This is a genomic window from Pseudomonas fluorescens, assembly GCF_902498195.1.
Lineage (GTDB): Bacteria > Pseudomonadota > Gammaproteobacteria > Pseudomonadales > Pseudomonadaceae > Aquipseudomonas > Aquipseudomonas fluorescens_BU.
Window position 1 is genome coordinate 340,747 of sequence record NZ_CABVIY010000008.1, and the last position, 54,544, is coordinate 395,290.

The window sequence follows — 54,544 nt, forward strand, 5'->3', positions numbered from 1 at the left end:
AGCAACACTGGCAGCGTCACCTGGAAGCTTACCTGGGTGGTCGCGAGAGTTTGAAAGGGCTGATCCTGATGATGGATATCCGTCATCCAATGACCGATTTCGACCTGCTGATGCTTGATTGGGCCGTGGCGGCCGGCATGCCGATGCACATTCTGCTGACCAAGGCGGACAAGCTGACCTATGGCGCGGCCAAGAACACGCTGCTCAAGGTTCAGTCGGAAATTCGCAAAGGCTGGGGCGACAGCGTGACGATTCAACTGTTTTCGGCACCGAAACGCCTGGGCCTGGAAGACGCCTACACCGTTTTGGCAGGCTGGATGGAGCTGGCGGACAAGGGCGCCGAGGCTGCGGAATAAAAGCGACAGGCAAAAAAAACCCCGGACTTCTTATGGGGAGGGGGAAGTTCCGGGGTTCAAGTTCTAGACCGCTAGGGCGGGGTCCAGATATCTGCCAACACTTAACACAACATAGGAGCATCGAAGGGCTTCACCAGCCATTCAGTAACTCTGAGTAGTGATGTTGCAGATTAGTTCAGATCTTTTTCAAAAGACTTTGGAATAACCCCCAGAACAATCCGGACTAAGGGCTCTGCAGCCCTCTAGCGCGGCACTTTTTGCAGGAGCGAGCGTGCTCGCTCCTGCAAAAAAGGGTTCTTAATCGGCTCAGTGAGCCTCATCCCAATTGTTGCCTACGCCTACTTCGACCAGCAAAGGGACATCCAGTTTCGCGGCGCTGCTCATATGGACGCGAATTTCTTCACGAACCTGGTCGACCAGGTCTTCACGCACCTCCAGCACCAATTCATCGTGCACCTGAAGGATGACTTTGGCGTCGAGGCCGGACGACGTCAGCCAGTTGTCCACCGCGACCATGGCTTTCTTGATGATGTCCGCCGCGGTGCCTTGCATCGGTGCATTGATCGCCGTGCGCTCGGCGGCGGCGCGTTCCTGCGGCTTGTTGGAGTTGATCTCCGGCAGATACAGCCGGCGCCCGAAGAACGTTTCCACATAACCCTGGTCCGCCGCCTGCGCGCGGGTGCGGTCCATGTACTCGCGCACGCCCGGGTAACGGGCGAAGTAGGTATCGATGTAGGCCTTGGCGGTCTTGGTGTCGACACCGATGTCCTTGCCGAGCTTCTGCGCGCCCATGCCGTAGATCAGGCCGAAGTTGATCGCCTTGGCGCCGCGCCGTTGGTCGGAAGTCACGTCCGCCAGCTCAACCTTGAATACTTCGGCGGCGGTGGCGGTATGCACGTCCAGATTGTGGCGGAAGGCGTTCATCAGGCCTTCGTCGCGGGACAGGTGCGCCATGATCCGCAATTCGATCTGCGAATAGTCCGCCGCCAGCAACTTGTAGCCGGCCGGCGCGACGAAGGCCTGGCGAATGCGGCGTCCTTCCGCCGTGCGCACCGGGATGTTCTGCAGGTTCGGATCGCTGGAAGACAGGCGACCGGTGGACGCCACCGCCTGGTGATACGAGGTGTGAATGCGCCCTGTACGCGGGTTGATCTGTTCCGGCAAACGATCGGTGTAGGTGCTTTTCAGCTTGCTCATGGAACGATATTCCATCAGCACCTTGGGCAACCGGTAGTCGTCCTCGGCCAGCTTGGCCAAGACCTCTTCGGCCGTGGACGGCTGGCCCTTGGCAGTCTTCTTCAGCACCGGCAGGCCGAGTTTCTCGTAAAGAATGACCCCAAGCTGCTTCGGTGAACCGAGGTTGAACTCCTCACCGGCAATCTCGAAGGCTTCGCGCTCCAGCGCCACCATTTTGTCGCCCAGTTCGATGCTCTGCACCCCAAGCAGCGCGGCATCGACGAATGCGCCCTGGCGTTCGATACGCGCCAGCACCGGCACCAACGGGATCTCAATGTCGGTCAGCACGCTGGCCAGGGTTGGAATGGCGCTCAGTTTCTCGAAGAGTGCCTGATGCAGGCGCAGGGTGATGTCGGCGTCTTCGGCGGCATAAGGGCCGGCCTGCTCAAGGGCAATCTGATCGAAGGTCAGCTGCTTCACGCCTTTGCCGGCGATGTCCTGGAAGCTCACCGTGGTGTGGTCCAGGTACTTCAGCGCCAGGCTGTCCATGTCATGGCGGGTGGCCGTGGAATTGAGCACGTAGGATTCGAGCATGGTGTCGAAGGCAACGCCGCGCACGGTGATGCCGTTGGCCTGGTCGCCACCGATGGCGCAGTTGGCCAGGATGTTCATGTCGAACTTGGCGTGCTGGCCGACCTTGAGCTTGTTCGGGTCTTCCAGGATCGGCTTGAGGGCGCGTAAAACGGTGTCGCGATCCAGCTGCTCGGGCACGCCGATGTAGGAGTGGGTCAGCGGGATGTAGGCCGCTTCATTGGCCTGGACCGCAAACGACAGACCTACGAGCTGCGCCTGTTGGGCGTCGATGCCGGTGGTTTCGGTGTCAAAGGCGAACAGTGTGGCGTTGTTCAGTTTTTCCAGCCAGGCGTCGAAGCGTGCCTGATCAAGGATGGTTTCGTAGCGGGTTTCAGACGTTGCCACCGGCGCTTCGGCCTCGGCTTCAGCTTCGGCGGCGCTGAAAAGATCGCCGGCCGGCGCTGGTTCGGCGGCAGCGCTCAGCTCGATGCGTTTGGCATCTCGCTGCAGATCGTTCAGCCAGCTCTTGAATTCGAGCAGGTTGTAGAGTTCGGTCAGCTTGACCGGATCTTCCGGACCCATTTGCAGGTCATCAAGACCGATGTCCAGCGGCACATCGACCTTGATTGTCGCCAGCTGATAGGAGAGGAACGCCATCTCCTTGTGTTCTTCGAGCTTGGCCGGCAGGGTCTTGGCGCCGCGGATCGGCAAGGTCGGCACGATGTCGAGCTGCGCGTAGAGTTCGGTCAGGCCGCCGTTCACACCCACCAGCAGGCCGGAGGCGGTTTTCGGACCGATGCCCGGAACGCCTGGAATGTTGTCGGAAGAGTCTCCCATGAGCGCCAGATAATCGATGATCTGCTCCGGAGCGACGCCGAATTTCTCCTTCACGCCCTCCACGTCCATGCTGCTACCGGTCATGGTGTTGACCAAGGTAATGTGGCCGTCGACCAGTTGCGCCATGTCCTTGTCGCCGGTGGAGATGACCACCGGACGATCAGCCGCGGCACTGCTGCGGGCCAGGGTGCCGATCACGTCGTCGGCTTCGACGCCTTCGACGCACAGCAGCGGGAAGCCCAGGGCGATCACGCTCTGGTGCAGCGGTTCGATCTGCACACGCATGTCGTCGGGCATGCTCGGACGGTTGGCTTTGTATTCGGCGTACATCTCATCGCGAAATGTCCCACCCTTGGCGTCGAACACCACGGCGAAGGGGCTGTCCGGGTACTGCTTGCGCAGACTCTTGAGCATGTTCAACACGCCCTTGACTGCACCGGTCGGCAGGCCTTTGGAAGTGGTCAGCGGTGGCAGCGCGTGAAAGGCGCGGTACAGGTAAGAAGAACCGTCCACCAGGACGAGGGGGGCTTGGCTCATGAGCAGGATCAACCTTTTCGGCGGGTCCGGCGCTAGAATAGCGGGACCGTTGACGACAAAGGGACAAGGTTATCATGCGCACACTAAATCGCCTGTTGCTGGCTGGGTTGTTTGCAATCACACCGTTGGCCGCGATGGCGGCGGACGATGCGCCGACGCCGGAACCGGATGTAACCATTCGCACGGAAGGCGACAATACGATCAAGGAATACCGGCAGAATGGCTTTCTGTACGCTATCCAGGTCACGCCGAAGGGCGGGAAGCCGTACTTTCTGGTGCGCGCCGATGGATCGGACGGTAACTTCATCCGCTCGGACCAGCCCGATATGCTGATTCCGTCGTGGAAGATTTTTGAGTGGAAATAGTTTCTTAATTTCAACCGGCGCTGGCTCAACAGCGGCGCCCGTACTGGCAGTTTAAACATGTCTGTGTTCACCCCCCTGGCTCGGCCCGAGCTGGAAACCTTTCTCGCCCCTTATGGCCTCGGCCGCCTGCTTGATTTCCAGGGGATTGCCGCCGGTAGTGAAAACACCAATTTCTTTATCAGCCTGGAGCAGGGCGAGTTTGTCCTGACGCTGGTCGAGCGTGGTCCGGTCCAGGAGATGCCGTTCTTCATCGAGTTGCTCGACGTGCTGCACGAGGCCGACCTGCCGGTGCCCTACGCCTTGCGCACCACCGATGGCGTTGCACTGCGCGAATTGGCCGGCAAGCCCGCGCTGTTGCAGCCGCGCCTGGCCGGCAAGCACATCAAGCAAGCCAATGCCCAGCATTGCGCGCAGGTGGGCGAGTTGTTGGCGCATCTGCACCTGGCGACCCAGGCCAACATGATCAAGCGCAAGACCGATCGCGGCCTGGACTGGATGCTGGAAGAGGGCACGCAATTTCTGTCGCACCTCAAGGCCGATCAGAAAGATCTGCTGCAACGGGCGCTGGATGAAATCACGCAGCAGAAAGAGAAAATCCTGGCGCTGCCACGGGCCAACATCCACGCCGATCTGTTCCGCGATAACGCGATGTTCGAAGGCACGCACCTGACCGGGTTGATCGATTTCTACAACGCCTGCTCGGGGCCGATGCTCTATGACGTGGCGATTGCCTTGAACGACTGGTGTTCCGACGATGAAGGATTGATCGACGGGCCGCGGGCACGGGCGTTGCTGGGGGCTTATGCCGCGCTGCGACCGTTCACGGCTGCCGAAGCCGAGTTGTGGCCGACCATGCTGCGGGTGGCTTGCGTGCGCTTCTGGCTGTCGCGGCTGATCGCGGCGGAGTCATTCGCCGGGCAGGATGTGTTGATTCACGATCCGATGGAATTCCAGCAGCGGTTGGCGCAGCGACAGACCGTCAGCACGCCGTTGCCATTTGCCCTCTAGAAGCTTCGCGAGCAAGCCCGCTCCCACGTGTTGACCGCATCCCTTCTGGATGCATCGGGTCAACTGTGGGAGCGGGCTTGTTCGCGAAAGGGGCGGCTCGATTTCCGGGCGTTACAACGACTCCAGGCACCCCGCCAGATCATTCCCCAACTTCTCCAGCACCTGCTCATACCCCTGAGCCGTCGCCGGCGTGTACCCGCCCAGCGCATCCAGTTCCGCCAGTTTCACCGGCAGGCCGGCCACCAGGGTTTCCGCCAGGCGCGGGCGCAACGGGGGTTCGCTGAACACACAGGTCTTGCCGACTTCCTGCAACCGCGTGCGCATTGCCGCGACGTGTTGTGCGCCGGGTTGTACCTCGGCGGCCACACTGAACACACCGGCATGCTTGAGGCCGTAAGCGTCTTCGAAGTAGTCGAAGGCTTCGTGGAAGACGAAGTAAGGCTTGCCTTCAACGCTGGCCAGGCGTTTTTTCAGGCGTAGATCCAGCGCATCCAGACGCTCATCGAAGGCCTTGAGGTTGCTCTGATACCGCACGGCATTGGCAGGGTCGGCGGCGCTGAGATCCTCAGCCATCTTCGTGGCAATGACCCGGGCGTTGATCGGCGACAGCCACAAATGCGCGTCCAGGCTACCCGGGCGGTGATCATGGTCATGCTCATCGGCTTCTTCGGCGTGGGAGTGATTGTCCTCGGCGAAATGGCGCAGTTTCATACCGGGCAAATCCTGCACGGCGACGCTGGGCAGCGTACGACCATTCAGCACCCGCGGCAGGAAACCTTCCATGTCCGGGCCGATCCAGTACAGCAGATCCACCGATTGCACCTTCCGTACGTCGGATGGGCGCAAGGCATAGTTATGCGGAGAAGCACCCGGTGGCAGCAACACTTCCGGGATCGCCACACCGTCCTGCACCGCCGCGGCAATCAGCTGTAGTGGCTTGATGCTGGTGAGGACCCTGACCTCGGCGTGCGCCGTACCGATCAGCAGAAAACTTGCGACAAATGCGACAAAGATAGAAAAAAGTCGGGACACGATGACCACTCGAAGAGGCGAGAACGGGTAACATAATAACGTCTCTCACAAAACTCGTCGCCGCTCATGCCTAAAACTCCTATTGCCAGCCGTCCCCACGACCACTCTCATTGCGTGCACAGCGCTCTGTCAGAGGCCGATGCCCTGTGCGAACGTCAAGGCTTGCGCCTGACCGCGTTGCGTCGGCGGGTGCTGGAACTGGTGTGGCAAAGTCACAAACCGTTGGGCGCCTACGACATTCTCGCGGTGCTCAGCGAACAGGATGGCCGCCGAGCGGCGCCGCCGACGGTGTACCGCGCGCTGGATTTCCTGCTGGAAAACGGCCTCGTGCACCGGATCTCTTCACTCAACGCCTTCATCGGCTGCAATCATCCGGAGCACGCGCACCAGGGCCAGTTCCTGATTTGCCGCGACTGCCACGCCGCCATTGAGCTCGAACAGAAATCCATCAGCGACGCGATCATCGCCAGCGCCAGGGATGTCGGGTTCGTCGTCGAAGGCCAGACCGTCGAAGTAGTCGGTCTCTGCTCGGGTTGCCAGGGGGCTTGATGAGCAACGCGCTGATCCGCCTCGAACAGGTTGCTGTCACGTTTGCCGGGCAAAGTGTGCTGGATAACATCGAGCTGAGCGTCGAGCCAGGGCAGATTGTCACCCTGATCGGCCCCAATGGCGCCGGCAAGACCACCCTGGTGCGCGCCGTGCTCGGTTTGTTGAAACCCGACAGCGGCAGTGTCTGGCGCAAGCCGAAACTGCGGGTCGGCTATATGCCGCAAAAGCTGCATGTCGATCCGACCCTGCCGCTCTCGGTCCTGCGTTTCTTGCGCCTGGTGCCGGGGGTGGACCGTGCAATGGCCTTGGCCGCGCTCAAGGAAGTCGGTGCCGAACAGGTGATCGACAGCCCCGTGCAAAGTGTCTCCGGGGGTGAGATGCAGCGGGTCCTGCTGGCTCGTGCCCTGCTGCGCGAACCGGAACTGCTGGTGCTCGACGAGCCGGTACAAGGCGTCGACGTGGCCGGCCAGGCCGAGCTCTACAGCCTGATCACCCGCCTGCGCGACCGTCACGGCTGCGGTGTGCTGATGGTCTCCCACGATCTGCATTTGGTGATGAGCACCACCGATCAAGTGGTTTGCCTGAATCGCCACGTCTGCTGCTCCGGCCACCCGGAACAGGTCAGCGGCGATCCGGCTTTCGTCGAGCTGTTCGGAAAAAACGCACAAAGCCTGGCGATTTATCACCACCATCACGACCACGCCCACGACCTGCATGGCTCGGTGGTCAAGGCGCCCGGGTCGGGCCATAACCATGTTCACGGAGATAGCTGCAAGCATGGCTGATTTTCTGCTCTACGCCCTGCTTGCAGGCTTGGCTTTGGCGGTCGTCGCGGGGCCGTTGGGTTCTTTCGTGGTCTGGCGGCGCATGGCCTATTTTGGCGACACCCTGTCCCACGCGGCGTTGCTGGGTGTGGCGTTGGGCTTCCTGCTGGATGTCAGCCCGACCGTCGCGGTGACTGTAGGCTGCCTGCTGTTGGCGGTGCTGCTGGTGACGTTGCAACAGCGCCAACCGCTGGCGTCCGACACGCTTTTGGGAATTCTCGCACCGAGCACCCTCTCTCTGGGCCTGGTGGTACTAAGCTTCATGCACGAAGTACGGATCGACCTGATGGCCTATCTGTTCGGCGACCTGTTGGCGATCAGCCCGACCGATCTGGCGTGGATTCTCGGCGGCAGTGCGGCGGTGCTGGTGTTGCTCGTCACGTTGTGGCGACCGTTGCTGGCGATCACCGTGCATGAGGAGCTGGCCAGGGTCGAAGGCCTGCCCGTGGCGGGGTTGCGCATGGCGTTGATGTTGCTGATCGCCGTGGTGATTGCGGTGGCGATGAAAATCGTCGGTGTATTGCTGATTACTTCGTTGCTGATCATTCCAGCGGCTGCGGCACAGCGTCACGCCCGCTCGCCGGAACAGATGGCACTGGGCGCGAGCCTGCTGGGCATACTCGCCGTGTGTGGCGGGCTGGCGCTGTCCTGGTTCAAGGACACCCCGGCCGGCCCGTCGATTGTGGTGACGGCCGCCGCGCTGTTTCTGCTGAGTTTTGTTCTGCCCCGTCGAGGGGTGTAGACTTGCTCGCTTTTTGCGCAAATAGAGAGTCGCAGGAATGAAGCTGTTCACCTCCCGTTATCTGCTCCTTGTCGCATTTTCTCTGCTACTGGGCGCTTGCCAAAGCACGCCACCGGCAGCCATCGAGGCCCAGGATGCGCGTGCGACGGCGATTGCACAGCTGGAACAAAGCCTGGCCAGCAGCGAGTTGGCCACCGCCGAAGGTCAGCTGGCCGCTTTGCAGGCGCAATCGCCCGACGATCAATCCCTGGAACAATACCAGCGGCAATTGGCCGAAGCCTATCTGATGCGGAGTCAGATCGTGCTGCAAAAAGGTGATGTCAACGCGGCTGCCACGGCCCTGGCCCGTGCCCGCGCCCTGATGCCCAAGGCGCCTGCGCTGACCGGCGGGGTCAACGGCGCCCTTGCGCAAGCCCGCAAGGCGGAACTGGATAAAGCCGAAGCGGACCTGAAGTCTGCCGAAGCCAAGCGCAAAGCCAAGGTCATTGATCCGGAAGCTGAAAGCACCACGGTGAAGCTGAAGTTCACCGATATGGGAAAAATGCGCCGTCAATTGGACGCTATCGCCGCCGATGTGGTGAATTTTCAATGCGACGTGAGCATTCAGGTGCCGCGTACCGATGATTATCCATGGCTGGCCAACTTGCTGACCAAGCGGGTGAACAAGCTTGATCCGGAGTTCGATTTGAAGCTGGAGCGACAGATTGATCGCAGCGTTCCGGCGCAGATGGTTCTTACCCCCCGCAAGCCCTGAGAAAAAGATCGCAGCCAGCGACAGCTCCTGTAGGAGCTGCCGAAGGCTGCGATCATTTGTTTTGGCTACATTCAGGCCGGAATCCCCTTGGCCTTCGGCTCCCTGTCCCAAACCCGATGCTGCCCGATCGCCGCAAAAAACGCCTTGAACAACTTGGCGTCCGTCCCCTCGATCAGCCCCGCATCAGCCTCCAGCTTCAATACATCCAGCAACTGCTTCGCCTCGCCATGCAACGCAATCGCCTTCAGATGCTTGTAAGCCTCCAACAGGTAATGCAGCGCCACGCCATCAGTACTCAATGCCTTGATCGACGCCGCGCCACCGGGCACGAACACGGCGTCGAACGCCACTGAAGGCAAACCTTCCATGGAAGCGTCCACGGGCAACGACTTGCCGTCCGCAGTGGTGACCGGCGCCGAGGTCGGGCCGAGCAGTTTGGCGTGCGCGCCCTCAGCTTCCAGGGCTTTCTTCATCGCATCAATCGCCGCACCGTCAACGCCATTGGCTGCCAGGATCGCCACTTTGCGGGTTTTGATGTCGCCCGGGAGCAAGTTGGCCTGGCTCAGGGCAGGGGAGCGTTCCAGTGACGTTTTCGGTACATCGACCGTACCGGCCTTCGGCACTGGCATCCCCAGGTTCTGCGCGACCCGTTTGGCCAGGTCCAGGTCAATGTTGGCCAGGATTTCATTCACCTGCCGTGCCCGAATGAACTCACGTTCCACCTTGCCCAATTCAAAGCTGTAGGCGGCGATGATGTGTTCCTGCTCATGCTTGCTCATGCTGTGGAAGAACAGCCGCGCCTGGGAAAAGTGGTCGCTGAACGACTCGCTGCGCTGGCGGATCTTGTTGGCGTCGATGCGTTCCGCATAGCTCTCGAAGCCGCCATCCTGCGCGGCGGGCGGAGTCTCCTTCGGCCAGCCGCCATCGATGGAGTTTGGCTCATAGGCGGCGCGGCCCTTGTCGATGGTGGTGCGGTGCAGCGCGTCCCGCTGGCCATTGTGCAAGGGTGAAATCGTGCGATTGATAGGAATCTCGTGAAAGTTCGGCCCGCCGAGTCGGCTGATCTGGGTATCGGTGTAGGAAAACAACCGGCCTTGCAGCAACGGGTCGTTGGAAAAGTCGATGCCCGGCACGATATGGCCGGGGCAAAACGCGACTTGCTCGGTTTCGGCAAAGAAATTGTCCGGGTTGCGGTTGAGGACCATTTTGCCCAACGGTGTGATCGGCACCAGTTCTTCCGGGATCAATTTGGTGGGATCGAGGATGTCAAAGTCGAAGGCGTGCTCGTTTTCCTCTTCGATGACCTGTACGCCCAGTTCCCATTCCGGGTAGTCACCGGTCTCGATGGACTCCCAGAGGTCGCGACGGTGGTAGTCGGTGTCTTTTCCCGCGAGCTTTTGCGCTTCGTCCCACACCAGCGAACAGGTGCCGGCGGTGGGGCGCCAGTGGAATTTGACGAAGCGCGATGTTCCTTCGGCATTGATCAGGCGGAAGGTGTGCACCCCGAAACCCTGCATGCTGCGCAGGCTTTTCGGGATCGCCCGATCGGACATGGCCCAGATCACCATGTGCGCGGACTCTGGCTGTAACGAGACGAAGTCCCAGAACGTGTCGTGAGCCGAGCCGCCGGTGGGTATTTCATTGTGCGGTTCGGGTTTCACCGCGTGTACGAAATCGGGAAACTTGATGGCGTCCTGAATGAAAAACACCGGCATGTTGTTGCCGACGAGGTCGTAGATGCCTTCGTCGGTGAAGAACTTCACGGCGAAACCTCGTACATCGCGCACGGTATCGCCGGACCCGCGAGGGCCTTGTACCGTGGAGAAGCGCACGAATACGGGGGTTTTCTTGCCGGGGTTCTGCAGGAAACCGGCCTTGGTCAATACGCTATGGTTCTCGTAGGTCTGGAAATAGCCATGGGCGCCGGTACCGCGCGCGTGGACGATGCGCTCGGGAATGCGCTCATGGTCAAAATGCGTGATTTTTTCACGCATGATGAAATCTTCCAGCAGCGACGGCCCACGGGCACCGGCCTTCAGGGTGTTCTGATTGTCCGCCACCTTCACGCCTTGATTGGTGCGCAAGGCTTCGCCCGTGGCGTCGGAGCGGAATTTTTCCAGGCTATCGAGCTTGGCATTGGTGTTGCTGCGGTCCGGGGTATCGGTCCCGGCCATTTCGCTCTTGGGTGCGGCAGGCTTCTTAGTGCTCATCAGGCGTGACTCCTCAGGCTTTTTCGAGATGCCTAAGTAGTGACTGGTTACGTTTTTTGCCGTTCCTTTTATCTGACCTTTGATCGCGTTATTGCCAAATGACTGGTTGAATGCGAAATAAATGCTAAGAACCTCTATACGGACAGGCTAAAATGCGCGCCCGGCTAACCGCTGATCCTTTTCCAACGCGCCCCACAAGGTTCGCTACGTGATCGAGTTTCAAAACGTCCATAAAACCTACCGCGTCGCCGGTAAGGATATCCCCGCCCTGCACCCGACCAATCTGACGATTGAAAACGGTCAGGTCTTCGGCCTGATCGGCCATTCCGGTGCGGGAAAAAGTACCCTGCTGCGTCTGATCAATCGCCTGGAGAATTCCAGCGGCGGCAAGATCATTGTCGACGGCGAAGAAGTCACCGCACTCGACGCCAACGGCTTGCGCCGTTTCCGGCAACAGGTCGGGATGATTTTCCAGCACTTCAACCTGCTGGCTTCCAAGACCGTGGCCGACAACGTCGCGCTGCCGCTGACACTGGCCGGTGAACTGTCCCGCAGTGACATCGACCAGCGTGTCGCCCAATTGCTGGCCCGGGTCGGCTTGTCCGATCACGCCAACAAATACCCGGCGCAGTTGTCCGGTGGGCAGAAGCAGCGTGTCGGCATTGCCCGCGCCCTGGCCACCAAGCCGAAAATCCTCTTGTGCGACGAAGCCACCAGTGCCCTGGACCCGCAGACCACGGCGTCGGTCCTGCAATTGCTGGCCGAGATCAATCGCGAGCTGAAGCTGACCATCGTGCTGATCACCCATGAAATGGACGTCATCCGCCGGGTCTGCGACCAGGTCGGTGTGATGGATGCTGGCGTGATCGTCGAGCAGGGGTCGGTGGCCGAGGTGTTCCTGCACCCGAAACACCCGACCACCAAGCGCTTCGTGCAAGAAGACGAGCAGATCGACGAAGGCGAGCAGCGCGACGACTTCGCTCACGTGCCGGGCCGCATCGTGCGTCTGACTTTCCAGGGCGAAGCGACCTACGCACCGTTGCTGGGCACCGTCGCCCGCGAAACGGGTGTGGACTACAGCATCCTCGCCGGTCGCATCGATCGCATCAAAGACATCCCTTACGGGCAACTGACCCTGGCCGTGACTGGCGGTGACATGGAAGCGGCTTTCGCCCGCTTCACCGCAGCGGACGTCCACATGGAGGTGCTGCGCTGATGGAAGCCCTGACAAGTTTCTTCGCCAACATCGACTGGTTCGAAATCTGGCTGGCCACCGGCGACACCCTGCTGATGCTCGGCGGCTCGCTGTTGTTCACCGTGTTGCTGGGCCTGCCGCTGGGGGTGTTGCTGTTCCTCTGCAGCCCGCGCCAGTTGCTGGAAGCCAAAGGCGTCTACGCCATGTTGTCTCTGGTGGTGAACATCCTGCGTTCGCTGCCGTTCATCATTTTGCTGATCGTGATGATTCCGTTCACCGTCCTGATCACCGGTACCTCGCTGGGTGTCGCCGGTGCGATCCCGCCGTTGGTGGTGGGCGCCACGCCGTTCTTCGCGCGGCTGGTGGAAACCGCATTGCGTGAGGTGGATCGCGGCATCATCGAAGCGACCCAGTCCATGGGCGCGACCACGCGGCAGATCATTACCAATGCGTTGTTGCCCGAAGCCCGTCCGGGCATCTTCGCGGCGATTACGGTGACAGCGATTACACTGGTGTCCTACACGGCCATGGCCGGTGTAGTGGGCGCCGGTGGCCTGGGCGACCTGGCGATCCGCTTCGGTTACCAGCGTTTCCAGACTGACGTGATGGTGGTCACGGTGGTATTGCTGCTGGTGCTGGTGCAGGTCCTGCAAACCGTCGGCGACAAGCTGGTTGTGCACTTCTCCCGTAAATAAGCGTTTTCGTACATTACAAATGAGCCGGCCAATCGCTGGCAGGCGCCAAACGGGCGCCTCACATGGAGTTAGCTGAATGAAAAAACTACTCGTCGCGTTCGCTGCCGTTGCAGCCTTTTCCGCCCACGCCGCTGACACCCTGACGGTCGCCGCCACCCCGGTCCCGCACGCGGAAATCCTTGAGTTCGTCAAACCGGCGCTGGCCAAGGACGGCGTGGACTTGAAGGTCAAGGTCTTCACCGACTACATCCAGCCGAACGTACAGGTTGCGGAAAAACGCCTGGACGCCAACTTCTTCCAGCACCAGCCGTACCTCGATGAGTTCAACAAGGCCAAGGGCACCCACCTGGTATCGGTTGCCGGCGTGCACCTGGAACCCCTGGGCGCCTACTCCAGCAAGTACAAAGCCCTGACCGAACTGCCTGGCGGCGCCAACGTGGTGATCCCGAACGACGCCACCAACGGCGGCCGTGCGTTGCTGCTGCTGGCCAAGGCCGGCCTGATCACCTTGAAGGATTCGAACAACATCCTGTCGACCGTCAAGGACATCACCGAAAACAGTAAAGACCTTAAATTCCGCGAACTGGAAGCGGCGACCATCCCGCGCGTACTGACCCAGGTCGACCTGGCGCTGATCAACACCAACTACGCGCTGGAAGCCAAGCTCGACCCGGCCAAGGACGCCCTGGTCATTGAAGGCAGCGACTCGCCTTACGTGAACATCCTGGTGGCCCGTCCGGACGACAAGGACAGCGAAGCGATGAAGAAGCTGGTTGCTGCGCTGCACAGTCCGGAAGTGAAGGCGTTCATTCTCGAGAAGTACAAAGGCGCGGTCGTGCCGGCGTTCTGATTGGTTGCTGCAACGAAAAAGGGGACGCCATGAGCGTCCCTTTTTTTATGATCAATGGCGGTCAAATGTGGGAGCGGGCTTGCTCGCGAAAGCGGTGGATCGGTCAAAAGACAGGCTGACTGACACACCGCTTTCGCGAGCAAGCCCGCTCCCACATGGGATAAATGCCAGCCAGGTTATTTGCGGTTAAGCATCACCGGCAACTGCGCCACCAGTTTCTGGTTGTTCAACGGCGCCCGAATGAACCCGCGCTGCGTCCCGTCCGGGCCGATCACCGCCAGGTTGCCGCTGTGGTCGACGGTGTAGTTCGGCTTGCTGGTGTCCGCCGGTATGAACGGAATGCTCACGGCGTTGGCGACTTTTTGCAGTTCTTCGACCGAGGACGGCGTCAGGCCGATGAACTGCGGATCGAAGTAGCCCAGGTATTGCTTGAGTTGCTTGGGCGTGTCGCGGTTCGGGTCGACGCTGACCAGCACGATCTGCAACTTCTCCACCGCTTCTGGCGGCAGTTCGCTCTTGATCTGGCGCAGCTGGGCGAGGGTGGTCGGGCAGATGTCCGGGCAGAAGGTGTAGCCGAAGAACAGCAGGCTCCACTTGCCCTTGAGCGCGTTGACCGCCACCGGTTTGCCGTCCTGATCGGTCATGGTCACATCCGGCAGATTGCGGCTTTGCGGCAGCAAAATGATGCCGGCATCGATCAACGCCGTCGGGTCGCCCTGGCCTTTGCCGGAGAGCACTTTGTTGATGGTCAGGCCCAGGACCAGCGCGATCAGGGCGACGAGGATGAAGACGGTTTTCTGGGTTCGAGTCATAGGTTCAACAATAAGTAGTGGTCTACGAGCAGGGCGATGAACAGCAGGAACAAGTAATAGATAGAGTACTTGAAGGTGTTGATCGCCGCGTGCGGCCGAGTGCCACGGTACAGCACCACGGCCCATTGCAGGAACCTCGCGCCCAGGCCGATGGCGCAGATCAGGTAGAGCAGGCCGCTCATGTGAATCACATACGGCATCAGGCTGACGGCCAGCAGGGCGAAGGTGTAAAGCAGGATGTGCACCTTGGTGTAATGCTCGCCATGGGTCACCGGCAGCATCGGGATGTCGGCCTTGGCGTATTCCTCTTTGCGGTGGATGGCCAGGGCCCAGAAGTGCGGCGGTGTCCAGGCGAAGATGATCAGCACCAGCAACAGCGGTTCGGCGCTGATGTGGCCGGTGGCGGCGGTCCAGCCAAGCAGGGGCGGGGCTGCACCCGCGAGGCCGCCGATGACGATGTTCTGCGGTGTCGCGCGTTTGAGGAAGCCGGTGTAGACCACCGCGTAGCCAAGCAGCGACGCGAGGGTCAGCCATGCGGTCAGCGGGTTGGTGAACGCCAGCAGCAACGCCTGGCCGAGCAGCGCCAGCACCAGTGCGAATGTCAGTGCCGCGGCCGGCGAGACTCGCCCTTCGGCCAATGGCCGCTTGTGGGTGCGCGCCATCACCGCGTCGATTCGCCGGTCGACCACATGGTTGACCGCCGCCGCACCGCCAGCGCACAAGGCGATCCCCAGGTTGCCGAACACCAGCACGGTCCATGGCACCCCGGCGCGGGTCGCGAGGAACATCCCCACCAGCGAGGTAATGAGCATCAGCACCACCACCTTGGGTTTGGTCAGCTCCAGGTAGTCACGCCAGATCGCCTGGCTGTGACGCTCGCCGATCAGAATCGCCATGGCATCTCTCCTTTTATTGTTATGGGCCCGGCTGAATGTTTACGCGGGCTGAAGCGCCAGCGCGTCGGCTGCTTGACCCGAACCAGACTGGTTCGGGCGTGGTAGTTGACCAGCACCATCGTCAGCAACAGCGCCGCGCCTCCGGCGTTGTGCGCCACGGCCACCGGCAACGGCAGGTGGAACAGCACGTTGCTGATGCCCAGCGTGATCTGCGCCGCCAGAGCGATCAGCACCAACCCGGCGAGCCGCGTCATGCCGACAACCTTCAGTTGCCAGGCGAGGCCCAGCAGCACCAGGGTCACCAGCAACGCGCCGATGCGGTGGGTCAGGTGAATCGCGGTGCGGGCGTCGCTGTCCAGTTGCCCGCCGAGATAGTTGGGGCCGATGTGCTGGGTCAGGTGAAAACCGTTGGCGAAATCAGCCGGTGGCAGCCACTGTCCGTGGCACGTCGGAAAGTCGATGCACGCCACGGCGGCGTAGTTTGAACTGACCCAGCCACCGAGGGCGATCTGCCCGATCACCAGCAACAGCCCGGCGGTCGCCCAGTACTGCAAGCGCCGGGGCACCGTCAGCGCCGGCAGTACGCCGGACAGGCGCAAGGTCAGCAAAAACAGCAGGCTCAACGTGGCGAATCCGCCGAGCAAATGCCCGGTGACCACTTGCGGCCAGAGCTTGAGCGTCACCGTCCACATGCCGAAGGCGGCCTGGGCGAACACCACCGCCAGCAGGAACAACGGCAACTTCACCGGTTGCCCGGGATGCCGCCGATGAACCCAGGCCCGTCCGGCCAACACCGAAATCAGCAGGCCAAGGCTGCCGGCAAAGTAGCGGTGGATCATCTCGTTCCAGCCCTTGTGCGCCTCCACTGGCGTGTCGGGGAAATGCAGTTCGGCATGGGCCAGCTGGGCTTCGCTTTTCGGCACACTGATAAAGCCATAGCAGCCGGGCCAGTCCGGGCAGCCGAGGCCCGCGTGGGTCAGGCGGGTGTAGGCACCGAGCAACACCACAATCAGTGCCAGCAGGGTGGCAAACAACGCGAGGCGAAATCCAGGTTTGGCCATGACGATGCCCTTATCCGATGTTCGACAGTTTCAGCAGGTGGCGCAGGTCGTTGAGCAGGTCCTTGCCTTTGACCGACGGGTCGTAGCGCAGCACCAGGTTGCCGTGGGGGTCGATGATCCACAGTTGCGGCACAGCCTTGTCACCGGTGGTTTTGTTGAAGGTGCCCAAATCCAGCGGATAGCGTTGCAGTTGCGGATACTCCCGCGTCAGCTTGGCGTCGTAATCCGTGCCCAGCGGCTGAGCGGCGGCAATCGCATGGCTGGCTCGTCCGGCATCGCGGCCCAGGCCGATCTGGACCTGCCGCGCCAGGTACACCAGTTGCTGGCAGTCCACGGCACATTCCCTGGGCGCGGTCACCAGCAACTGCCAGCGATCTTCATCGGCCTGCACGCCCAGCTCGGCGCGGGTCTGGCCGTTGCCGATCAGTTCGCCGTGATAGCTACGGCCCTCCGGCACCCAGAACTGCAATTTGTACATGCCGGTGGCGAGGATCATCGGACCGATCACCCCGAGCACAATCAGCAGCAGCTGCAAACGTCCCTTGCGCCGGTTCGCCGGCGTCTTTGCCTCAGACATGCTGGGTGGATTCATGGCCGCTCCCATGGTGTTTCTCCTTTGCGTTGTGCCAGCCGAGGTAGAGATAAAGACCGAACAGCGCGATCGACAGGGCGAACCACTGCACGGCATAAGCAATGTGTTTTTCCGGGCCCATGGCAACCACCGGCCAATCGGCCTGGTAAGTCGCGGGTCCGGTTTCTGCGCGTAATTCGTAGGCAAAGCCTTGACGGTCCAGGGCTGCCCAGAGCGCGTTCGGGTCAATGGCCGTCAGCAGTTTTGGCCAGGTGCTGGTATTTGGGTCGGCGTGGAGCTGGAAGGTCGCACCCGGGGCCACGTAGACCCAGGCGTCCAGGCTCAAGGATTCGGCTGGCGTCGTGAATTGCGGTGGCGTGCGCCGGTCTGGCCAGGGCAGCCAGCCGCGATTGACCAGCAGCCACAGCCCGGTCACCTGGTCCTGAAACGGTTGCAGCAGCTCGACCCCGACCTTGCCGCCACGCTGACGGTTATCCAGCAACAGACTGTGTGCGGCATCGAATTGACCGTGCAGGCGAACGCGGCGAAAGGCCGGGTCTGCCGAGTGTTGCAGCTCGGTGCTGGCCATCGGTTCGGCGGCCCGGCGTTCGGTGTAGGTTTGCAGCAGCGCGCTTTTCTCCGCGCCCCGGCCCAGTTGCCAGAACCCCAGCGACACCAGCAGCGGCAGCAAAAGCGCCACCACCAGCGTCGGCACAACACCCGGCCGAAAGCGCTTCATGGCGTCGCCAGAAAGTCGGTCAGTGCGATAGCTATACTCAAGTGCATCGCGTGTCCCCCGGAGTCCCACCATGCTCAAAGCAGCCATCGTCCTGATGCTGATTGCCACGGTTGTCAGCCTGTTCAGCGGCCTGTTTTTTCTGGTCAAGGACGACAGCAGCTCGAACCGCCTCGTCATTGCCTTGAGTGTTCGTGTGGCCCTGGCCGCCATCACCGTCGGCTTGATCGCCTGGGGTTTTTTCAGCGGCCAGCTTGTCTCTCATGCGCCTTGGTAACTGTAGGAGCGAGCATGCTCGCGATGGTTACCAGCGATGACGCGGGAAACCTGACACCCCGCGGTGCTCTTTCGTCCATCGCGAGCATGCTCGCTCCTACAGGACGTAAACGAACACGAACAACCCGATCCACACCACGTCGACGAAGTGCCAGTACCAACTGGCCGCTTCGAAGCCGAATTGATGATCGTTGTCGAAGTGTCCGCGCATGATCCGCATCAGCATCACGAACAGGATGATGGTGCCGATGGTCACGTGCGCACCGTGGAACCCGGTGAGCATGAAGAACGTAGCGCCGTAGATACCCGAGCCCAGGGTCAGGCCCAGTTCGTGGTAGGCGTGCATGTATTCTTCGGCCTGGAAGCCGAGGAACGCGCAACCCAGCAGCACGGTGATCGCCAGCCAGATTTTCAACGCACCGCGATGGCCCTTTTTCAAAGCGTGGTGGGCGATGGTCACGGTCACGCTGGAGCTGACCAGCAACACGGTGTTGAGCAGCGGCAGGCCCCAGGGACTGATCACCTCCTTGGGCGGCGGGAACAGTTTGGAATCCGGGTTGTTGAGCAGCGGCCAGGTCCACTCGAAGGCCGGCCACAGCATGTGGGCGATGCCCTTTGTGCCTTCGCCACCGAGCGCGGGGCCGGACACGTGGCGCACATAAAACAGCGCACCGAAGAAGGCGATGAAGAACATCACCTCCGAGAAAATGAACCAGCTCATGCCCCAGCGAAACGAGCGATCCATCTGGGCGCTGTACAAGCCGCTGCGGCTTTCCTTGATCACCGTGCCGAACCAGCCGAACAGCATGTAGGCCAGCAGCAGGCTGCCAACGAAAAAGATCAGCGGACCGTGGGATTCCGGCCGCGCCGCTTTCAGATCGTTGAACCAGGTGGCCAGGCCGAACACCGTGATGAGCATGCCGAACGTGGCGATGATCGGCCACTTGCTCTGGGCCGGAACGTAATAATGTTCATGAGTTGCCATTTATTGTTCTCCTTATCGGGCACGCTCAACCGCCAGTGTTTACGGCTACCGGTGGATGTCGGGCGGTGATATCGAACAGCGTGTAGGACAGCGTCAGGTGCTTCACATCCTTGGGCATGTCACGGTCAACGATGAAGCGCACCGGCATTTCGATCCGTTGACCGGGCTGCAGCACTTGCTGGGTGAAGCAGAAACATTCGGTCTTGTGGAAGTACGCCGCCGCCGCGCTGGGCGCAATGCTCGGCACGGCCTGGGCGCTCATCGGGCGGTCCGTGGGGTTGTGCGCGATGAAGATCATCTCGTTCACCGCCCCGGGGTTGGCCGTCAGTTCATCGTTCTTGGGATAGAAATCCCAAGACATGTCGGCGGCATTGGTCGACAGGAACTGCACGCGCACCTGACGCGAGGTATCGACCGTCTGCTCGCCCTCGTATTGCCCGCCAGTCTTGCCGTTGATGCCGAACGCCTTGCACATCACGTCGTAGATCGGCACCAGGGCAAACCCGAAGACAAACATCGCCACCACCACCAGCAACAGGCGGGTGACCAGTTTTTTCATTGAAATCGAGTCAGCCATGATACCAACCCTCAACACATGCCCCTGTGGGAGCGGGCTTGCTCGCGAAGCAGGCGCTGCGGTCTGGCAGAAACACCGCGTTATCGGTCTTCGCGAGCAAGCCCGCTCCCACAAAGGGCCGAATGGTCATTTCACTTCCGGCGGCGTAGTGAAGGTGTGATACGGCGCCGGCGACGGAATGCTCCACTCCAGGCCTTCGGCCCCGTCCCACGGCTTGGCCGGTGCGGGCGGGCCGCCACGGATGGTCTTGATCACGATGAACAGGAAGAAGAGCTGCGTGGTGCCGAACATGAAGGCGCCGATCGACGACACCATGTTGAAGTCGGCGAATTGCAGGTTGTAGTCCGGAATCCGCCGCGGCATGCCTGCCAGACCCACGAAGTGCATCGGGAAGAAGGCCATGTTCATGCCGATGAACGACAGCCAGAAGTGCAGCTTGCCGAGGGTTTCGTCGTACATGTGGCCGGTCCATTTCGGCATCCAGTAATAGGCTGACGCGAAGATCCCGAAGATCGCCCCCGGCACCAGCACGTAGTGGAAGTGCGCGACCACGAAGTAGGTGTCCTGGTACTGGAAGTCCGCCGGGGCGATGGCCAGCATCAGCCCGGAAAAACCGCCGATGGAGAACAGGATCACGAACGCCACGGCAAACAGCATCGGCGTCTCGAAGGTCAGCGAGCCTTGCCACATGGTGCTGGCCCAGTTGAACACCTTCACCCCGGTCGGCACCGCGATCAGCAACGTGGCGTACATGAAGAACAGCTCGCCCACCAGCGGAATGCCGACCACGAACATGTGGTGCGCCCAGACGATGAACGACAGGAACGCAATGCTCGCCGTGGCGTAGACCATCGAGGTGTAGCCGAACAGCGGTTTGCGCGAGAAGGTGGGGATGATCGAGCTGACGGCACCGAAGGCCGGCAGGATCATGATGTACACCTCGGGGTGACCGAAGAACCAGAACACGTGCTGGAACAGCACCGGGTCACCGCCACCGGCGGCACTGAAGAAACTGGTGCCGAAGTGGATGTCCATCAGCATCATCGTCACGCAACCGGCCAGTACCGGCATTACCGCGATCAGCAAGAACGCGGTGATCAGCCAGGTCCAGACGAACAGCGGCATTTTCATCAACGTCATGCCGGGGGCGCGCAGGTTGAGGATGGTCGCGATCACGTTGATCGCGCCCATGATCGAACTGATCCCCATCAAGTGGATGGCGAAGATGAAGAAGGTCACGCTTTCCGGCGCGTAGGTCGTTGACAGCGGCGCGTAGAACGTCCAGCCGAAGTTCGGCCCGCCACCGGGGGTGAACAGGGTCGAGACCAGCAGGATGAATGCCGCCGGCAACAGCCAGAAGCTGAAGTTGTTCATGCGCGGCAACGCCATGTCCGGCGCGCCGATCATCAGCGGGACCATCCAGTTGGCGAGGCCGACGAAAGCCGGCATCACCGCACCGAAGACCATCACCAGACCGTGCATGGTGGTCATCTGGTTGAAGAACTCCGGCTGGACGATTTGCAGGCCCGGCTGGAACAGCTCGGCGCGAATCACCATCGCGAACGAGCCGCCGAGCAGGAACATGGAAAACGCAAACCACAGGTACAGCGTGCCGATGTCCTTGTGGTTGGTGGTCAGCACCCAGCGCATCAGGCCTTTGGCGGGGCCGTGGGCGTGGTCGGCATGACCGTGGTCATCGATGACGGCGCTCATGGCCTGTCTCCTGTCAACGGATGGGCTGGGCGGGCCGGGGCGCGTTGCCCCGACCGGTTCCTGGTATGCGCAATGGACCGGGTCATTTGCTTTCCGCCTGTTTCAGCTCCAGCACTTCTTTTGGCGTGACCATGTCGCCCTTGTTGTTGCCCCAGGCATTACGCTCGTAGGTCACGACCGCCGCGATATCGACTTCCGACAGCTGTTTGCCGAACGCCGCCATGGCGGTGCCGGGCTTGCCGTGGAAGACAATGCTCAGGTGGGCGTCTTTGGGGCCGGTGGCGATCTTCGAGCCTTTGAGTGCCGGGAACATCGGCGGCAGACCCTGGCCCTCGGCCTGGTGACAGGCCACGCAGGTGGTGTGGTAGACCTTGTCGCCGCGCTCCTTGAGTTCGTCGAGGGTCCATTCCTTGCTGGTCAACTCCTTGAGTTGCGCCGCTTCAGCCTTGCGCTCGCCCAGCCACTTTTCGTAGTCGGCCTTTTCCTTGACCTCGACCACGATTGGCATGAACCCGTGATCCTTGCCGCACAGCTCGGCGCACTGGCCGCGGTAGATGCCGGGTTTTTCGACGCGGGTCCAGGCTTCGTTGACGAACCCCGGGATCGCATCGCGCTTGACCGCGAAGGCCGGCACCCACCAGGAGTGGATCACGTCGGCCGACGTCACGAGGAAGCGCACCTTGGCGCCAATCGGCAGCACCAATGGCTTGTCGACTTCGAGCAAGTAGTGCTCGCCCTTGGCTTCCTTGTTGTGGATCTGATCGGCGGGGGTGGCCAGGTTGCTGAAGAACTCGACGTCCTGGCCCAGGTATTTGTAGTGCCACTTCCACTGGTAACCCGTGACCTGGATATCGATATCCGGCTCGCTGGCGTCGTACATCTTGATCAGGGTGGCGGTCGCCGGAACCGCCATGGCCACCAGGATCAGGAAGGGCACGATGGTCCAGAGGATTTCGACGGTAGTGCTTTCATGAAATTTTGCCGCCACCTGCCCGGTCGAGCGGCGGTGCAGAATCATCGACCAGAACATGGCGCCAAAGACGATGATGCCGATCACTACACAGATCCAGAAGATGGTCATGTGCAGGTCAAAAACAGCGTGACTGATTTCAGTCGCTCCAGGCGCCATATTCACAGTCCAGGCCGCTTGTGCCTGGCTGAAAATCGACCACAACAGGAGGCCCATCCAGACATGTGGATGTCGCATCATTGCGGGTTCCCCTTATCGTTCTTGTTATCCCGCCGGCTTTCACCTGCGGCAAGGGAGCGGCTGCATCAGACTACGAACTTGAATCGCCGGGCCTTGCTGCGTGGGCAGTCGGGCGTCATCAGCTAACTCCATTCCAACCCGAGTATAGACAGCGACTCTCACCTCGCAATGTGAAGGCGTAAATCAGGTGAAACAGCATTAACTTGCGTTGCAGGTCACGAATGGAGAAGGATGCAGACGAGTGGTGGCAAACCGATATAACGCAGGTGTCTCAAGGATGAAATAATTATGACAAATGCGTCTTAGCATTTTTCGTAAGCCAGCTAAGTTATGTCTTCCCTATTTCATTGCCTTTGTTTCCTGGAGTTTTCATGAACACCGCCGCATTGCGCGAGCAGATCCAAAAAGCCCAACAACACGAAGCCGAAACCGGCCTGCTGACCCGTCAGCTGGAAAGCAAGCTGCCTCATCTGCACCCGGCGATCCAATTGCCGGAGACGGACGCCAACGGCGTGCTGACGCGTTTTGTCGCCGCCTACATCGACGAAGTGCCTGACCTGCTGGATGCAGCCAATGAAGTCGCCAGGGAAGCGGGCATTGAGTCACAGATCAAACCGGTGCTGAAAATCGCCGAACAGTACTTCCTTCAGCCGCCGGCGATCATGGCCGGGCATGTCGGCCTCGACAGCCTGCTGGACGAAGCCTATCTGGCGCACCGGTTTGTCGAAGAGGTCAACGACCTGTACATCAAGCATTTCGGCCAGCCACTGATCCCCCTGGACATGACTGTCGCCAACCTGATTGCCCACCAATTGATCGGTGAGGAATTTGCCAACCAACTGGACGAGGCGGTTCATCACACGGTGGACAAGATGCTCGACGACGAAAGCTTTGCGCTGGAATCGGTCGAGGCCTACCGTGAGAAGCTGAGCAGCCCGGACACCGGCGCCGCGTGGAAACGCTGGCCGTGCATGTCCCGCCGCCTCGGCGTGGGCCTGGAGCTGGATCAGACCGTGGCTTGATCCAAGACCCCATTCAAATGTGGGAGCGGGCTTGCTCGCGAATGCGTTGTATCAGTCAACATCAATGCCGACTGACCTGATGCATTCGCGAGCAAGCCCGCTTCCACAAGGGCATCAGCCCGCCGCGCCGATGCCGATGTTGGTCCGCACCCGCCCCTCCAGCCTGCGCTTCAACCCGCGTGACTCGATCAACAACGTCGAGCCCTTGGCCGCATTCGCCCGGCCCCATTCCTCCAGCAACTCCAGGCACGAGTGATCGATGTAGCTCAGGTTATTGAGTGGCACATGCACCGTGGTGCCCGGTGCAATGCTGTCCAGCACCCGGGTCAGCGCCGGCACTTTGAGGAACGTCGCCGCGCCCACCAGGCGCAACTCCATTTCGCCCTCCGGGGGCAGGTCGATCAGGCTGACTTTGAGACGTGCAGCCTTGAGCGCCAGTTTCACCAGGGTCAGCCCGAAACCGATCAGCACGCCGGTCAGCAGGTCTGTGAAAATGATCGCCAATGCCGTCGCGGCGTAGGTAAACATCGGCATCCGGCCATAGCGCCCCAGGCCGCGAAAAACCTTGAGGTCCACCAGTTTGAAACCCGTGTAGACCAACACCCCTGCCAGGCTCGCCACGGGAATGCTTTGCAGCACGCTCGACAACAGCAGCACAAACGCCAACAGCCATAGCCCGTGGAAGATCGTTGAGTAACGGGTGGTCGCACCGGCCTGGACGTTGGCCGAACTGCGCACGATCACGCCGGTCATCGGCAACGCGCCGAGCAGTCCGCAGAGCATGTTGCCCACGCCTTGCGCGGACAGTTCACGATCGAAGTCAGAGCGTTGGCCGCTGTGCATGCGATCCACTGCAGCGGCGGACAGCAAGGTTTCGGCGCTGGCGATGAAGGCCACGGCGAACGCGGCGATCAACAGCGTGGGATCAGCCAGATTGAGCAGGTCAGCGGGCTGGAGCCAATCGATGGCTTCGGCCAGGTTGGCGGGAACCTCGACGCGTTTGACCGGCAACGCCAGCATCAGACTGGCAATCGTTGCCAGCCCAACCCCGAGCAATGCCCCGGGAATAAAGCGCAACGAATGGGGGCGCAGTTTTTCCCACAGCCACATCACGGCGATGGTCGACAGTCCAAGCAGGCCGGCCTGCCAGCCAAACGAGGGCAGCGCCTGGGCCACCGCGCCGGGGAATGCCGTCAGGTTCTCCAGGCCGGAGGGCTTCGGTGAGGCGTCGAGCATCACGTGCACCTGTGAGAGCACGATCAGCACGCCAATCCCGGCGAGCATGCCGTACACCACGGCGGGTGCCGTAACCCGGAACCAGCAACCGAGCTTCAAGCGCCCCGCCACCAGTTGCAGGAATCCCGCCAGCAGCAGGATAGGCCCCAGCATGGCCACACCGTGCTGGCGCACCAGTTCGAACACCAAGACAGCCAAACCGGCGGCCGGGCCGCTGACTTGCAGCGGAGAGCCCGCCAACCAGCCCACCACCAGGCCACCAATGATCCCGGTAATCAGGCCCTTGGCCGGAGGCAGTCCCGAGGCAATGGCAATACCCATGCACAAGGGCAGGGCGACCAGAAACACCACCACAGAAGCCAATAACTCCCGTGGCAGAACAGCTTTGAGTTGCGCAGCACGCATGGTGATTCTCCCGAAGTTTTCTTCAGGCATGGCAAGGCCGGACCGCTGAAACAGCGGTCGGCGTCAAACCACACAGGTTTTTAGGAGGATTTAGAAGCGCGCTTTGGGCGTCGCCATGGGAATCGGCAGGCTGCCATCAAGCGGCAGGAAACGACCTTGATCCGCGTCGTAGGCTTTGATCTTGCTGGTTTCGATGTCGTAGACCCAGCCATGGATGAACAGATGGCCGTTCGCGATGCGTGAGGCTACGGAGGGGTGGGTGCGCAAGTGTTGCAATTGAGCGATGACATTTTCCTCGGTGAGGATATGCATCGTCTCGTTTTCGTCGGCGCAGTTGCAGTTGTCATGCACCATGGTTTTAGCCACTTCCGCATGTTGCAGCCAGGCTTTGACCGTGGGCATTTTTTCCAGGGTATGCGGGTTGAGCACCGCTCGCATCGCGCCGCAATCGGAGTGACCGCAAATGATGATGTGCTGCACGCCCAGCGCCAGTACCGCGTACTCGATCGCCGTGGAAACGCCGCCGTTCATCTGCCCGTATGGCGGGACGACGTTGCCGACGTTACGGGTGACGAACAGATCGCCAGGGGAGCTGTGGGTGATGAGTTCGGGGACGATGCGCGAGTCAGCGCAGGTAATGAACATTGCCCGTGGCTTTTGAGCCGTGGCGAGTTTCTTGAAGAGCTCTTCCTGTTGCGGAAAGATCTCATGATGAAAATGCAAAAAGCCGTCAACGATATGCTTCAACGCTGCATCGGCGGTTTCCGTCTCGGGTTGGGCGGAGTCCGACGCAGCCAACGGCTGTTTATCCTTGTCACTCATGATTCATCCTCTCTAGCGGTCTCAGGGAGCGATCCCGTGTTGCCCGGTGTGAAGCCAGTGGCTGGTTAAAAAACATCCAGGTCAAAAATCTCGACCCGTCAGTCACTCGATGAACAAGGTAGCCTCCTAATCTTAACTCAAACTGAATGAAACGCTCTAGAACGTGTGTTCCAGGTCACAAAAAACGTGACCAGCGTAAAGCGCGATCAAGTTTGCAACGCTTAACCATAGGCCAATTGTCCTCAAATCAGCGACATTTGGCGACCCGGCGGACAAAAGGCCTCGCAGTCCAGATTGAAGCCTTCGCGTCGATCGAGGCCCAGGCGCTTGATGGTTTTGGCGAAGCGCTGTGCCAGCAAATCGGCAAACGGTCCTTCGCCCCGCATCCGTGCCCCAAAGCGACTGTCGTACAGCTCGCCGCCACGGCTCTGGCGAATCAGGCTCAGCACATGCGCGGCCCGTTGCGGGTAGTGCGCGGCCAGCCATTCCTCGAACAGCGGGGCCACTTCCAGCGGCAGGCGCAACATCATGTAGGCAGCGCTTTGAGCCCCGGCGGCATGGGCCTCGGTCAGCAAATTCTCGAGTTCGCTGTCATTGATCATCGGAATCATGGGTGAACACAGCACCCCTACCGGAATCCCGGCGTCGCGCATGACCCGTATCGCCCGCAGCCTGGCCTTGGGCGCTGCGGCGCGGGGTTCAAGAATGCGTTTGAGTTCGTCATCCAGGCTGGTCAGGCTGATCATCACCGCCACCAGGCGTTGCCGGGCAAGCTCGGCCAGCAGGTCGAGGTCTCGAAGAATCAGCGAACCTTTGGTGACGATGGTGACCGGATGGCGATAACGCAGCAGTACTTCGAGGATTTGCCGGGTGATTTTGTATTCGCGTTCGATCGGTTGATAGGGATCGGTATTGGAGCCGAGGTTGATCGGCGCGCACTGATAGCCGCGCCTGGACAGTTGTTCCTCCAGCACTTGCACGGCGTTGGTCTTGGCAATCAGCCTGGTTTCGAAATCCAGCCCCGGTGACATGTCCCAGTAAGCGTGGCTGGGGCGGGCATAACAATAGATGCAACCATGTTCGCAACCGCGATAGGGATTGATCGAGCGGTCGAAAGGCAGATCTGGAGAGGTGTTGCGAGTGATGATGGTTTTCGCCCGCTCGATTTGCACCTCGGTGCCCTGGGTCATCGGCACTTCCTGATACCAACCGTCGTCCTCGGCCACCGAACGACTCGGGGCGAAGCGGTTGTGCGGGTTGGTCGCAGTGCCGCGGCCGCGAGGAGGCAATGGGGTAGCCATCAGTGAGATCCTTTAGCTGTATGCCTATACAGTATCCGAGGTTCGTCGTGCAGGCCAGTGCCGTTCGGCACCCAAAGGATTTTGAGTGTGGGTCATTAGGCTGATGTTCATGGAGGGAAACATATCGCCGGTAGTGTTTTGCCGTTTCACCAGTACCCTCTTTTCCACACGAAATGATCGTGTATTCATTATTAAAAGGATTTAAATCATGTCGCATTACAATCAGCGTGGTGTCTTTCTTCAGTTATTACGTCCATCGGTTTTCAATCCAAAGGAAGTCCGGGTTTGCATGCAATTTGCGCTGAAGGAAGAAGGCTACGACCCGGTCATCGGTGAGGTCACCAGTTCCTTGCTCGACTCGACCCTTCGCGAGGCCGTCTCGAATGACGGTGGCGTCACCTTTACGATCAAAAGCCCCACCGATATTGACGGCGATGGCGACATCGACATGCAGGACAAAGCCGTATTGGTGGGGTTGGCGAAAGCGTATTCGAAGATCCTCAATCCCTGATCCGTAGATGTAGCGGATGCTTGAAATGAACAAATTCCAGTAAAACGCGATATAAAACGGCACTTCGGTTTTGTGCCGTTTTTAATAGTTGAACCCAATAAAAGCAGGTTCCAGACTGCAATTCACAATTCTTTGACAGGCACCTCACAGGCCTTTAACCAGCCTGCAGCGACACTACGTTCATTCACTCTTCCCGGATGGTCGTCCAAGCATGTCCTTCGCGCGTCTTTCAATTGCGACGTTACTGTTATCGCTGTCCGCATTTTTCAATCTCGTCCTCGCCGACGACTCTGCGGTGACCCGCCCCGCGGAATGGGCGCAGCCGGTCGCAGTGCAATACAACCTGTTTCAGATGTCACCCACGCTCTACCGTAGCGCGTTGCCTGACAGTGGAGCGGTGCCACTGCTGGAAAAACTCAAGGTCGCCACCGTGATCACGTTCCTGCCCGAACCGGATTCACGCTGGTTGGCCACAAGCGGCATCGCCCAGGTGCAACTGCCCTATCGGACCAATCATGTGGATGATGCCGACGTGCTCAAGGCGTTGCGTGCCATTCAGGCGGCGGAAGCCAACGGCCCGGTGTTGATGCACTGCAAGCACGGCTCCGACCGGACCGGCCTGATGGCGGCCATGTACCGCGTGGTGGTGCAGGGCTGGAGCAAGGAGGATGCGTTGAGCGAAATGACCGAGGGTGGTTTTGGCGACAGCACTCACTTCAGGGATGGCGTGCGTTACATGATGCATGTCGATGTGGAAAAACTGCGCGAGGCGCTGGCCAACGGGGATTGCAGTACCAGTGCGTTCGCGGCGTGTTCGATGAAGAGTTGGTGGCAGTCGGCCCATATCCAGTAACACCTTCCACCGCATGGCGCAGTGGAAGGTCGGGTTGGCTACTCAGTGTTGCTCGTCCGGCTTTTTCTTCAGTTTTGGATTCGGAAAAAACTGCACGGCCTGAACCTTGGCATCCGGTGCTTTCAGGGCGGATGTATTGACCCGCGTGCCCAACTCCTTGGGCACCGACAGGCCTTGTTCATTCAGCGTGTCGGAGTAACCGCAAGCCACGCACTCGCGATGCGGCACGCTGTCTTCGTTCCACATCATCAACTTGTCCGGCTCGCTGCAAGCCGGGCAAACCGCCCCGGCGATAAAGCGTCGCTTGGTAATCACAGGACCCTCGCTCATGCTGCCGCGCCCTCACTCAGGCCGCTATGGCGCAAGAGTGCGTCAATCGATGGCTCACGGCCACGGAAGTCGACGAACAGCACCATCGGCTCCTGCGAACCGCCACGCGCGAGGATGGCTTCGCGGAATGCGCGGCCGGTCTCGGCGTTGAGCACACCTTCTTCTTCGAACTTCGAGAAGGCATCGGCCGACAGCACTTCTGCCCATTTGTAGCTGTAGTAACCCGCGGCGTAACCGCCGGCGAAGATGTGGGCGAAGCTGTTAGGGAACCGGTTGTAGGCCGGCGGGCGCATCACCGAAACCTCGTCACGGACGCCTTCGAGCACTTGCAGCACACTGCGACCGTCACCGTGGGTGGCGTGCAGTTCGAAGTCGAACAGCGAGAACTCCAGTTGGCGCACCATCATCAGGCCGGACTGGAAATTCTTCGCCGCGAGCATTTTCTGCAACAGGTCCTGAGGCAGTGGCTCGCCGCTTTCGTAATGACCGGAAATCAACGCCAGGCCTTCCGGCTCCCAGCACCAGTTTTCCATGAACTGGCTCGGCAGCTCGACGGCATCCCAGGCCACGCCATTGATACCGGATACGCCGGCATGCTCGACACGGGTCAGCAGGTGATGCAGGCCATGACCGAACTCGTGGAACAGGGTAGTGACTTCATCGTGGGTCAGCAGCGCGGGCTTGCCGCTGTCGGCCGGGGTGAAGTTGCACACCAGGTTGGCCACCGGGCTTTGCAGCACGCCCTCGGCGGTGCGGCGACGGTCGCGGGCGCCGTCCATCCAGGCACCGCCACGTTTGTTGGCGCGGGCGTAGAGGTCGAAGAAGAAGCGGCCGACGTGCTGGCCGTTTTCCTTGATTTCGAACAGGCGAACATCCGGGTGCCAGGTGTCGAAGCCCTTTTGCTCGGCGATTTCGATGCCGTACAGACGTTGCACGATGGCGAACAGGCCGCTCAGCACTTTATCGATCGGGAAGTAGGCACGCAGGGCTTCCTGGGCAACGCTGTAACGCTGCTCGCGGAGTTTTTCGCCGTAGAAACCGCTGTCCCAGCTTTGCAGGTCCGGGCAGCCTTGTTCGGCGGCGTACGCCTTGAGCTGTTGCAGGTCCTGGGCGGCGAACGGTTTGCTGCGCTTGGCCAGATCGCGCAGGAAACTCAGTACCTGATCGCTGGATTCGGCCATTTTGGTCGCCAGGCTCAACTCCGAGAAACTGGCGAAGCCCAAAAGCCTGGCCAGCTCCTGGCGCAGGTCGAGGATTTCCTCCATGACCGGGCCGTTATCGTTCTGACCGGCATTCGGACCCTGATCCGACGCACGGGTGCAGTAGGCGGCGTAGACTTCTTCGCGCAGGGCACGGTCCTGGGCGTAAGTCATCACCGCGTAGTAGCTCGGGAATTCCAGCGTGATCAGCCAGCCGTCGAGGCCCTTGGCCTGGGCGGCGGCGGCCATTTGCGCCTTGGCCGAATCGGTCAGGCCGGCGAGGGCGGCTTCATCGGTGACGTGCTTGGTCCAGGCCTGGGTCGCGTCCAGCAACTGGTTGGAGAAGCGGCTGCCCAGTTCGGACAACTTGCTCTGCACCTCGGCGTAACGTTTCTGTTCAGCCTCCGGCAGATCGATACCCGACAGGCGGAAGTCGCGCAGGGCGTGTTCCAGGATGGTCTTTTGCGCCACATCGAAACCGCCGGCTTCGGGGCTGCTGGCCAGGGCTTCATAGGCCTGGAACAGCTCACGGTTCTGGCCCATCTCGGTGGAATAGGCGCTCAAGGCCGGCAGGCAGGACTCGTAGGCTTCACGCAGTTCGGCGCTGTTGCACACGGCGTTCAAGTGACTGACCGGGCTCCAGGCCGCGCCCAGACGGTCGTTGAGTTCGTCCATGGCCAGCACCAGGCCAGCCCAGGTGGGTTGTTTGCCCTGGGTCTTGAGGATCTCGATAATGGCGGCGCGGTTGTCAGCCAGGATCTGTTCAATGGCCGGTTGCACGTGTTCGGCACGGATCGCGGAGAACGGCGGCAGGTCGTAGGACTGCAAAAGAGGGTTGTTCACGCTCACGGTTGACACCTTGGCTGGAAGAAACATGCAGTCATCTTAATTACAATCGACGCTCACCGCAGCTATCAGCGACAGAGAGAGAACCTATCGTGTCCCTTCGCAAGTACCAGAACCACACGCCGTCCCTCGGCCAGGGCGCTTTTGTCGACCGCTCGGCGGTGGTGATCGGCGACGTCGACATCGGCGAAGACAGCTCGGTATGGCCATTGACGGTGATCCGTGGCGACATGCACCGCATCCGCATCGGTGCGCGCACCAGCGTGCAAGACGGCTGTGTGCTGCACATCACCCATGCCGGGCCGTTCAACCCCGACGGTTTCCCGTTGCTGATCGGCGATGACGTGACCATCGCCCATAAGGTCATGCTGCATGGCTGCACCGTGGGCAGCCGGGTGCTGATCGGCATGGGCAGCATCGTCATGGACGGTGCGGTGGTCGCCGACGATGTGATCATCGGCGCCGGCAGCCTGGTGCCCCCGGGCAAACGCCTGGAAAGCGGGTTCCTGTATGTGGGCAGCCCGGTGAAACAGATTCGGCCGCTGACTGACAAGGAACAAGCCTTTTTCACCTACAGCGCGGCGAACTACGTGAAGCTCAAGGATCTGCACCTGGCCGAAGGCTACGACCAGATCTGACACGTCTCACCATTGCCCAGGACATTTCATGCATCACCAAACTATTTTGTTCGACCTCGATGGCACCCTGACCGACCCGCGCGAAGGCATTACGCGTTCGATTCAGTTCGCCTTGAGCAAACTCGGCATCGATGAGCCCGACCTGACCAAACTCGAGCATTTCATCGGCCCGCCGTTGCTGCAGGCGTTCATGCAGTTCTACGACTTCGACGAAGCCAGGGCCTGGGAGGCGGTGAATTTCTACCGCGAACGCTTCAAGGTCACCGGGCTGTACGAAAATCGCGTGTTCGACGGCGTCACACCGCTGCTGGAAACCCTGGGCGGACAAGGTCGGCACCTGTATATCGCGACGTCCAAGCCATGGGTCTTCGCCCGGGAAATCGCCCGGCATTTCGACTTCGCCAAACATTTCAAAGTGATTTACGGCAGCGAACTCGACGGCACCCGCACCAACAAAGTCGAATTGATCGCGCACCTGATCGCCCAGGAAGGCCTGGACCCCACCGACACTCTGATGATCGGCGACCGCAAGCACGACCTGATCGGCGCGCGCAGCAACGGACTGGACGCGGTGGCGGTGGGGTATGGGTTTGGCAGTCGGGAAGAGTTGAGCGCGGAAGCCCCGGCGTATCATTTTGAAACGCTGGAGGAGATGCATCAGGCGTTTTTGCGGCGTTCATGACGACGCCTTCGCGGGCAAGCCCGCTCCCACAGTGTTTCGTGTCGTTCACAAACTGTTTATCTGTGGGAGCGGGCTTGCCCGCGAAGAGGCCCCTCAGGCGCCGGAAGCTCCAGATTCCGCCAGGGCCTTCAGTGACAACTTTCGCTGTTCAACCGGTAACGCCCCCAATCTCTCGACCTGCGCATAAAACCTCAGCCAATCCCCGCCCATCTGTTTGAACAACGCCGAAAACGCTGGAACCCACTGGTCGTAAAGCCCGAATGGCAGTAACCGCGCATTGTTCATCGGTGAATTGATCCAGGCGTCGTAACGCTTGTCACCGGACCACTGGCTGTCGCGCAGTGCGCGGTATTCGGAACGCAGCCGCTCGAACTCCGTGGCTTTTCGCTGGCGCATTTGTTCGGGGGGGAGCGGCAGGGTGTACAGCTTTTCAAGCCGGGTCCGGGTGTTCAGCACCAGCTCGATGAATTGGTCCCGTTGTTGTGCCTGCTCCCCGCTGTCGGGCGGCAGGTTGCGGTAGGCCCGCCATTGTCGCGTGCCTTCCTGCTCGACGAAGGTGGCAAAGGACTCGTTGAACTCCGTGTCGTCCTTTACATAAAAACGCTGATGCGCCAGTTCGTGAAAAATCAGCGTGGCCAGGCGTTCATCGCCCCAGTGCATCATCGAGCTCATGATCGGATCGTTGAACCAGCCCAGGGTCGAGTAGGCCTCGACGCCGCCGATCGACACGTCCATGCCCCTAAGCCGTTCCTGCGCCGCCTCACCGCGAGCCGCGCTCTGGCTGTAGTAGCCGCGATACGCCACGCAACCGGCGACGGGGAAGCAATGGTTCTGCGGTTTGAGGGAAAACTCCGGGGTGACGAACACATTCCAGACGACATAGGGCCGGCCGATGTCCGCGTACAAGCGGTAGCTCTGGTTATCGGGCAGGTGCAATTGTTGGCTGGCGAACGTCCGGGCCTTTTGGGATTGGGCCAGGTGCGCCCGCAGTTTCTGATCCCGCTGCGGGTCGGCGATGACGCTGGAAACCGGCTCACGCGCCCGCAGCAATTGCACTTGGCCGCTCGCCAGTTGGCTGTAGTAGCTGAGGCTGGAGCAACCGTTGAGCAACAAAAGCAACACACCCGGAAACAAAATGCGCAAAACGCGATCAAGTAACCCAAGGCTTGGACGCGGCCTGATCAAAATAAAAAATCCCTGGAAAGTCTGCTCGCAAGACTATCCCGCCTGACTGGAGCTCCGCTATGCGCAAATTGATGCTGACGGCAGGCCTGCTGACACTGGCCGGCTGTGCTGGATTCGGATTGCCTCACCATGACCCGACGCAAGCGTGGATCGAACTGCAATCCCATCAGGAAGACACCGCCCTCCAGGCCGTGGAGGTGGATAACCAGGCCGCCAGCGATAAACGCTACTTCGAGGTGCAGCCCGGGAGCCATGAGCTGACGGTTCGCTACCAGTTCCCGGTCCAGCCCACCAACATCGGACCCGACGCCGAGCCGCTGTGGCGGGATTGCCAGATGAATGTGAAATTCAGCGGTTTCAACGCCGGTGAGCGCTATCAGTTGCAAGCGGGGAATATCGGTTTCCGGCCGTGGGCCAAGCTGTACGATCAGCAGCGAAAAGTGATTGGCCAAGGCACACCGGCAGGCTGTCAACGCACCTGATCGGCGCTATTCTGAATACCCAGTATTCAGGACATTCATCATGCGCAGGTTGATGCTATTGCTCACTGCAAGCGCGGTTGCCGGCTGTTCGAGTCCGATGCCGGCGGCCAATCCGCAAATGGCGTGGGTCGACTTCTCTACGCCGTTTCCCAACGACAAGTTGCTGATGGCCGAGCGACTGGACAATCAGCGTTTGCGCGACGGGCGATTTTTCCAGGTCACGCCCGGTAGCCACGAGTTGACCGTGCGCTTCGATTTTGAAGTGCCCAGTGGCGGCTCGGAGTTGTTCGGCGGCTCAACGGAACGGCTGTGCTACATGATCATCAAGTACGATCATTTCGAAGCCGGCCAGCGTTATCTGCTGCAAGCCCGCTCCATGGCGTTCACCCCCGAAGCCCGTCTGTACAACGCCAAACATGAAATCGTCGCCGAAGACCGGCAGACCAACTGTGTGCCCTGAGGCACCTCAGCGGTCGTTCTTCTGGTAGATGATTTTCTTGGTGCCGTTTTCGCACGAGCCCACGACCATGTTCTGATCGTGCACTTCGTCATTGGCGACGATTTCCAGGGTGTAGGACGTCACCCCGCGGGCCTGGATCTTTGCTTCGATTTCGGCCTTGAGTTCGTCACAGGGTTTCGGAGCCGCGAGGGCCGAGGTGGCCAGTGCGCAGCAGATAACCGTCAAGGCAAAACGTTTCATGGTTGAAGCTCCCTTGAAGCAGCACGCAGGATTCTGCGTTTCGGCTGCTGTCATTTATTCGACCACAACTTGATGAGCCTTGTTTTGTTTCAAGACAAAAAAGATCGCAGCCTGCGGCAGCGGTGATCCCATGTAGGCGCTGCCGAAGGCTGCGATCTTTTCATTTCAACGCTTAATTGACCAAGGTCGCATCCAGGCTGATTTTCGCGTTCAGCACCTTGGACACCGGGCACCCCTCTTTGGCCTTGTTGCTCAGTTCCTCGAATTGCGCCTGGCTGGCGCCGGGGATTTTCGCCTTGAGGATCAGTTTCACCGCCGTGATCGCAAAACCACCCTCCACCTGGTCCAGGGTGACTTCGGCCTGGGTATCGATGCTGTCGGCCTTGAGACCGGCATCGCCCAGAATCATGGAGAACGCCATGGAGAAACAACCGGCGTGGGCCGCACCGATCAGCTCTTCCGGATTGGTGCCCTTGCCGCCTTCGAAACGCGCCTTGAAGCCGTAGGGCGCTTCCCTGAGCACGCCGGTTTCCGTGGAAATCGATCCGATGCCGGATTTCAGGTCACCTTCCCAATGAGCCGATGCCTTCTTAACGATAGCCATGCCTGTCTCCTCAAGATCCGGCGCGAAGCGTCGCGCCTGTGTGGTTGGGGTTGCTAGGGTTCTGAGGATAGACGGTGCCGCAAAGTTCACTTGATCCGATTGACCTACGTTTTTGGTAGGAAATTTTTCCTGTGCTATTGAAACTCGGGTATATGCCCACATTGCATGAAACACGCTTTGGATTCGGCAGGTTTTCGTTCGCGAGAAAAAACCTGCGTCCTCAATTGGAGAAGCAGGTTTATGAAACGACTGTCCGATATCAAGTTCTCGACCCTGGATCTGGTGCCCGTGCGGGAAAACGGCAGCGCGGCCCAATCGTTGCGCAACTCGCTGGATCTGGCGCAACACGTCGAGAAATTCGGCTATAACCGGTTCTGGGTCGCCGAGCACCACAACATGGACGGCATTGCCAGTTCCGCGACCTCGGTGCTGCTGGGTTATCTGGCCGGTGGCACGTCGACTATCCGCGTGGGTTCGGGCGGGGTCATGTTGCCCAACCACGCGCCGCTGGTGATCGCCGAACAGTTCGGCACCCTTGAGAGCCTGTATCCGGGTCGCATCGACCTGGGGCTCGGACGTGCCCCGGGTTCCGATCAGCTGACCGCCCGAGCACTGCGCCGTGAGCGCTCCGGTAGCGCCGACGACTTCCCCGAAGATGTGGCGGAGCTCGTGCGCTACCTGGGCCCGCGCACCCCGGACCAGCGCATCATCGCGATGCCGGGCACCGGCACGAATGTACCGGTGTGGTTGCTGGGCTCAAGCCTGTTCAGCGCGCAACTGGCAGGCGAACGCGGTTTGCCTTACGCCTTCGCCTCCCATTTCGCACCGCGATACATGCACGAGGCGATTCGCGTCTACCGCAATCACTTCAAGCCTTCGGCGGTGCTGGACAAGCCTTACGTGATGCTCGGCGTACCGTTGGTGGCTGCCGACACCGATGAACAGGCCGACTATCTGGCGACTTCGGTGTTCCAGCGCATTCTGGCGCTGATGCGCGGCCAGAGTCTGGTGCAACGCCCGCCGGTGAAAACCATGGATGGCCTGTGGCTGCCCCATGAGAGGGAAGCCGTGAGTGATTTCCTGGGCCTGGCAATGATCGGCAGCCCGCAGAAAATCCGCGCCAGGCTGGATGTGCTGATCGAACAGACCCAGGCCGATGAGCTGATTTTTACCTGCGACCTGTACGAGCATGCGGATCGCCTGCACTCCTATGAGCTGCTGGCGCAAGTCATGAAAGGCTGATTGCGCACCAACAATTGTAGGAGCGAGCTTGCTCGCGATGAACCTGAGACCTCCGCGGGGTATCAGGCTGCCGCGTTATCGTTGGCGTCCATCGCGAGCAGGGCTAGCTCCTACAGGGATTTAATGTTTAGCGCTTGTAGACGATTTCCTTGGTGCCTTTCTCACAGGTGCCGACGACTTGTCCGCCAGACGCACTACCTTTATCGACAATTTCCAGCGAATAATTGGAAACGCCCTTGGCATCAAGCTTTGCTGCGATCTCGGCTTTCAGCTCTTCACAGGATTTGCCCTCGGCAAAGGCTGTCCCCGCCAGGCTCAACAGACCTACAGCCAAAATAAACTTCTTCATCAGTCGCATTCTCTGGTCGGATCAAAGGGGGCATCCAGCCTTCAGCCGGATTCACTCATTCGGCGCCTTGCCATTCCCTATGGCACTCGGCCAGCGCGCAAGTTCAGAAGGCTAGACCAACGTCAGCTGCTGGCGATCCGGAACCCGACCTTGAGCGTCACCTGGAAGTGCGCCGCCTTGCCGTCCTTGATGTGCCCACGGGTTTCGGTCACTTCAAACCATTCCATGTACTTGAGACTTTTACTGGCTTCGGCCAGTGCGTTATTGATCGCGTCTTCAATGCTGCTGGTGGACGAACCCACCAGTTCGACTTTCTTGTAGGTGTGATGGTCAGTCATGGCGTTCTCCTTAGGGTGTGAAATACAGCCTAGCAGTGATTTTCTGTCTTACTTCTGTCGATCGTCCGCCATGGAAATTCACTTTTTCTGCACTTTCTCCAACCCCTGAAGTCCCAACCAACACACGTCACTCATCACCCTTGCAGGAGAGTCACCATGGCCAACAGCTCATTACGTAAAGCCTCGTTGCAAAGCATGGAAGCGGAGATCGAGAGTCTGCTCAAGTCCCTGGAGAATCTGAAAGATGACGCCTCGGACGAGTCGCGCAAGACGCTCAAGGTGCTCAAAGGCAATGCCGAGAATGCGCTGAAACATTCGCGTCACCTGCTCTCGGATGCTTATGAGGAAGTGAAAGTGAAAACCCGGGAAACCGGGATCGCCACACGGGACTACGCCCAGGAGCACCCTTGGACGACAGCCGGGGTCGCGGTAGGCGCATTGGGCCTGCTGGCGGCTTACCTGCTGTTCAAGCGCGGTGACTGATCCGACTGACGCAGCTCGTTTTTGAGCCATTGCGCCAGCTGCCGGGCGCGCCCGTCCGCGGCGCGCTTGGGTAGCCACAAGGCCAGTTGCGCCGGGGTTTCGCTGAAACCCCAAGGCGCGACCAGGCGACCGGCCTTCAAGTCCTCGGTCACCAGCGGCTCCGGGGCAATGGCCACGCCCAGCCCGGCCACCGCCGCTTCCAGCAAGTAATACAAATGCTCGAAACCCTGCCCGTACTTCAACGCCTTGGCGTCGAGGCCACTTTGCTGCGCCCAGCTGGGCCAGGCTTGTGGACGAGAGGTGGTGTGCAGCACTGACTCATTGAGCAGGGCCGTGGCTGGCGCGCCTTTGAGCCTGTCGTAGCCAACGAACCGAGGGCTCATCACCGGGCCGATCCGTTCGCTGCTGAGTTCGAACACCTGCATGTCCGCCGGCCAGGGTGGTTCGGCAAACACCAGCAAGGCGTCCAGGCCGGGGCGTCGGGGATCGAGATCGCCTTCTCCAGCGGACAGGTGCAGGCGCAGGTCCGGCAAATCGGCATTCAGCCGTCCCAGGCGCGGAATGAACCAGCGCGCCAGCAGGCTGCCCGAACAGCCCAGCACAAAAGGCGCATCGGCCGTGCTCTGGGTCAGTTCGGCACAGACCGTGCGCAGGCGCTCGAAGGCTTCGGCGCTGGCGTCGCGCAAACGCAGGCCGGCATCTGTGAGTTTCAGGCCGCGACCTTCCTTGACGAACAGGCTGACGCCGAGGTGTTCTTCAAGCACCTTCAGTTGTCGGCTCACCGCACCGTGGGTAACGTGCAGCTGTTCGGCGGCCTGACTGACGCTGTTCAGGCGGGCAGTGGCTTCGAAGGCGCGCAAGGCATTGAGCGGTGGCAGTTCATGGCTCATGAGATCTGTGAGTTTTCCTGACAGGTTGTGGCGATCTTATCGGTTTTCAGGAGGCAGTGTCAGGGGTAGAGTGAAGCCCATTGTCATATCACGCATTCAATTGGAGCGCCCCATGACCCAGACTAATCTGCGCAACGGTCCTGACGCCAACGGCCTGTTTGGCGCGTTCGGCGGCCGTTACGTCGCTGAAACCCTGATGCCCCTGATCCTCGATCTGGCCCGCGAATACGAAGCGGCCAAGGAAGATCCGGCATTCAAGGAAGAATTGGCCTACTTCCAGCGCGACTACGTCGGTCGTCCAAGCCCGCTCTACTTCGCCGAGCGCCTGACCGAGTTCTGCGGCGGCGCGAAGATTTATCTCAAGCGTGAAGAGCTGAACCACACCGGCGCGCACAAGATCAACAACTGCATCGGCCAGATCCTGCTGGCGCGGCGCATGGGCAAGAAACGCATCATCGCCGAGACCGGCGCCGGCATGCACGGCGTGGCGACCGCCACCGTGGCCGCGCGTTTTGGCCTGGACTGCGTGATCTACATGGGCACCACGGACATCGAACGCCAGCAGGCCAACGTGTTCCGCATGAAGTTGCTCGGCGCTGAAGTGATTCCAGTTGTTGCCGGCACCGGCACCCTAAAGGATGCGATGAACGAAGCCCTGCGTGACTGGGTGACCAACGTCGACAGCACCTTCTACCTGATCGGCACCGTGGCCGGCCCGCACCCTTATCCGGCGATGGTCCGCGACTTCCAGGCCGTCATCGGCAAGGAAACCCGCGACCAGCTGCAAGCCCAGGAAGGCCGCCTGCCAGACAGCCTGGTGGCGTGCATCGGTGGCGGTTCCAACGCCATGGGCTTGTTCCACCCGTTCCTCGACGACAAGAGCGTCGAAATCATCGGCGTTGAAGCCGCCGGCTACGGCATCGAAACCGGCAAGCACGCCGCCAGCCTCAACGGTGGCGTTCCAGGCGTGCTGCACGGCAACCGAACCTTCCTGTTGCAGGACGAGGATGGCCAGATCATCGACGCCCACTCGATTTCCGCTGGCCTGGACTACCCGGGCATTGGCCCGGAACACGCCTGGTTGCACGACATCGGCCGCGTCCAGTACACCTCGGTGACCGACGACGAAGCCCTCGATGCGTTCCACAAATGCTGCCGCCTGGAAGGGATCATTCCTGCCCTGGAAAGCGCCCATGCCCTGGCCGAAGTGTTCAAGCGCGCACCGACCCTGCCGAAAGATCACCTGATGGTGGTCAACCTGTCGGGTCGCGGGGACAAAGACATGCAGACCGTGATGCACCACATGGAACAATCAAAGCAGGAGAAACACTGATGAGCCGCCTGCAAACCCGTTTTGCCGAACTCAAGGAACAGAATCGCGCTGCCCTGGTGACCTTCGTCACTGCTGGCGACCCGGACTACGACACTTCCCTGGCGATCCTCAAAGGCTTGCCAGCCGCTGGCGCCGACGTGATCGAACTGGGCATGCCCTTCACCGATCCGATGGCAGACGGCCCGGCGATCCAGCTCGCCAACATTCGAGCGCTGGCCGCCAAGCAGAACCTGGCCAAAACCCTGGAAATGGTGCGTGAGTTCCGCAAGGACAACAACCAAACGCCGCTGGTGCTGATGGGCTACTTCAACCCGATCCACAAGTACGGCGTACCGCGTTTCATCACCGATGCCAAAGCGGCCGGTGTGGATGGCCTGATCGTGGTGGACGTGCCGCCCGAGCATAACGGCGAACTCTGCGACCCGGCTCAGGCGGCAGGCATCGACTTCATCCGCCTGACCACCCCGACCACCGACGATGTGCGCCTGCCGACCGTGCTCAACGGCAGCTCCGGTTTCGTCTATTACGTGTCCGTCGCCGGTGTGACCGGTGCTGGCGCGGCAACGCTGGAACACGTCGAAGAAGCGGTCGCTCGCCTGCGTCGTCATACCGACCTGCCAATCAGCATCGGTTTCGGCATTCGCACACCGGAGCAAGCGGCCTCCATCGCACGCCTGGCGGACGGTGTGGTGGTGGGGTCGGCACTGATCGACCACATCGCCAATGCCACCACGCCGGAACAGGCCATCGACGGTGTCCTGAGCCTTTGCTCGGCCCTGGCCGACGGCGTGCGTAAGGCCCGCGTCAGCTGAAGGTAAAGTTCCTGATACAGAGGAATTAGAGCCTCCCGGCACAGACTAACCAGCAAGACCGAGGGCTTCAGGACTACGTTCTGAAGCCCTTTTTGCTGTGTGCGTGGTGAGGAAAGCCCTAATGAAAATGCCGAAACGTCTGATTGCCAGCCTGGGCGTACTGATGCTCAGCGCGACCCCGTTGCTGAATGCCAGCGCCGACCCGCGCGACGATCACGACCACGGCGGCCCGCAACAGGGCCATTACGACAGCCGTGGTGACGATCACCGTGGCGGGCAGGACAATCGTCGCGGTGGCCCGCCGCCACGGGATTTTGGTCCGGTGCGCCAGACCATCCACGATCACCGCGATTATTTCGTGCGCGGCGCACCGCCACCGCCGGGCGTTCATCTGGTCCGGGGTCGGCCTTTGCCCCATGGTTACTACGGTGAACGCCTGGATAATCGTGCGCTGGGTCGGCTGCCGTATTACCCGGGTTATGAATGGCGCCGGGCGGGCGGGGATATTGTGCTGATTGCAGTGGGGAGCGGGATTGTTTATGAGGTGCTGGAAGGGGTTTTGTAGTCGGTAGGAAAATGACCAGCGGAATGCTTACACGAATCGATTGCTGGATGTGATACGGGCTTGGACTACGGATACATAATCAAAAAGGGCACCCCAACCAAAGTTGGGTGCCCATTTTTTGTGGCTATTACCTGATTACTTCCACATTGCTATCAAGCCCAAAGTCATTATGCCGGCTAACGCGGTTAGCAGTGCCCATTGCAACGCAACTAACTTACGCCTGAGGTCCCTGGGGAAATTTTCAAGATCCTCAGCACTGACGATGCCGTATTTGAGGAAAAAGCGAGGGAACGTGACAACGCTGGATATTGAGTAAACCAACCGGGTTTTGCCCCTGAGCCCTTTGTCTATACGTGCCGGGACAGTTATGAGTGAAGAACTGTTTTTGAAGTGCTCCGACAGGACATCTCCCTTGGTGTAACCCATATAAATAGCAACCCCAAAAACAACAAGGGCGTCACCAAAAACCAATAGGCCTGACGCCACGGAGAGTGCGTCTGCAAAGCTGATGTTCATTGAGTGGCCTCAAAGATTCGCTCGCCTATTTCTTCACCAGCAGCGGCCCCAATAAAGTTCGCAGAAAAAGAGCCCGCACCCACAACAACGATACTGCAAGCCAGCAACCCCCAGCCGGCAGTTTGTACTACGGCTGGATTCGTAAGAAGCTGTGAAAAGTGTGGGGATCAGTCCAGCTTTGCAGGGACAACTGCTGACACTGTCCAGCGAGCCCGCGACCAATCTTCCGTGGCTATTGATGTAAGAAACACCGCCCTCGATGACATAGGATTTGTGGTCTTTGCCACAGGTGACCCGATCCCCGACACGAGCATGGGCGAAGCCGAACATCATGACACGCGTATCGGCTTCCTTGACTTCGCCACCGCAGGTGGTCTTGTCACCCAGTCGAATGAAGTGTCCTTTAGCCATTATTTGAACTCCCTGTCGATTCGCGCTCCAGGCGTGGGCGCGCCGATGTGCTGCACAGACTCAGGATGAGTCGTGCCTGCGCAACCTACCGGGGTAGAAGCGGACTTCAAGACAAGTAAGATCGAATCGGACGCGTCCTACATGTGGTTCGGAAAGTGAGAAGGGATCTGTTTTGATTTTTTTCACGCATCTGTATTTTTGGCACCTTGGCTTGGCCAAAGAAAAACCCCGATCGGTGGCGACACTCGTCGGGGTTTTCTATCTCGCTGATCAACTGGCTCGGCTGTGTTGCCTGGCCATTTTGCGACTATGGCAACTCCAGCCCACCCGACGCCTTGTGCAGTTTGCGCAGATGCTCGCCAATCTGTTTCACGTTGGCCTCGTTGGCCGCCATTTCCGCGGCGCGCTCAGGTTCCAGCAGTGCCCGCACTTCCTTGTCCAGGTCGCCGGTCAGGGCTTGTAGCTGTTTCTGGCGCAGGCTGCTTTCCGATTCCAGGCGTTGCCATTCATTCGGTTGCGGCAATCCGTAGCCACCGCTGCCGAGCAGTTCCGCCGGGCGGCTGAGGAAGCCGCTGTTGGCGAGAATTTCCTGCAAGGTTTTATTGGCTCTGTCCATGCCGCCGTTTTTCAGCTCGCGAGCGCCCAGGTAACGTTGCTTCACTTCGTCCTGGGCCAACAGCAGTTGCTGGCGGAAACTGGCCTGCTCCAGCAGGAGCAAGGCCGCGCTGGTGCGCAGGTCGGCCTGGTCGAACCATTGGCGACGCTGTTCGGCTTTCAGGGCCAGCCAGTCCTCGACGGTGTCCTGTTTGATCGGCAGGTGTTTCTTCAACACCTCGAACATCGCTTGATAGCGATCACGGAAGGAGTCGAAGCGATAGCCCAGGCGCAGGGCTTCGCGGGGATCGTCCAATACGCTGGTATCCGCCAGTCCGCGACCCTTGAGCACTTCGAGCAGGCCGTTGGGCATGATGCTGTCCAGCCCGACCAGCTTGGCGTTGTTGCTGCCGCTGCGCAGCAGCTTCAGACCCTCGACCGCACAGTTATTGGACAGGAAGAAGTAGTTGCCGTCGTAACTCCAGTGCATCTCGGCGGCATGCTCGACCACCTCTTCAATTTCGTTGCGCGACAGGTTCAGCGGCACAGACGCCAGGCTGCGCAATTCGGTCTTGGTGTATTCGTCGATCACTTGGGCCAGTGGCAGCACGAACAGGCGTGAGGGGTATTTGCCCACCAGGCCATCCCAGCTCGACAGTTGCACGTCGCCGACGAAGGCGCGGTAGGACAGCACCAGGTGCTGGTCCAGGTCCAGCCGACAGTCCGGTCCGCGAGGCCGACCCGGCGCGCAGATCACCAGCCGCAACATGCTGTGGCCCCAGCGGCTGACCCAGTTCTGGTTGGCCTCGGCCAGCAGGTAGTCGACGGCATACACCCGCTCCGGGTCGACCTGGCCCAGCGGTGTCTTGGCAAAATCATTGCCGGCATTGAGAAAGGCGAAGGTTTTGCCGCACGAATCTTTGGCGGCGGGTGCCCAGCCGAAGTGTGCCTTGTAGTAGCGGTACAGCGCGGGGCGGCGGCAAGCGTAGGCCGGGTCGAGGAGGAAGTACTCCATGTTCACCGCGACGAACTCTTTGGGGCTGCTCGTCTCGTAGATGTCCGGGCTGCGCGCGATCTGCCGGTTGTACTGTTCGCGCTCGCCGCGACGCCCCACGTATTGCGGCCAGCCGGCGAGGTCGAGCAGGCGCGGATCGTCGCTGAGGGTAAAGCGGCGGCCGGACTGGCCGCGGCATTGATCGGGAATGCCGACCAGCCCGGAGCTACTGTCTTGACGGGTACAGCGTTGAATCAGGGTGCGCTCCGCCTGCGGCCACAGGCGCGAGCGGTCATAAATGTGAGTCAGTTCGTGCAAGACCGTGGCGAGCATTTCCCGGCGCACGGTGCCATGGGGGCGGTAGGTCTTTTTGGTGGCGGCGCTGCCGTCCGTGAGGCTGGCCAGCAGTTTGCGATTCAGGTCGAGCTCGGACACCAGCGATGCCTGGCCATAGGCGTTGGCGGGCATGTCATCGGTCCAGCCGACATCGATACGCCGGTCGAGTTGCTCGATAAAGCGCGGCGGCAGGGCCTGCATGGCTTCATCGAGCAAGGCTTGGCTGGCCTGCTGTTGTGCCGGGCTCAGGCCTTCAGTCTTGAGGTGTAATTCAAGGCCGGCGTGGGCGCTGTTGCCGAACAGCAACAGCGTCCCGGCCAACAGCCAGGCTGCTGAGCACCTCACAGTGCGAGGATGGCTTCGGCGAGAACCTGGTCACTGGCGTCGCGGGCTTCCGGCACGCGGGTACGCAACATATCGAAGGCTGCTTCCAGGTGTGCGCCACGGATATCGCCATTGGTCGCAACGAAACTGGCCGCGTCGTCATGAGCTTCGCGCACAAGTTTCGAATCGCGGATCGACGTGGTCGTGTCGGAAGTGAAATCGAGTGTGCGCTGGGTGGCGCGGATGAGGATGTTACTGGTGGCTACCAGGGTATGCGCCTGGGCCATATCGGCCAGTAACAGCAGGCCAAGGGTGGCGGCAATTAGCGGGCTACGCATGGAACGACTCCGGAAAAACGAGGAATAACTATTGGACGAGAATTGCCTGTGCCAGTTCAAGGTCACTGGCATGAAGTTTTGCCTGGGTCTGGCGCAGATAACGCAGGGCAGACTCCAGTTGTGCGCCTCTGAGTTGACCGTCACTGGCGATGAACGCTGCGGCATCATCCCGAGCGGCGAGCAGCAGTTTATGGTCGAAGGGCGCGGAGGTCACCATGCTTGAGGCGTAACCGCTGGCCACAGTGCCTTGGGTCGACAGGTTGAAGGCGTCGAAGGCATAGGCCGAACTTGCACAGTTGGCCACGAGGAGGACTGAAAGGATGAGCGGATTTGAAAGAAAACGCATGAGACTCGAGGGTTGATAGCGAGTCCCAAGGCTAGCGCAATGCCCGGTCTAGAGCCAGCGCTGAAAGACAGGGACACGTCGGCCGTGTCCCCGTAGTAGCCGTTGCTTAGATGGCGAGGATCGCCTGCGCCAGTTGTGCGTCGGATGCGTTCAGCTGGGGCGCTTGATGACGAATGTGGTCGAGGGCGCTTTCCAGTTTTACACCACGGATGTTGCCTTCACTGGCGACGAAGCTGGCGGCGTCGTCACGGGCGGCGAGTACGATCTTGTCATCGCGGAAGGAAGAGGTGACGTCGGAGGTTGCATCGGAAGTGGCCTTGAGTGCACCGACGACGGCATCGGTGGTCACGATGAAGCTGGTGGCGTGGGCATTGGCAGCCACGGCAAGCAAGGCTGCAGCGCTGAGCAGGCGAAGACGGGTCATGGGTGTAACTCCTTTGGGTAAGCCGATAGAAAGGTGGCGCAATGTCTGATGAGTCAGACGTTAGACACTCAATATTCGCTACGTTCTGAATGGATAGTAGGCCTGAGTGGAATGTCGCGACAATCTGATCGTGTCAGCGACCAGGCCGGTTTTAGTTCGCGGATCTAACTGTACAGGTATACTTCCATTTTCGTGAAACTGTACTGTTGCTGCTTTTTCACCCCCTGAAACGACGAAACCCGTCGTGGTTTCCCACGACGGGTTTCGTTTGTTCAATTCGGGTTGCTGGCGGTGGACCCTGCGGGTCAGAGCCAGCGACGCTAACTTAGCGCCAGAACGGCTTGCTCAGCTCTTCGTAGCGTTGTGCTTCGCTAATCCCGGCGTCAGCCAGCAGACGCGAATCCAGGCGAGCCAGTTGATGGCGGCTGGAGATGCGGCGCTGCCACAGCATCAGGTTGGCGATAACGCGCAGAGGCATGGAAGCCTGGGTTTTTACAGCGGTGTCTTCGAAGAACAGTTCGGAACTGAGTGTACGTTCCATGGTTTTCATCCTTCCGCTTGTGGCGGGATTAGGTAGTGGTTTAACTGGTGCCCATGTTCCTCTTGTTTGCCTAGTCTTCGTAGATACAGTTCAACTGTATTGTGAGGGCTCAGTTAACTGTTTATAGGGGGTGTACTGGTCTAAATTGAGGCAACTGTACTTGTCTGCACCTGAGTGGTGCATAAATGATCTTTTTACGGAAAGGTGTAGGAGATTTCGGTAGGAAATGACCAGTACAGTAGTACAGTTTTTGAAGGATTCAAGCGTGACAATAGCCAGCTGACGAAACTGTGTTTGCGTCAGCTGCTATCTGTACCAATTACACGGCGAGCATTTTCCCGGTTTCTTCCAGGTTCATGTGCCAACTGAGGGCGTCGCGCAGGATGTGGGGCGTGTGTCCGCCCAGGGCGCAGGCGGCTGTGAAGTAGTCATTCAATGCCTGGCGGTAGTCCGGGTGCACACAGTTATCGATGATGACGCGCGCCCGTTCCCGAGGCGCCAGGCCACGCAAATCCGCCAGGCCGACTTCGGTGACGAGGATGTCGACGTCATGCTCGGTATGGTCTACGTGGCTGACCATCGGCACGACGCTGGAAATTGCGCCGCCCTTGGCGATCGACTTGGTGACGAAGACCGCCAGGTGCGCGTTGCGCGCGAAGTCACCGGAACCGCCAATCCCGTTCATCATCCGCGTGCCGCAGACGTGGGTAGAGTTGACGTTGCCATAGATGTCGAACTCCAGGGCCGTGTTGATGCCGATAATGCCCAGGCGCCGCACCACTTCCGGGTGGTTGGAGATCTCCTGCGGGCGCAGCACCAGTTTGTCCTTGTAGCGCTCCAGGTTGCCGAACACATCGGCGTTGCGGCGGCTCGACAGGGTGATCGAGCTGCCCGAGGCGAAGCTCAGCTTGCCAGCGTCGATCAGGTCGAAGGTCGAATCCTGAAGCACTTCGGAGTACATCGTCAGATCTTCGAAAGGCGAATCGATCAGGCCGCACATCACCGAGTTGGCGATGGTGCCGATCCCGGCCTGCAACGGGCCGAGTTTGTTGGTCATGCGCCCGGCGTCGACTTCCTGCTTGAAGAAGCCGATCAGGTGGTCGGCAATGGCCTGGGTATCGACGTCTGGCGGCAGCACAGTGGACGGCGAATCGGGCTGGTTGGTGACCACGATCGCGACGATCTTTTCCGGCGGAATCGGGATGGCGGTGCTACCAATGCGATCGTCGACTTTCACCAGTGGGATCGGCGTGCGGGTCGGACGGTAGGTCGGGATATAGATGTCGTGCAGGCCTTCCAGGTTGGGGTTGTGCGCCATATTGATCTCGACGATCACGTGTTTGGCGAAAATCGCGAAGCTGGCCGAGTTGCCCACGGAGGTGGTCGGCACGATATGGCCTTGTTCGGTGATGGCCACGGCTTCGATGACCGCGATGTCCGGCAGCTTCAGTTGCTGGTTGCGCAGTTGCTCGACGGTTTCCGACAAGTGTTGGTCGATGAACATGACCTCGCCGGCATTGATCGCCTTGCGCAGGGTGCTGTCGACCTGGAACGGCATGCGACGGGACAATACGCCGGCTTCGGTGAGTTGTTTGTCGAGATCGTTGCCCAGGCTGGCGCCGGTCATCAGGCTGATCTTCAGCGGGGTGACCTTGGCCCGTTCGGCCAATGCATGAGGTACGGCCTTGGCTTCGCCGGCGCGGGTGAAGCCGCTCATGCCGACGGTCATGCCGTCCTCAATCAGTGCGGCAGCCTCGGCGGCGCTCATCACTTTATCCAACAACGAAGGCAGGCGAATACGGTCACGGTACATGGATTGTTATCTCGGGAAGCGGGTAGCAGGATGCGCAGTCTATTGAATTTCGGCGGCCCCTGTCCCGCTACCAAGGTCGCAAAAGAGGCGTCTATTCCGGGGCTTTCAAGCAAAACACCGTTACAGGATCCGTAACAAAGCCGCCGATTTGCGCAAACAAAAACGCCCCGACAGGTCGGGGCGTTTTGTGTTGCCGGCGAGGGTTACTCGACAGCCTTGACCATGTCTTCGATGACTTTTTTCGCGTCACCAAACACCATCATGGTTTTGTCCAGGTAGAACAGTTCGTTGTCCAGGCCGGCATAGCCGCTGGCCATCGAGCGCTTGTTGACGATGATGGTCTTGGCCTTGAACGCTTCGAGAATCGGCATGCCGGCAATCGGCGATTTCGGATCGTTCTTGGCGGCCGGGTTGACCACGTCGTTGGCGCCCAGCACCAGCACTACGTCGGCCTGGCCGAACTCGGAGTTGATGTCATCCATCTCGAACACCTGGTCGTAAGGCACTTCCGCCTCGGCCAGCAGGACGTTCATGTGGCCTGGCATACGACCGGCGACCGGGTGGATCGCGTACTTCACGGTCACGCCGCGGTGGGTCAGCTTCTCGGTCAGTTCCTTCAGCGCATGCTGGGCCCGCGCTACCGCCAGGCCGTAGCCTGGAACGATGATCACGGTGTCCGCGTTGGTCAGCAGGAAGGTCGCGTCGTCAGCCGAACCGGATTTCACCGGGCGGGCTTCTTTCGAACCGGCAGGGCCGGCCGCATCTGCGGTGTTGCCGAAACCACCGAGCAGTACGTTGAAGAAGGAGCGGTTCATCGCCTTGCACATGATGTACGAGAGGATCGCACCGCTTGAGCCCACCAGCGAACCGGCGATGATCAGCATCGAGTTGTTCAGCGAGAAGCCGATACCTGCCGCTGCCCAGCCGGAGTAGCTGTTGAGCATCGACACCACGACCGGCATGTCGGCGCCGCCAATCGGGATGATGATCAGCACGCCGAGCACGAAGGCCAGCGCCAGCATCAGGCCGAAAGCGGTGTAGTCGCCGGTGAGCATGAAAGTGATGCCCAGTGCCAGCGTGGCCAGCCCCAGCAGCAGGTTCAGCTTGTGCTGACCGCCGAACTGTACCGGTGCGCCCTGGAACAGTCGGAACTTGTACTTGCCCGCCAGTTTGCCGAAGGCAATGACCGAACCGGAGAAGGTGATCGCACCGATGGCCGCACCGAGGAACAGCTCCAGTCGGTTGCCGGCCGGAATGGCGTCACCCAGTTTCTCGACGATGCCCAGCGACTGCGGCTCGACCACGGCTGCCACGGCAATGAACACCGCAGCCAGGCCGATCATGCTGTGCATGAAGGCGACCAGCTCGGGCATCTTGGTCATTTCAACGCGCTTGGCCATGATCGTACCGACAGTGCCGCCGATCAGCAGGCCGACGATCACGTAGACGATGCCGTCGTGGGCCAGCTCGGAACCGAGCTTGTAGATCAGGCCGACCGTGGTGAGGATCGCCAGGCCCATGCCGAGCATGCCGAACAGGTTGCCGCGACGCGAGGTGGTGGGATGCGAAAGACCCTTGAGCGCCTGGATGAAGCAGACCGAGGCGATCAAATACAGGGACGTAACCAGGTTCATGCTCATGCTTGCTGCACCTCAGCCTTCTTGACTGCTTCGGCCTTGGCTGCCGGCGCTTTTGCCGGGGCCGCTTTCTTCTTGAACATTTCCAGCATGCGCCGGGTGACCAGGAAGCCACCAAACACGTTGACCGCGGCCAGTGCCACGGCCAGGGTGCCCATGGTCTTGCCCAGCGGGGTCACGGTGAGGGCGGCGGCGAGCATCGCGCCGACGATCACAATGGCGGAGATGGCGTTGGTCACGGCCATCAGGGGGGTGTGCAGCGCAGGCGTCACGTTCCAGACCACGTGGTAGCCGACATAGATAGCCAGCACGAAGATGATCAGGTTGTAGATACCGTGAGAGATCAGCATGTCTTCCATTGTTTTTATCCTCAGCCGTTCTTGCGCACGATCTGGCCGTCGCGGCACATGAGGCACGCGGCGACGATATCGTCTTCAAGGTTGATCACCAGTTGTCCGTCTTTGTCGAACAACAGTTTCATGAAGTCCAGCAGGTTGCGGGCATACAGGGCCGAAGCATCGGCGGCGACAGCGGCTGCCAGATTGGTCGGGCCGACGATGGTCACGCCATTTTCGACGACGACTTGGTCGGCCACGGTCAGCGGGCAGTTGCCGCCCTGGGCTGCTGCCAGGTCGATGACCACCGAGCCCGGTTTCATCTGTGCCACGGTTTCCGCGCTCAACAGCGTCGGGGCCTTGCGACCCGGAATCAGTGCGGTGGTGATGACAATGTCGGCCTGCTTGGCGCGTTCGTGCACGGCGATGGCCTGACGCTGCATCCAGCTGGCGGGCATCGGGCGAGCGTATCCGCCGACACCGACGGCGCATTCGCGCTCTTCGTCGGTCTCGTAAGGCACGTCGACGAACTTGGCGCCGAGCGATTCGATCTGCTCTTTTACCGCAGGACGCACGTCAGAGGCTTCGATCACCGCACCCAGGCGTTTCGCCGTAGCGATCGCCTGCAACCCGGCAACACCGGCACCCAGAATCAGCACGCGCGCAGCTTTAACGGTCCCCGCAGCGGTCATCAGCATCGGCATGAAGCGCGGATAGTGGTGAGCAGCCAGCAACACAGCCTTGTAGCCGGCAATGTTGGCCTGCGAGGACAACACATCCAGGCTCTGGGCGCGGGAGGTCCGCGGCGCGGCTTCCAGCGCAAAGGCGGTGATGCCGCATTCGGCCATCTTCGCAATGGTTTCATTGCTGAACGGGTTGAGCATGCCCACCACAACGGTGCCGCTTTTTATCAGCGCCAGCTCGCTGTCGCTGGGAGCGACTACCTTGAGAATCAGCTCGGCGCCAAACGCATCACTGGCGCTGCCAATGGTTGCGCCTGCCGCTTCATAGGCACTGTCGATAACGCTGGCATTAATGCCCGCGCCGCGTTGAACAGTGACCTTATGACCCTGGCCGATCAGCTTCTTAATGGTTTCGGGGGTAGCAGCAACCCGCGTTTCACCCGTCTGGGTTTCGAGAGGAACACCAATGTGCACGTCAAATCTCCTGCGTGATCTTATTAAGTAAACCCATGCACTACGGATGGTGCGGCTGGGGCGGCCGATCAGCACGATCCCGCCAAATCAGGGCGGGGCGCGGCATTTTGCAGGCGAACTTTGTGCCCTTCAAGGGATTATGACGCGTGACGGAAAATTAACTACAAGTCACCCCGTGACCGAATGTCGCATCGATTCGGCTATATCCCTTGTATGGCGTGCCTTTCAGCGATTTTTACCTGATTTTATGAGTTTACACATCGTTCATATGAATGATGCTGTATTGCTTCGAGATAGCGGCGCAAAGCCATGTGTTCAGGCGCTTGTGGGACGTTTGTACTGCTTCTGGGTACAGTCTTCGAATATGCGACAAATACTTATATCTGTAGGGTTTTCAATTAGCTGACTACGAGGTCAGTAATCGGCTTGAGGCCTTTATCCTTCTAGGCTGTAGCTGTGTGCCTGATGGATCAGCCAGTCCCTGAAAGCCCGCAAAGACGCCGATTCGACCTTTCGCTCGGGAATCATCAAGTAATAAGCCTTGATGCTGGAGAGTGCCTGAGGGTTGGCAATGACCAGTCGTCCCTCGGCCAATTCACGCTGGATGAGGAACGGCGGGATCAACGCGATTCCCATGTCATGCATTGCTGCCTGGGCCAGCATGGAGAATAGCTCGTAGCGTGGCCCTGTCATGTCACGAGGGACATTCAGGTGCTGGGAGTCGAACCACTGTCGCCAGGCATAGGGGCGAGTGGTTTGTTGCAGGAGGGGCTGCTCGGCGATTTCACCGGCTGTCAGGTGGGCCTTTTTCCCCAGTAGATGGGGGCTGCATACGGGGAGTGGGTGCTCACCCATCAGACGGTGGGATTCCGTGCCGGACCAATCCGCGTCGCCGAAGTAAATCGCGGCATCGAAGTCAGTATCGGCAAACAGGAAGGGACGCGTCCGGTTCGTCAGGTTGACCGTTACTTCCGGGTGCTTTTGCTGAAAGTCCTTGAGCCGGGGCAGCAGCCACTGGGTGCCAAACGTCGGCACTACGGCGAGCTCGATCACGTTGGTGCCTTGTTGGCCCATCACGGACAGCGTGTCCCGCTCGACCGCATCAAGCTGGGTGGCGACCCGGCGGCTGTAGGACAGGCCGGCTTCTGTCAGCTTCACGCCGCGCCGCGAGCGTCGGAACAGTTCTACGCTGAGAAACTCCTCAAGGCTGGCGATCTGTCGGCAAATCGCCCCCTGGGTCAGCGAAAGCTCCTGCGCTGCCTTGGTAAAGCTCTCGTGGCGTGCGGCCGCCTCAAAGCTGATCAGGGCGGTGGTGCTGGGTATCTTTCTGCGCATGTACGTCAACCTCACTAATACATCGCGTTAATTGCCTTTTGCGACGTTTCGGAGTGAGAAATTAGCACAACAGTATGCGAAATCCTCGTTTGCCGAGCGGCCGAACCCGGCCTAGGATCAGTCCACGTTTATTTGACTCGTTTTGAGAGGACACACTCATGGCCGGTAAAGCTAGCTTCAACTGGATTGATCCCCTGCTGCTGGATCAACAGCTCACCGAAGAAGAGCGCATGATTCGCGACACCGCCGCGCAATTCGCTCAAGCGAGCCTCGCGCCGCGCGTGCTCGAAGCTTTCCGCCATGAAAAGACCGACCCGGCCATCTTCCGTGAGATGGGTGAAGTGGGCCTGTTGGGCGCGACCATTCCGGAGCAGTACGGTGGCAGCGGCCTGAACTACGTCAGCTATGGCCTGATCGCGCGTGAAGTGGAGCGTGTCGATTCCGGCTACCGGTCGATGATGAGTGTGCAGTCCTCCCTGGTGATGGTACCAATCAATGAATTCGGTACCGAAGCCCAGAAACAGAAGTACCTGCCGAAACTGGCCTCGGGTGAGTGGATCGGTTGCTTCGGCCTGACCGAGCCTAACCACGGCTCCGATCCGGGCGCGATGATTACCCGTGCCCGCAAAGTTGAAGGCGGCTACAGCCTGACCGGTAGCAAGATGTGGATCACCAATAGCCCGATCGCCGATGTGTTTGTGGTCTGGGGCAAGGACGATGCGGGCGACATCCGTGGCTTCGTCCTGGAAAAAGGCTGGAAAGGCCTGAGCGCTCCGGCGATTCACGGCAAGGTCGGCCTGCGTGCATCGATCACCGGCGAGATCGTCATGGACAACGTGTTTGTTCCGGAAGAGAACATCTTCCCGGATGTGCGTGGCCTGAAAGGTCCTTTCACTTGCCTGAACTCGGCGCGTTACGGGATTTCCTGGGGCGCACTGGGCGCCGCGGAATTCTGCTGGCACACCGCTCGCCAGTACACCCTGGATCGTCAGCAATTCGGTCGTCCGTTGGCCGCCACTCAGCTGATCCAGAAGAAACTTGCCGACATGCAGACCGAAATCACTCTGGCGCTGCAAGGCTGCCTGCGTCTGGGTCGCATGAAGGACGAAGGTACGGCGGCAGTTGAAATCACTTCGATGATGAAGCGCAATTCTTGCGGGAAGTCCCTGGACATCGCGCGCATGGCCCGCGACATGTTGGGCGGTAACGGTATCTCTGACGAGTTCGGCGTTGCCCGCCACCTGGTCAACCTGGAAGTGGTGAATACCTATGAAGGTACGCACGACGTCCACGCGCTGATCCTCGGTCGCGCGCAAACCGGCCTCCAGGCGTTCTATTAATAGGAGAACGGCCATGGGCGCGCTTTCGCATCTACGGGTACTGGATTTATCGCGGGTGCTGGCCGGGCCTTGGGCCGGGCAAATCCTTGCCGACCTTGGCGCCGAGGTGATCAAGGTCGAGCGTCCGGGCAATGGCGATGACACGCGCGCCTGGGGCCCGCCTTTCCTCAAGGACGCCTATGGCGAGAACACCAGCGAGGCCGCCTATTACCTGTCGGCCAATCGCAACAAGCAATCGGTGACCATCGACTTCACGCGCCCTGAGGGGCAGAAGCTGGTGCGTGATCTGGCGGCCAAGTCGGACATTCTGATCGAGAACTTCAAGGTCGGCGGTCTGGCAGCCTATGGACTGGATTACGAATCGCTGAAGGCAATCAACCCGGATCTGATTTATTGCTCGATCACCGGGTTCGGGCAAACCGGTCCTTATGCCAAGCGTGCGGGTTATGACTTCATGATCCAGGGGCTCGGTGGTCTGATGAGCCTGACGGGGCGGCCGGAAGGGGATGAGGGCGCGGGGCCGGTGAAGGTTGGTGTGGCGCTGACCGACATTTTGACCGGGCTTTATTCGACAGTGGCGATCCTGGCGGCACTGGCGCATCGGGATCATGACGGTGGCGGCCAGCATATCGATATGGCCTTGCTGGATGTTCAGGTGGCTTGTCTGGCTAACCAGGCGATGAACTACCTCACCACTGGCAATGCGCCCAAGCGCTTGGGGAATGCTCATCCGAA

The 54,544-nt window shown here is 60.2% G+C and carries 60 protein-coding genes (2 of these 60 running past the window's edge); 25 read left to right on the forward strand and 35 right to left on the reverse strand.

Annotated features, from left to right (window positions below):
* A protein-coding gene (gene yihA / locus F8N66_RS27705; RefSeq protein ID WP_150773154.1) for a ribosome biogenesis GTP-binding protein YihA/YsxC crosses the window boundary here: on the forward strand, positions 1-356 show its 3' portion. It extends 286 nt beyond the left edge of the window; 356 of the gene's 642 nt are visible here — the last part of the coding sequence; its start codon lies beyond the left edge, outside the window; it ends in the stop codon at positions 354-356.
* A 306-nt stretch (positions 357-662) separates the two neighbouring features.
* Here yihA and polA read toward each other — a convergent pair whose 3' ends face one another.
* Positions 663-3,479 carry a DNA polymerase I gene (polA, locus tag F8N66_RS27710; RefSeq protein ID WP_150773155.1) on the reverse strand — a complete coding sequence of 939 codons (2,817 nt, stop codon included), beginning with the start codon at positions 3,477-3,479 and terminating at the stop codon, positions 663-665.
* 74 nt (positions 3,480-3,553) lie between these two features.
* Between polA and F8N66_RS27715 the strand changes: the two genes are divergently transcribed.
* Together F8N66_RS27715 and F8N66_RS27720 are read left to right on the forward strand one after the other, a co-directional pair.
* Positions 3,554-3,844 carry a DUF2782 domain-containing protein gene (locus F8N66_RS27715; RefSeq protein ID WP_150773156.1) on the forward strand — a complete coding sequence of 97 codons (291 nt, stop codon included), beginning with the start codon at positions 3,554-3,556 and terminating at the stop codon, positions 3,842-3,844.
* Between the two features lie 57 nt (positions 3,845-3,901).
* Complete coding sequence (locus F8N66_RS27720; RefSeq protein ID WP_150773157.1) at positions 3,902-4,852, forward strand: homoserine kinase; 951 nt, start codon at positions 3,902-3,904, stop codon at positions 4,850-4,852.
* Between the two features lie 111 nt (positions 4,853-4,963).
* Here F8N66_RS27720 and znuA read toward each other — a convergent pair whose 3' ends face one another.
* A complete protein-coding gene (gene znuA, locus F8N66_RS27725) occupies positions 4,964-5,884 on the reverse strand; it encodes a zinc ABC transporter substrate-binding protein ZnuA (protein WP_150773158.1) in 921 nt (306 codons plus the stop codon).
* Positions 5,885-5,950: 66 nt separating this feature from the next.
* Between znuA and zur the strand changes: the two genes are divergently transcribed.
* The 4 genes from zur to F8N66_RS27745 are packed head-to-tail and all read left to right on the forward strand — an operon-like array spanning position 5,951 to position 8,753.
* A complete protein-coding gene (zur, locus tag F8N66_RS27730) occupies positions 5,951-6,433 on the forward strand; it encodes a zinc uptake transcriptional repressor Zur (RefSeq protein WP_150773159.1) in 483 nt (160 codons plus the stop codon).
* The gene (gene znuC / locus F8N66_RS27735) at positions 6,433-7,218 is read left to right on the forward strand and encodes a zinc ABC transporter ATP-binding protein ZnuC (protein ID WP_150773160.1); all 786 of its coding nucleotides are present in this window, start codon (positions 6,433-6,435) and stop codon (positions 7,216-7,218) included. The genes zur and znuC overlap by 1 nt, the downstream gene beginning before the upstream one ends.
* Positions 7,211-7,999: a zinc ABC transporter permease subunit ZnuB gene (gene znuB, locus F8N66_RS27740; RefSeq protein ID WP_077044027.1), complete on the forward strand. Its 789-nt coding sequence runs from the start codon at positions 7,211-7,213 to the stop codon at positions 7,997-7,999. Before znuC ends, znuB begins: the two co-directional genes overlap by 8 nt.
* Positions 8,000-8,036: 37 nt before the next feature.
* Positions 8,037-8,753, forward strand: coding sequence for a PA5502 family lipoprotein (locus F8N66_RS27745; RefSeq protein WP_150773161.1), 717 nt, complete (start codon positions 8,037-8,039; stop codon positions 8,751-8,753).
* A 71-nt stretch (positions 8,754-8,824) separates the two neighbouring features.
* Here F8N66_RS27745 and katE read toward each other — a convergent pair whose 3' ends face one another.
* A complete protein-coding gene (katE, locus tag F8N66_RS27750) occupies positions 8,825-10,993 on the reverse strand; it encodes a catalase HPII (RefSeq protein ID WP_224790526.1) in 2,169 nt (722 codons plus the stop codon).
* A gap of 178 nt (positions 10,994-11,171) precedes the next feature.
* Here katE and F8N66_RS27755 point away from each other — a divergent pair, with 178 nt between their 5' ends.
* The 3 genes from F8N66_RS27755 to F8N66_RS27765 all read left to right on the forward strand — a co-directional run bounded on the left by F8N66_RS27755 (position 11,172) and on the right by F8N66_RS27765 (position 13,703).
* A complete protein-coding gene (locus F8N66_RS27755) occupies positions 11,172-12,179 on the forward strand; it encodes a methionine ABC transporter ATP-binding protein (protein ID WP_150773163.1) in 1,008 nt (335 codons plus the stop codon).
* Positions 12,179-12,853, forward strand: coding sequence for a methionine ABC transporter permease (locus F8N66_RS27760; protein ID WP_095194468.1), 675 nt, complete (start codon positions 12,179-12,181; stop codon positions 12,851-12,853). Before F8N66_RS27755 ends, F8N66_RS27760 begins: the two co-directional genes overlap by 1 nt.
* 76 nt (positions 12,854-12,929) lie before the next feature.
* A complete protein-coding gene (locus F8N66_RS27765; RefSeq protein ID WP_150773164.1) occupies positions 12,930-13,703 on the forward strand; it encodes a MetQ/NlpA family ABC transporter substrate-binding protein in 774 nt (257 codons plus the stop codon).
* A 176-nt stretch (positions 13,704-13,879) separates the two neighbouring features.
* On the opposite strand, the gene F8N66_RS27775 is transcribed toward F8N66_RS27765, so the two are convergent.
* Genes F8N66_RS27775 through F8N66_RS27795 form a run of 5 tightly spaced genes read right to left on the reverse strand, consistent with a single transcriptional unit; the run spans position 13,880 to position 17,782 of the window.
* Complete coding sequence (locus F8N66_RS27775; protein WP_150773165.1) at positions 13,880-14,515, reverse strand: SCO family protein; 636 nt, start codon at positions 14,513-14,515, stop codon at positions 13,880-13,882.
* A complete protein-coding gene (gene cyoE / locus F8N66_RS27780; protein ID WP_150773166.1) occupies positions 14,512-15,411 on the reverse strand; it encodes a heme o synthase in 900 nt (299 codons plus the stop codon). The genes F8N66_RS27775 and cyoE overlap by 4 nt, the downstream gene beginning before the upstream one ends.
* On the reverse strand, positions 15,399-16,472 hold the full coding sequence (locus F8N66_RS27785) for a COX15/CtaA family protein (protein WP_150773167.1): 1,074 nt from the start codon (positions 16,470-16,472) through the stop codon (positions 15,399-15,401). The genes cyoE and F8N66_RS27785 overlap by 13 nt, the downstream gene beginning before the upstream one ends.
* A 10-nt stretch (positions 16,473-16,482) precedes the next feature.
* Positions 16,483-17,076: a hypothetical protein gene (locus F8N66_RS27790; protein WP_150773168.1), complete on the reverse strand. Its 594-nt coding sequence runs from the start codon at positions 17,074-17,076 to the stop codon at positions 16,483-16,485.
* Complete coding sequence (locus F8N66_RS27795) at positions 17,042-17,782, reverse strand: SURF1 family protein (RefSeq protein WP_150773169.1); 741 nt, start codon at positions 17,780-17,782, stop codon at positions 17,042-17,044. The genes F8N66_RS27790 and F8N66_RS27795 overlap by 35 nt, the downstream gene beginning before the upstream one ends.
* Positions 17,783-17,852: 70 nt before the next feature.
* Here F8N66_RS27795 and F8N66_RS27800 point away from each other — a divergent pair, with 70 nt between their 5' ends.
* Entirely contained in the window at positions 17,853-18,056 is a 204-nt protein-coding gene (locus tag F8N66_RS27800; protein WP_008064738.1) for a twin transmembrane helix small protein, read from the forward strand.
* A gap of 96 nt (positions 18,057-18,152) precedes the next feature.
* On the opposite strand, the gene F8N66_RS27805 is transcribed toward F8N66_RS27800, so the two are convergent.
* The 4 genes from F8N66_RS27805 to coxB all read right to left on the reverse strand — a co-directional run bounded on the left by F8N66_RS27805 (position 18,153) and on the right by coxB (position 22,540).
* The gene (locus F8N66_RS27805) at positions 18,153-19,040 is read right to left on the reverse strand and encodes a cytochrome c oxidase subunit 3 (protein ID WP_150773170.1); all 888 of its coding nucleotides are present in this window, start codon (positions 19,038-19,040) and stop codon (positions 18,153-18,155) included.
* A gap of 25 nt (positions 19,041-19,065) precedes the next feature.
* Positions 19,066-19,617, reverse strand: a complete 552-nt coding sequence (locus tag F8N66_RS27810) for a cytochrome c oxidase assembly protein (RefSeq protein ID WP_150773171.1) — start codon at positions 19,615-19,617, stop codon at positions 19,066-19,068.
* A 126-nt stretch (positions 19,618-19,743) separates the two neighbouring features.
* Complete coding sequence (gene ctaD / locus F8N66_RS27815) at positions 19,744-21,330, reverse strand: cytochrome c oxidase subunit I (RefSeq protein ID WP_150773172.1); 1,587 nt, start codon at positions 21,328-21,330, stop codon at positions 19,744-19,746.
* Positions 21,331-21,412: 82 nt separating this feature from the next.
* Positions 21,413-22,540 carry a cytochrome c oxidase subunit II gene (gene coxB, locus F8N66_RS27820; RefSeq protein ID WP_150773173.1) on the reverse strand — a complete coding sequence of 376 codons (1,128 nt, stop codon included), beginning with the start codon at positions 22,538-22,540 and terminating at the stop codon, positions 21,413-21,415.
* Positions 22,541-22,911: 371 nt separating this feature from the next.
* Here coxB and F8N66_RS27825 point away from each other — a divergent pair, with 371 nt between their 5' ends.
* Positions 22,912-23,562, forward strand: a complete 651-nt coding sequence (locus F8N66_RS27825; protein ID WP_150773174.1) for a hypothetical protein — start codon at positions 22,912-22,914, stop codon at positions 23,560-23,562.
* Between the two features lie 114 nt (positions 23,563-23,676).
* On the opposite strand, the gene F8N66_RS27830 is transcribed toward F8N66_RS27825, so the two are convergent.
* From F8N66_RS27830 to F8N66_RS27840, 3 genes are all read right to left on the reverse strand, one after another.
* Entirely contained in the window at positions 23,677-25,203 is a 1,527-nt protein-coding gene (locus F8N66_RS27830) for a SulP family inorganic anion transporter (RefSeq protein ID WP_150773175.1), read from the reverse strand.
* 90 nt (positions 25,204-25,293) lie between these two features.
* Positions 25,294-26,025: a carbonic anhydrase gene (locus tag F8N66_RS27835; RefSeq protein WP_150773176.1), complete on the reverse strand. Its 732-nt coding sequence runs from the start codon at positions 26,023-26,025 to the stop codon at positions 25,294-25,296.
* A gap of 242 nt (positions 26,026-26,267) precedes the next feature.
* Positions 26,268-27,326 (reverse strand): PA0069 family radical SAM protein, encoded by a 1,059-nt coding sequence (locus tag F8N66_RS27840; protein ID WP_150773177.1) that lies wholly within the window; start codon positions 27,324-27,326, stop codon positions 26,268-26,270.
* A 208-nt stretch (positions 27,327-27,534) separates the two neighbouring features.
* On the opposite strand from F8N66_RS27840, the gene F8N66_RS27845 reads away from it, so the two are divergent.
* Both F8N66_RS27845 and F8N66_RS27850 read left to right on the forward strand, forming a co-directional pair.
* Positions 27,535-27,837 (forward strand): hypothetical protein, encoded by a 303-nt coding sequence (locus tag F8N66_RS27845; RefSeq protein WP_150773178.1) that lies wholly within the window; start codon positions 27,535-27,537, stop codon positions 27,835-27,837.
* A 211-nt stretch (positions 27,838-28,048) separates the two neighbouring features.
* Positions 28,049-28,690: a tyrosine-protein phosphatase gene (locus F8N66_RS27850; RefSeq protein ID WP_150773179.1), complete on the forward strand. Its 642-nt coding sequence runs from the start codon at positions 28,049-28,051 to the stop codon at positions 28,688-28,690.
* Between the two features lie 42 nt (positions 28,691-28,732).
* On the opposite strand, the gene F8N66_RS27855 is transcribed toward F8N66_RS27850, so the two are convergent.
* Both F8N66_RS27855 and prlC read right to left on the reverse strand, forming a co-directional pair.
* On the reverse strand, positions 28,733-29,020 hold the full coding sequence (locus F8N66_RS27855) for a YheV family putative zinc ribbon protein (protein WP_150773180.1): 288 nt from the start codon (positions 29,018-29,020) through the stop codon (positions 28,733-28,735).
* On the reverse strand, positions 29,017-31,068 hold the full coding sequence (gene prlC / locus F8N66_RS27860) for an oligopeptidase A (protein WP_150773181.1): 2,052 nt from the start codon (positions 31,066-31,068) through the stop codon (positions 29,017-29,019). Before prlC ends, F8N66_RS27855 begins: the two co-directional genes overlap by 4 nt.
* A gap of 89 nt (positions 31,069-31,157) precedes the next feature.
* On the opposite strand from prlC, the gene F8N66_RS27865 reads away from it, so the two are divergent.
* Complete coding sequence (locus F8N66_RS27865; protein WP_150773182.1) at positions 31,158-31,703, forward strand: gamma carbonic anhydrase family protein; 546 nt, start codon at positions 31,158-31,160, stop codon at positions 31,701-31,703.
* Positions 31,704-31,731: 28 nt separating this feature from the next.
* On the forward strand, positions 31,732-32,385 hold the full coding sequence (locus F8N66_RS27870; RefSeq protein ID WP_150773183.1) for an HAD family hydrolase: 654 nt from the start codon (positions 31,732-31,734) through the stop codon (positions 32,383-32,385).
* 93 nt (positions 32,386-32,478) lie between these two features.
* On the opposite strand, the gene F8N66_RS27875 is transcribed toward F8N66_RS27870, so the two are convergent.
* Positions 32,479-33,570, reverse strand: a complete 1,092-nt coding sequence (locus F8N66_RS27875; protein WP_150773184.1) for an aminopeptidase — start codon at positions 33,568-33,570, stop codon at positions 32,479-32,481.
* Between the two features lie 59 nt (positions 33,571-33,629).
* Between F8N66_RS27875 and F8N66_RS27880 the strand changes: the two genes are divergently transcribed.
* Together F8N66_RS27880 and F8N66_RS27885 are read left to right on the forward strand one after the other, a co-directional pair.
* The gene (locus tag F8N66_RS27880) at positions 33,630-34,052 is read left to right on the forward strand and encodes a hypothetical protein (protein ID WP_150773185.1); all 423 of its coding nucleotides are present in this window, start codon (positions 33,630-33,632) and stop codon (positions 34,050-34,052) included.
* 40 nt (positions 34,053-34,092) lie between these two features.
* On the forward strand, positions 34,093-34,512 hold the full coding sequence (locus tag F8N66_RS27885) for a hypothetical protein (protein ID WP_150773186.1): 420 nt from the start codon (positions 34,093-34,095) through the stop codon (positions 34,510-34,512).
* A gap of 6 nt (positions 34,513-34,518) precedes the next feature.
* On the opposite strand, the gene F8N66_RS27890 is transcribed toward F8N66_RS27885, so the two are convergent.
* The gene (locus tag F8N66_RS27890; RefSeq protein ID WP_150773187.1) at positions 34,519-34,752 is read right to left on the reverse strand and encodes a DUF1161 domain-containing protein; all 234 of its coding nucleotides are present in this window, start codon (positions 34,750-34,752) and stop codon (positions 34,519-34,521) included.
* A gap of 172 nt (positions 34,753-34,924) precedes the next feature.
* Positions 34,925-35,356, reverse strand: a complete 432-nt coding sequence (locus tag F8N66_RS27895) for an OsmC family protein (RefSeq protein WP_150773188.1) — start codon at positions 35,354-35,356, stop codon at positions 34,925-34,927.
* Positions 35,357-35,596: 240 nt separating this feature from the next.
* On the opposite strand from F8N66_RS27895, the gene F8N66_RS27900 reads away from it, so the two are divergent.
* A complete protein-coding gene (locus tag F8N66_RS27900) occupies positions 35,597-36,598 on the forward strand; it encodes an LLM class flavin-dependent oxidoreductase (RefSeq protein WP_150773189.1) in 1,002 nt (333 codons plus the stop codon).
* A 127-nt stretch (positions 36,599-36,725) separates the two neighbouring features.
* On the opposite strand, the gene F8N66_RS27905 is transcribed toward F8N66_RS27900, so the two are convergent.
* Complete coding sequence (locus tag F8N66_RS27905) at positions 36,726-36,947, reverse strand: DUF1161 domain-containing protein (RefSeq protein ID WP_150773190.1); 222 nt, start codon at positions 36,945-36,947, stop codon at positions 36,726-36,728.
* Between the two features lie 122 nt (positions 36,948-37,069).
* Positions 37,070-37,285, reverse strand: coding sequence for a dodecin (locus tag F8N66_RS27910; protein WP_008027736.1), 216 nt, complete (start codon positions 37,283-37,285; stop codon positions 37,070-37,072).
* 156 nt (positions 37,286-37,441) lie between these two features.
* Between F8N66_RS27910 and F8N66_RS27915 the strand changes: the two genes are divergently transcribed.
* Positions 37,442-37,768, forward strand: coding sequence for a DUF883 family protein (locus F8N66_RS27915; RefSeq protein WP_150773191.1), 327 nt, complete (start codon positions 37,442-37,444; stop codon positions 37,766-37,768).
* Here F8N66_RS27915 and F8N66_RS27920 read toward each other — a convergent pair.
* Positions 37,741-38,658 carry a LysR family transcriptional regulator gene (locus F8N66_RS27920; RefSeq protein ID WP_150773192.1) on the reverse strand — a complete coding sequence of 306 codons (918 nt, stop codon included), beginning with the start codon at positions 38,656-38,658 and terminating at the stop codon, positions 37,741-37,743. The two genes, F8N66_RS27915 and F8N66_RS27920, sit on opposite strands and share 28 nt — an antisense overlap.
* 112 nt (positions 38,659-38,770) lie before the next feature.
* Here F8N66_RS27920 and trpB point away from each other — a divergent pair, with 112 nt between their 5' ends.
* From trpB to F8N66_RS27935, 3 genes are all read left to right on the forward strand, one after another.
* Positions 38,771-39,991 carry a tryptophan synthase subunit beta gene (gene trpB, locus F8N66_RS27925; protein WP_150773193.1) on the forward strand — a complete coding sequence of 407 codons (1,221 nt, stop codon included), beginning with the start codon at positions 38,771-38,773 and terminating at the stop codon, positions 39,989-39,991.
* Positions 39,991-40,803, forward strand: a complete 813-nt coding sequence (gene trpA, locus F8N66_RS27930; protein WP_150773194.1) for a tryptophan synthase subunit alpha — start codon at positions 39,991-39,993, stop codon at positions 40,801-40,803. Before trpB ends, trpA begins: the two co-directional genes overlap by 1 nt.
* Positions 40,804-40,924: 121 nt before the next feature.
* Positions 40,925-41,368: an anti-virulence regulator CigR family protein gene (locus tag F8N66_RS27935; protein ID WP_150773195.1), complete on the forward strand. Its 444-nt coding sequence runs from the start codon at positions 40,925-40,927 to the stop codon at positions 41,366-41,368.
* Between the two features lie 135 nt (positions 41,369-41,503).
* Here the strand turns inward: F8N66_RS27935 and F8N66_RS27940 are convergent, their stop codons facing one another.
* From F8N66_RS27940 to F8N66_RS27995, 12 genes are all read right to left on the reverse strand, one after another.
* Positions 41,504-41,884: a hypothetical protein gene (locus F8N66_RS27940; RefSeq protein WP_150773196.1), complete on the reverse strand. Its 381-nt coding sequence runs from the start codon at positions 41,882-41,884 to the stop codon at positions 41,504-41,506.
* Positions 41,885-41,917: 33 nt separating this feature from the next.
* Complete coding sequence (locus tag F8N66_RS27945; protein WP_150773197.1) at positions 41,918-42,295, reverse strand: PAAR domain-containing protein; 378 nt, start codon at positions 42,293-42,295, stop codon at positions 41,918-41,920.
* 307 nt (positions 42,296-42,602) lie between these two features.
* Positions 42,603-44,564, reverse strand: coding sequence for a DUF4105 domain-containing protein (locus F8N66_RS27950; protein ID WP_150773198.1), 1,962 nt, complete (start codon positions 44,562-44,564; stop codon positions 42,603-42,605).
* A complete protein-coding gene (locus tag F8N66_RS27955; RefSeq protein WP_150773199.1) occupies positions 44,561-44,881 on the reverse strand; it encodes a DUF2388 domain-containing protein in 321 nt (106 codons plus the stop codon). Before F8N66_RS27955 ends, F8N66_RS27950 begins: the two co-directional genes overlap by 4 nt.
* A gap of 28 nt (positions 44,882-44,909) precedes the next feature.
* Complete coding sequence (locus F8N66_RS27960) at positions 44,910-45,227, reverse strand: DUF2388 domain-containing protein (protein ID WP_150773200.1); 318 nt, start codon at positions 45,225-45,227, stop codon at positions 44,910-44,912.
* Positions 45,228-45,333: 106 nt separating this feature from the next.
* Positions 45,334-45,651, reverse strand: coding sequence for a DUF2388 domain-containing protein (locus F8N66_RS27965; protein WP_150773201.1), 318 nt, complete (start codon positions 45,649-45,651; stop codon positions 45,334-45,336).
* A gap of 325 nt (positions 45,652-45,976) precedes the next feature.
* Positions 45,977-46,192, reverse strand: coding sequence for a DUF1127 domain-containing protein (locus F8N66_RS27970; protein ID WP_150773202.1), 216 nt, complete (start codon positions 46,190-46,192; stop codon positions 45,977-45,979).
* Between the two features lie 319 nt (positions 46,193-46,511).
* Complete coding sequence (locus F8N66_RS27975; RefSeq protein ID WP_150773203.1) at positions 46,512-48,005, reverse strand: acetyl-CoA hydrolase/transferase family protein; 1,494 nt, start codon at positions 48,003-48,005, stop codon at positions 46,512-46,514.
* Between the two features lie 203 nt (positions 48,006-48,208).
* Positions 48,209-49,645 (reverse strand): NAD(P)(+) transhydrogenase (Re/Si-specific) subunit beta, encoded by a 1,437-nt coding sequence (locus F8N66_RS27980; protein ID WP_150773204.1) that lies wholly within the window; start codon positions 49,643-49,645, stop codon positions 48,209-48,211.
* Positions 49,642-50,001, reverse strand: coding sequence for an NAD(P) transhydrogenase subunit alpha (locus F8N66_RS27985; RefSeq protein WP_150773205.1), 360 nt, complete (start codon positions 49,999-50,001; stop codon positions 49,642-49,644). The genes F8N66_RS27980 and F8N66_RS27985 overlap by 4 nt, the downstream gene beginning before the upstream one ends.
* Before the next feature lie 11 nt (positions 50,002-50,012).
* The gene (locus F8N66_RS27990; protein ID WP_150773206.1) at positions 50,013-51,134 is read right to left on the reverse strand and encodes a Re/Si-specific NAD(P)(+) transhydrogenase subunit alpha; all 1,122 of its coding nucleotides are present in this window, start codon (positions 51,132-51,134) and stop codon (positions 50,013-50,015) included.
* 435 nt (positions 51,135-51,569) lie between these two features.
* The gene (locus F8N66_RS27995; protein ID WP_150773207.1) at positions 51,570-52,469 is read right to left on the reverse strand and encodes a LysR family transcriptional regulator; all 900 of its coding nucleotides are present in this window, start codon (positions 52,467-52,469) and stop codon (positions 51,570-51,572) included.
* Between the two features lie 158 nt (positions 52,470-52,627).
* On the opposite strand from F8N66_RS27995, the gene F8N66_RS28000 reads away from it, so the two are divergent.
* Positions 52,628-53,809, forward strand: a complete 1,182-nt coding sequence (locus tag F8N66_RS28000; protein ID WP_150773208.1) for an acyl-CoA dehydrogenase — start codon at positions 52,628-52,630, stop codon at positions 53,807-53,809.
* A gap of 13 nt (positions 53,810-53,822) precedes the next feature.
* Positions 53,823-54,544: the 5' portion of a CaiB/BaiF CoA transferase family protein gene (locus F8N66_RS28005; RefSeq protein ID WP_150773209.1), read on the forward strand. The gene runs 499 nt beyond the window's last position; 722 of the gene's 1,221 nt are visible here — the first part of the coding sequence; it begins with the start codon at positions 53,823-53,825; the stop codon falls past the right edge of the window.

Excerpts from the sequence above, each read along its gene's own strand:
- F8N66_RS27890 (WP_150773187.1), bottom strand. The coding sequence starts at position 34,752 with ATGAAACGTTTTGCCTTGACGGTTATCTGCTGCGCACTGGCCACCTCG.
- F8N66_RS27850 (WP_150773179.1), top strand. The coding sequence starts at position 28,049 with ATGTCCTTCGCGCGTCTTTCAATTGCGACGTTACTGTTATCGCTGTCC.
- F8N66_RS27790 (WP_150773168.1), bottom strand. The coding sequence starts at position 17,076 with ATGGGAGCGGCCATGAATCCACCCAGCATGTCTGAGGCAAAGACGCCG.
- trpB (WP_150773193.1), top strand. The coding sequence starts at position 38,771 with ATGACCCAGACTAATCTGCGCAACGGTCCTGACGCCAACGGCCTGTTT.
- F8N66_RS27745 (WP_150773161.1), top strand. The coding sequence starts at position 8,037 with ATGAAGCTGTTCACCTCCCGTTATCTGCTCCTTGTCGCATTTTCTCTG.
- F8N66_RS27715 (WP_150773156.1), top strand. The coding sequence starts at position 3,554 with ATGCGCACACTAAATCGCCTGTTGCTGGCTGGGTTGTTTGCAATCACA.
- cyoE (WP_150773166.1), bottom strand. The coding sequence starts at position 15,411 with ATGGCGATTCTGATCGGCGAGCGTCACAGCCAGGCGATCTGGCGTGAC.
- F8N66_RS27845 (WP_150773178.1), top strand. The coding sequence starts at position 27,535 with ATGTCGCATTACAATCAGCGTGGTGTCTTTCTTCAGTTATTACGTCCA.
- polA (WP_150773155.1), bottom strand. The coding sequence starts at position 3,479 with ATGAGCCAAGCCCCCCTCGTCCTGGTGGACGGTTCTTCTTACCTGTAC.
- F8N66_RS27885 (WP_150773186.1), top strand. The coding sequence starts at position 34,093 with ATGCGCAGGTTGATGCTATTGCTCACTGCAAGCGCGGTTGCCGGCTGT.
- zur (WP_150773159.1), top strand. The coding sequence starts at position 5,951 with ATGCCTAAAACTCCTATTGCCAGCCGTCCCCACGACCACTCTCATTGC.
- F8N66_RS27720 (WP_150773157.1), top strand. The coding sequence starts at position 3,902 with ATGTCTGTGTTCACCCCCCTGGCTCGGCCCGAGCTGGAAACCTTTCTC.
- F8N66_RS27935 (WP_150773195.1), top strand. The coding sequence starts at position 40,925 with ATGAAAATGCCGAAACGTCTGATTGCCAGCCTGGGCGTACTGATGCTC.
- F8N66_RS27810 (WP_150773171.1), bottom strand. The coding sequence starts at position 19,617 with ATGGCTGACTCGATTTCAATGAAAAAACTGGTCACCCGCCTGTTGCTG.
- F8N66_RS27940 (WP_150773196.1), bottom strand. The coding sequence starts at position 41,884 with ATGAACATCAGCTTTGCAGACGCACTCTCCGTGGCGTCAGGCCTATTG.
- F8N66_RS27980 (WP_150773204.1), bottom strand. The coding sequence starts at position 49,645 with ATGAGCATGAACCTGGTTACGTCCCTGTATTTGATCGCCTCGGTCTGC.
- F8N66_RS27795 (WP_150773169.1), bottom strand. The coding sequence starts at position 17,782 with ATGAAGCGCTTTCGGCCGGGTGTTGTGCCGACGCTGGTGGTGGCGCTT.
- F8N66_RS27870 (WP_150773183.1), top strand. The coding sequence starts at position 31,732 with ATGCATCACCAAACTATTTTGTTCGACCTCGATGGCACCCTGACCGAC.
- F8N66_RS27880 (WP_150773185.1), top strand. The coding sequence starts at position 33,630 with ATGCGCAAATTGATGCTGACGGCAGGCCTGCTGACACTGGCCGGCTGT.
- F8N66_RS28000 (WP_150773208.1), top strand. The coding sequence starts at position 52,628 with ATGGCCGGTAAAGCTAGCTTCAACTGGATTGATCCCCTGCTGCTGGAT.
- F8N66_RS27765 (WP_150773164.1), top strand. The coding sequence starts at position 12,930 with ATGAAAAAACTACTCGTCGCGTTCGCTGCCGTTGCAGCCTTTTCCGCC.
- F8N66_RS27840 (WP_150773177.1), bottom strand. The coding sequence starts at position 27,326 with ATGGCTACCCCATTGCCTCCTCGCGGCCGCGGCACTGCGACCAACCCG.
- F8N66_RS27760 (WP_095194468.1), top strand. The coding sequence starts at position 12,179 with ATGGAAGCCCTGACAAGTTTCTTCGCCAACATCGACTGGTTCGAAATC.
- F8N66_RS27805 (WP_150773170.1), bottom strand. The coding sequence starts at position 19,040 with ATGGCAACTCATGAACATTATTACGTTCCGGCCCAGAGCAAGTGGCCG.
- F8N66_RS27915 (WP_150773191.1), top strand. The coding sequence starts at position 37,442 with ATGGCCAACAGCTCATTACGTAAAGCCTCGTTGCAAAGCATGGAAGCG.
- F8N66_RS27855 (WP_150773180.1), bottom strand. The coding sequence starts at position 29,020 with ATGAGCGAGGGTCCTGTGATTACCAAGCGACGCTTTATCGCCGGGGCG.
- ctaD (WP_150773172.1), bottom strand. The coding sequence starts at position 21,330 with ATGAGCGCCGTCATCGATGACCACGGTCATGCCGACCACGCCCACGGC.
- F8N66_RS27895 (WP_150773188.1), bottom strand. The coding sequence starts at position 35,356 with ATGGCTATCGTTAAGAAGGCATCGGCTCATTGGGAAGGTGACCTGAAA.
- F8N66_RS27920 (WP_150773192.1), bottom strand. The coding sequence starts at position 38,658 with ATGAGCCATGAACTGCCACCGCTCAATGCCTTGCGCGCCTTCGAAGCC.
- F8N66_RS27900 (WP_150773189.1), top strand. The coding sequence starts at position 35,597 with ATGAAACGACTGTCCGATATCAAGTTCTCGACCCTGGATCTGGTGCCC.
- F8N66_RS27800 (WP_008064738.1), top strand. The coding sequence starts at position 17,853 with ATGCTCAAAGCAGCCATCGTCCTGATGCTGATTGCCACGGTTGTCAGC.
- F8N66_RS27965 (WP_150773201.1), bottom strand. The coding sequence starts at position 45,651 with ATGACCCGTCTTCGCCTGCTCAGCGCTGCAGCCTTGCTTGCCGTGGCT.
- znuB (WP_077044027.1), top strand. The coding sequence starts at position 7,211 with ATGGCTGATTTTCTGCTCTACGCCCTGCTTGCAGGCTTGGCTTTGGCG.
- F8N66_RS27995 (WP_150773207.1), bottom strand. The coding sequence starts at position 52,469 with ATGCGCAGAAAGATACCCAGCACCACCGCCCTGATCAGCTTTGAGGCG.
- F8N66_RS27835 (WP_150773176.1), bottom strand. The coding sequence starts at position 26,025 with ATGAGTGACAAGGATAAACAGCCGTTGGCTGCGTCGGACTCCGCCCAA.
- F8N66_RS27905 (WP_150773190.1), bottom strand. The coding sequence starts at position 36,947 with ATGAAGAAGTTTATTTTGGCTGTAGGTCTGTTGAGCCTGGCGGGGACA.
- F8N66_RS27945 (WP_150773197.1), bottom strand. The coding sequence starts at position 42,295 with ATGGCTAAAGGACACTTCATTCGACTGGGTGACAAGACCACCTGCGGT.
- coxB (WP_150773173.1), bottom strand. The coding sequence starts at position 22,540 with ATGATGCGACATCCACATGTCTGGATGGGCCTCCTGTTGTGGTCGATT.
- F8N66_RS27775 (WP_150773165.1), bottom strand. The coding sequence starts at position 14,515 with ATGACTCGAACCCAGAAAACCGTCTTCATCCTCGTCGCCCTGATCGCG.
- F8N66_RS27955 (WP_150773199.1), bottom strand. The coding sequence starts at position 44,881 with ATGCGTAGCCCGCTAATTGCCGCCACCCTTGGCCTGCTGTTACTGGCC.
- F8N66_RS27970 (WP_150773202.1), bottom strand. The coding sequence starts at position 46,192 with ATGGAACGTACACTCAGTTCCGAACTGTTCTTCGAAGACACCGCTGTA.
- F8N66_RS27985 (WP_150773205.1), bottom strand. The coding sequence starts at position 50,001 with ATGGAAGACATGCTGATCTCTCACGGTATCTACAACCTGATCATCTTC.
- F8N66_RS27825 (WP_150773174.1), top strand. The coding sequence starts at position 22,912 with ATGAACACCGCCGCATTGCGCGAGCAGATCCAAAAAGCCCAACAACAC.
- znuC (WP_150773160.1), top strand. The coding sequence starts at position 6,433 with ATGAGCAACGCGCTGATCCGCCTCGAACAGGTTGCTGTCACGTTTGCC.
- F8N66_RS27960 (WP_150773200.1), bottom strand. The coding sequence starts at position 45,227 with ATGCGTTTTCTTTCAAATCCGCTCATCCTTTCAGTCCTCCTCGTGGCC.
- F8N66_RS27785 (WP_150773167.1), bottom strand. The coding sequence starts at position 16,472 with ATGGCCAAACCTGGATTTCGCCTCGCGTTGTTTGCCACCCTGCTGGCA.
- F8N66_RS27975 (WP_150773203.1), bottom strand. The coding sequence starts at position 48,005 with ATGTACCGTGACCGTATTCGCCTGCCTTCGTTGTTGGATAAAGTGATG.
- trpA (WP_150773194.1), top strand. The coding sequence starts at position 39,991 with ATGAGCCGCCTGCAAACCCGTTTTGCCGAACTCAAGGAACAGAATCGC.
- F8N66_RS27910 (WP_008027736.1), bottom strand. The coding sequence starts at position 37,285 with ATGACTGACCATCACACCTACAAGAAAGTCGAACTGGTGGGTTCGTCC.
- F8N66_RS27830 (WP_150773175.1), bottom strand. The coding sequence starts at position 25,203 with ATGCGTGCTGCGCAACTCAAAGCTGTTCTGCCACGGGAGTTATTGGCT.